The sequence below is a fragment of the Actinomadura sp. 9N407 genome (assembly GCF_044326315.1).
In the GTDB taxonomy this organism is placed as follows: domain Bacteria; phylum Actinomycetota; class Actinomycetes; order Streptosporangiales; family Streptosporangiaceae; genus Spirillospora.
Window position 1 is genome coordinate 110,859 of record NZ_JBIRAW010000023.1, and the last position, 49,362, is coordinate 160,220.

Annotated in this window: 49 protein-coding genes (1 of these 49 cut by a window edge); 27 read left to right on the forward strand and 22 right to left on the reverse strand. The window is 70.7% G+C overall.

From position 1 onward, the window contains the following. Positions 1-175 carry the start of an ATP-binding protein gene (locus ACH34Q_RS30835; RefSeq protein WP_395986611.1) on the reverse strand. Its footprint begins 218 nt before the window's first position, so the window shows 175 of its 393 coding nt (coding positions 1-175); it begins with the start codon at positions 173-175; its stop codon lies off the left edge, out of view. 120 nt (positions 176-295) lie between these two features. Here ACH34Q_RS30835 and ACH34Q_RS30840 point away from each other — a divergent pair, with 120 nt between their 5' ends. Both ACH34Q_RS30840 and ACH34Q_RS30845 read left to right on the forward strand, forming a co-directional pair. Further along, positions 296-1,078 carry a helix-turn-helix domain-containing protein gene (locus ACH34Q_RS30840; RefSeq protein ID WP_395986612.1) on the forward strand — a complete coding sequence of 261 codons (783 nt, stop codon included), beginning with the start codon at positions 296-298 and terminating at the stop codon, positions 1,076-1,078. Further along, positions 1,075-1,242, forward strand: coding sequence for a DUF397 domain-containing protein (locus ACH34Q_RS30845; RefSeq protein WP_395986662.1), 168 nt, complete (start codon positions 1,075-1,077; stop codon positions 1,240-1,242). Before ACH34Q_RS30840 ends, ACH34Q_RS30845 begins: the two co-directional genes overlap by 4 nt. 136 nt (positions 1,243-1,378) lie before the next feature. Here ACH34Q_RS30845 and ACH34Q_RS30850 read toward each other — a convergent pair whose 3' ends face one another. Next, the gene (locus ACH34Q_RS30850; protein WP_395986613.1) at positions 1,379-2,305 is read right to left on the reverse strand and encodes an NmrA/HSCARG family protein; all 927 of its coding nucleotides are present in this window, start codon (positions 2,303-2,305) and stop codon (positions 1,379-1,381) included. A 119-nt stretch (positions 2,306-2,424) separates the two neighbouring features. Here ACH34Q_RS30850 and ACH34Q_RS30855 point away from each other — a divergent pair, with 119 nt between their 5' ends. Further along, a complete protein-coding gene (locus ACH34Q_RS30855; RefSeq protein ID WP_395986614.1) occupies positions 2,425-3,003 on the forward strand; it encodes a TetR/AcrR family transcriptional regulator in 579 nt (192 codons plus the stop codon). A 53-nt stretch (positions 3,004-3,056) separates the two neighbouring features. Here ACH34Q_RS30855 and ACH34Q_RS30860 read toward each other — a convergent pair whose 3' ends face one another. After that, positions 3,057-3,476 carry an ester cyclase gene (locus ACH34Q_RS30860; protein WP_395986615.1) on the reverse strand — a complete coding sequence of 140 codons (420 nt, stop codon included), beginning with the start codon at positions 3,474-3,476 and terminating at the stop codon, positions 3,057-3,059. Between the two features lie 101 nt (positions 3,477-3,577). On the opposite strand from ACH34Q_RS30860, the gene ACH34Q_RS30865 reads away from it, so the two are divergent. Beyond that, positions 3,578-4,171, forward strand: coding sequence for a TetR/AcrR family transcriptional regulator (locus ACH34Q_RS30865; RefSeq protein ID WP_395986616.1), 594 nt, complete (start codon positions 3,578-3,580; stop codon positions 4,169-4,171). A 204-nt stretch (positions 4,172-4,375) separates the two neighbouring features. Further along, entirely contained in the window at positions 4,376-5,476 is a 1,101-nt protein-coding gene (locus tag ACH34Q_RS30870) for a hypothetical protein (RefSeq protein ID WP_395986617.1), read from the forward strand. Between the two features lie 103 nt (positions 5,477-5,579). Here the strand turns inward: ACH34Q_RS30870 and ACH34Q_RS30875 are convergent, their stop codons facing one another. Next, the gene (locus ACH34Q_RS30875; RefSeq protein WP_395986618.1) at positions 5,580-6,326 is read right to left on the reverse strand and encodes an AraC family transcriptional regulator; all 747 of its coding nucleotides are present in this window, start codon (positions 6,324-6,326) and stop codon (positions 5,580-5,582) included. Positions 6,327-6,380: 54 nt separating this feature from the next. Here ACH34Q_RS30875 and ACH34Q_RS30880 point away from each other — a divergent pair, with 54 nt between their 5' ends. Continuing rightward, on the forward strand, positions 6,381-7,583 hold the full coding sequence (locus ACH34Q_RS30880; protein WP_395986619.1) for an MFS transporter: 1,203 nt from the start codon (positions 6,381-6,383) through the stop codon (positions 7,581-7,583). Positions 7,584-8,198: 615 nt separating this feature from the next. Next, positions 8,199-8,570, forward strand: coding sequence for a MarR family winged helix-turn-helix transcriptional regulator (locus tag ACH34Q_RS30885; RefSeq protein WP_395986620.1), 372 nt, complete (start codon positions 8,199-8,201; stop codon positions 8,568-8,570). A 214-nt stretch (positions 8,571-8,784) separates the two neighbouring features. Here ACH34Q_RS30885 and ACH34Q_RS30890 read toward each other — a convergent pair whose 3' ends face one another. Further along, positions 8,785-9,681 (reverse strand): LysR family transcriptional regulator, encoded by an 897-nt coding sequence (locus ACH34Q_RS30890; protein WP_395986621.1) that lies wholly within the window; start codon positions 9,679-9,681, stop codon positions 8,785-8,787. A 163-nt stretch (positions 9,682-9,844) separates the two neighbouring features. Here ACH34Q_RS30890 and ACH34Q_RS30895 point away from each other — a divergent pair, with 163 nt between their 5' ends. After that, positions 9,845-11,455, forward strand: coding sequence for an MFS transporter (locus ACH34Q_RS30895; protein ID WP_395986622.1), 1,611 nt, complete (start codon positions 9,845-9,847; stop codon positions 11,453-11,455). 29 nt (positions 11,456-11,484) lie between these two features. Here ACH34Q_RS30895 and ACH34Q_RS30900 read toward each other — a convergent pair whose 3' ends face one another. Both ACH34Q_RS30900 and ACH34Q_RS30905 read right to left on the reverse strand, forming a co-directional pair. Next, positions 11,485-12,735: a sensor histidine kinase gene (locus ACH34Q_RS30900; protein WP_395986623.1), complete on the reverse strand. Its 1,251-nt coding sequence runs from the start codon at positions 12,733-12,735 to the stop codon at positions 11,485-11,487. A gap of 35 nt (positions 12,736-12,770) precedes the next feature. Next, positions 12,771-13,427 (reverse strand): response regulator transcription factor, encoded by a 657-nt coding sequence (locus tag ACH34Q_RS30905; RefSeq protein WP_395986624.1) that lies wholly within the window; start codon positions 13,425-13,427, stop codon positions 12,771-12,773. A 180-nt stretch (positions 13,428-13,607) separates the two neighbouring features. On the opposite strand from ACH34Q_RS30905, the gene ACH34Q_RS30910 reads away from it, so the two are divergent. Genes ACH34Q_RS30910 through ACH34Q_RS30925 form a run of 4 tightly spaced genes read left to right on the forward strand, consistent with a single transcriptional unit; the run spans position 13,608 to position 17,234 of the window. Further along, positions 13,608-14,144: a hypothetical protein gene (locus ACH34Q_RS30910; RefSeq protein WP_395986625.1), complete on the forward strand. Its 537-nt coding sequence runs from the start codon at positions 13,608-13,610 to the stop codon at positions 14,142-14,144. A 5-nt stretch (positions 14,145-14,149) separates the two neighbouring features. Next, positions 14,150-15,304 carry a peptidoglycan-binding protein gene (locus tag ACH34Q_RS30915; protein ID WP_395986626.1) on the forward strand — a complete coding sequence of 385 codons (1,155 nt, stop codon included), beginning with the start codon at positions 14,150-14,152 and terminating at the stop codon, positions 15,302-15,304. Next, positions 15,301-16,026, forward strand: a complete 726-nt coding sequence (locus ACH34Q_RS30920; protein WP_395986627.1) for an ABC transporter ATP-binding protein — start codon at positions 15,301-15,303, stop codon at positions 16,024-16,026. The genes ACH34Q_RS30915 and ACH34Q_RS30920 overlap by 4 nt, the downstream gene beginning before the upstream one ends. Beyond that, positions 16,026-17,234, forward strand: coding sequence for an ABC transporter permease (locus tag ACH34Q_RS30925; protein ID WP_395986628.1), 1,209 nt, complete (start codon positions 16,026-16,028; stop codon positions 17,232-17,234). Before ACH34Q_RS30920 ends, ACH34Q_RS30925 begins: the two co-directional genes overlap by 1 nt. 57 nt (positions 17,235-17,291) lie before the next feature. Here ACH34Q_RS30925 and ACH34Q_RS30930 read toward each other — a convergent pair whose 3' ends face one another. The 4 genes from ACH34Q_RS30930 to ACH34Q_RS30945 all read right to left on the reverse strand — a co-directional run bounded on the left by ACH34Q_RS30930 (position 17,292) and on the right by ACH34Q_RS30945 (position 21,546). After that, positions 17,292-17,924: a DedA family protein gene (locus ACH34Q_RS30930; RefSeq protein ID WP_395986629.1), complete on the reverse strand. Its 633-nt coding sequence runs from the start codon at positions 17,922-17,924 to the stop codon at positions 17,292-17,294. Between the two features lie 145 nt (positions 17,925-18,069). Beyond that, the gene (locus ACH34Q_RS30935; protein WP_395986630.1) at positions 18,070-19,440 is read right to left on the reverse strand and encodes an MFS transporter; all 1,371 of its coding nucleotides are present in this window, start codon (positions 19,438-19,440) and stop codon (positions 18,070-18,072) included. 153 nt (positions 19,441-19,593) lie between these two features. Next, positions 19,594-20,931, reverse strand: a complete 1,338-nt coding sequence (locus ACH34Q_RS30940; RefSeq protein WP_395986631.1) for an FAD-binding oxidoreductase — start codon at positions 20,929-20,931, stop codon at positions 19,594-19,596. Positions 20,932-20,994: 63 nt separating this feature from the next. Beyond that, positions 20,995-21,546, reverse strand: a complete 552-nt coding sequence (locus tag ACH34Q_RS30945; protein WP_395986632.1) for a carboxymuconolactone decarboxylase family protein — start codon at positions 21,544-21,546, stop codon at positions 20,995-20,997. A gap of 73 nt (positions 21,547-21,619) precedes the next feature. Between ACH34Q_RS30945 and ACH34Q_RS30950 the strand changes: the two genes are divergently transcribed. After that, positions 21,620-21,958: a winged helix-turn-helix transcriptional regulator gene (locus ACH34Q_RS30950; protein ID WP_395986633.1), complete on the forward strand. Its 339-nt coding sequence runs from the start codon at positions 21,620-21,622 to the stop codon at positions 21,956-21,958. After that, positions 21,955-22,980 carry an L-glyceraldehyde 3-phosphate reductase gene (mgrA, locus tag ACH34Q_RS30955; RefSeq protein ID WP_395986634.1) on the forward strand — a complete coding sequence of 342 codons (1,026 nt, stop codon included), beginning with the start codon at positions 21,955-21,957 and terminating at the stop codon, positions 22,978-22,980. The genes ACH34Q_RS30950 and mgrA overlap by 4 nt, the downstream gene beginning before the upstream one ends. Before the next feature lie 4 nt (positions 22,981-22,984). On the opposite strand, the gene ACH34Q_RS30960 is transcribed toward mgrA, so the two are convergent. Continuing rightward, positions 22,985-23,887 (reverse strand): oxygenase MpaB family protein, encoded by a 903-nt coding sequence (locus ACH34Q_RS30960; RefSeq protein ID WP_395986635.1) that lies wholly within the window; start codon positions 23,885-23,887, stop codon positions 22,985-22,987. A 103-nt stretch (positions 23,888-23,990) separates the two neighbouring features. On the opposite strand from ACH34Q_RS30960, the gene ACH34Q_RS30965 reads away from it, so the two are divergent. From ACH34Q_RS30965 to ACH34Q_RS30980, 4 genes are all read left to right on the forward strand, one after another. Then, on the forward strand, positions 23,991-24,611 hold the full coding sequence (locus tag ACH34Q_RS30965; RefSeq protein ID WP_395986636.1) for a TetR/AcrR family transcriptional regulator: 621 nt from the start codon (positions 23,991-23,993) through the stop codon (positions 24,609-24,611). A 163-nt stretch (positions 24,612-24,774) separates the two neighbouring features. Further along, a complete protein-coding gene (locus ACH34Q_RS30970; protein ID WP_395986637.1) occupies positions 24,775-25,203 on the forward strand; it encodes a hypothetical protein in 429 nt (142 codons plus the stop codon). 89 nt (positions 25,204-25,292) lie between these two features. After that, the gene (locus tag ACH34Q_RS30975; RefSeq protein WP_395986638.1) at positions 25,293-25,955 is read left to right on the forward strand and encodes a HemK2/MTQ2 family protein methyltransferase; all 663 of its coding nucleotides are present in this window, start codon (positions 25,293-25,295) and stop codon (positions 25,953-25,955) included. Positions 25,956-25,965: 10 nt separating this feature from the next. Then, positions 25,966-26,133, forward strand: a complete 168-nt coding sequence (locus ACH34Q_RS30980) for a CDGSH iron-sulfur domain-containing protein (RefSeq protein WP_395986639.1) — start codon at positions 25,966-25,968, stop codon at positions 26,131-26,133. A gap of 74 nt (positions 26,134-26,207) precedes the next feature. Here the strand turns inward: ACH34Q_RS30980 and ACH34Q_RS30985 are convergent, their stop codons facing one another. Both ACH34Q_RS30985 and ACH34Q_RS30990 read right to left on the reverse strand, forming a co-directional pair. Continuing rightward, complete coding sequence (locus ACH34Q_RS30985) at positions 26,208-27,191, reverse strand: iron-containing redox enzyme family protein (RefSeq protein ID WP_395986640.1); 984 nt, start codon at positions 27,189-27,191, stop codon at positions 26,208-26,210. Further along, a complete protein-coding gene (locus ACH34Q_RS30990; protein ID WP_395986641.1) occupies positions 27,188-28,357 on the reverse strand; it encodes a glutamate--cysteine ligase in 1,170 nt (389 codons plus the stop codon). Before ACH34Q_RS30990 ends, ACH34Q_RS30985 begins: the two co-directional genes overlap by 4 nt. 165 nt (positions 28,358-28,522) lie before the next feature. Between ACH34Q_RS30990 and ACH34Q_RS30995 the strand changes: the two genes are divergently transcribed. Continuing rightward, complete coding sequence (locus tag ACH34Q_RS30995; RefSeq protein WP_395986642.1) at positions 28,523-30,025, forward strand: FAD-dependent oxidoreductase; 1,503 nt, start codon at positions 28,523-28,525, stop codon at positions 30,023-30,025. Positions 30,026-30,082: 57 nt separating this feature from the next. Here ACH34Q_RS30995 and ACH34Q_RS31000 read toward each other — a convergent pair whose 3' ends face one another. Beyond that, positions 30,083-33,289 (reverse strand): DUF4132 domain-containing protein, encoded by a 3,207-nt coding sequence (locus ACH34Q_RS31000; protein WP_395986643.1) that lies wholly within the window; start codon positions 33,287-33,289, stop codon positions 30,083-30,085. A 61-nt stretch (positions 33,290-33,350) separates the two neighbouring features. Next, positions 33,351-33,743, reverse strand: a complete 393-nt coding sequence (locus ACH34Q_RS31005) for a nuclear transport factor 2 family protein (RefSeq protein ID WP_395986644.1) — start codon at positions 33,741-33,743, stop codon at positions 33,351-33,353. A 231-nt stretch (positions 33,744-33,974) separates the two neighbouring features. On the opposite strand from ACH34Q_RS31005, the gene ACH34Q_RS31010 reads away from it, so the two are divergent. Then, positions 33,975-35,531: an FAD-binding oxidoreductase gene (locus ACH34Q_RS31010; protein WP_395986645.1), complete on the forward strand. Its 1,557-nt coding sequence runs from the start codon at positions 33,975-33,977 to the stop codon at positions 35,529-35,531. Positions 35,532-35,558: 27 nt separating this feature from the next. On the opposite strand, the gene ACH34Q_RS31015 is transcribed toward ACH34Q_RS31010, so the two are convergent. Continuing rightward, a complete protein-coding gene (locus ACH34Q_RS31015; RefSeq protein ID WP_395986646.1) occupies positions 35,559-36,128 on the reverse strand; it encodes a helix-turn-helix domain-containing protein in 570 nt (189 codons plus the stop codon). Between the two features lie 79 nt (positions 36,129-36,207). Between ACH34Q_RS31015 and ACH34Q_RS31020 the strand changes: the two genes are divergently transcribed. From ACH34Q_RS31020 to ACH34Q_RS31030, 3 genes are all read left to right on the forward strand, one after another. Further along, positions 36,208-37,659: an alpha/beta hydrolase family protein gene (locus tag ACH34Q_RS31020; RefSeq protein ID WP_395986647.1), complete on the forward strand. Its 1,452-nt coding sequence runs from the start codon at positions 36,208-36,210 to the stop codon at positions 37,657-37,659. 211 nt (positions 37,660-37,870) lie between these two features. Continuing rightward, positions 37,871-38,104, forward strand: coding sequence for a hypothetical protein (locus tag ACH34Q_RS31025; RefSeq protein WP_395986648.1), 234 nt, complete (start codon positions 37,871-37,873; stop codon positions 38,102-38,104). A 254-nt stretch (positions 38,105-38,358) separates the two neighbouring features. Further along, positions 38,359-38,925 (forward strand): hemerythrin domain-containing protein, encoded by a 567-nt coding sequence (locus ACH34Q_RS31030; RefSeq protein ID WP_395986649.1) that lies wholly within the window; start codon positions 38,359-38,361, stop codon positions 38,923-38,925. Between the two features lie 69 nt (positions 38,926-38,994). Here the strand turns inward: ACH34Q_RS31030 and ACH34Q_RS31035 are convergent, their stop codons facing one another. Next, entirely contained in the window at positions 38,995-39,825 is an 831-nt protein-coding gene (locus ACH34Q_RS31035) for an MBL fold metallo-hydrolase (protein WP_395986650.1), read from the reverse strand. Positions 39,826-40,037: 212 nt separating this feature from the next. Between ACH34Q_RS31035 and ACH34Q_RS31040 the strand changes: the two genes are divergently transcribed. Beyond that, positions 40,038-41,306: an acyl-CoA dehydrogenase family protein gene (locus ACH34Q_RS31040; RefSeq protein ID WP_395986651.1), complete on the forward strand. Its 1,269-nt coding sequence runs from the start codon at positions 40,038-40,040 to the stop codon at positions 41,304-41,306. A gap of 55 nt (positions 41,307-41,361) precedes the next feature. Here ACH34Q_RS31040 and ACH34Q_RS31045 read toward each other — a convergent pair whose 3' ends face one another. The 4 genes from ACH34Q_RS31045 to ACH34Q_RS31060 form a co-directional block, all read right to left on the reverse strand. Next, on the reverse strand, positions 41,362-42,909 hold the full coding sequence (locus ACH34Q_RS31045) for an AMP-binding protein (RefSeq protein ID WP_395986652.1): 1,548 nt from the start codon (positions 42,907-42,909) through the stop codon (positions 41,362-41,364). 142 nt (positions 42,910-43,051) lie between these two features. Beyond that, positions 43,052-44,038, reverse strand: coding sequence for a class I SAM-dependent methyltransferase (locus ACH34Q_RS31050; RefSeq protein ID WP_395986653.1), 987 nt, complete (start codon positions 44,036-44,038; stop codon positions 43,052-43,054). A gap of 38 nt (positions 44,039-44,076) precedes the next feature. After that, entirely contained in the window at positions 44,077-45,117 is a 1,041-nt protein-coding gene (locus ACH34Q_RS31055; RefSeq protein ID WP_395986654.1) for a hypothetical protein, read from the reverse strand. Positions 45,118-45,257: 140 nt separating this feature from the next. Next, positions 45,258-45,776 carry an ATP-binding protein gene (locus ACH34Q_RS31060; protein WP_395986655.1) on the reverse strand — a complete coding sequence of 173 codons (519 nt, stop codon included), beginning with the start codon at positions 45,774-45,776 and terminating at the stop codon, positions 45,258-45,260. A 241-nt stretch (positions 45,777-46,017) separates the two neighbouring features. On the opposite strand from ACH34Q_RS31060, the gene ACH34Q_RS31065 reads away from it, so the two are divergent. The 3 genes from ACH34Q_RS31065 to ACH34Q_RS31075 all read left to right on the forward strand — a co-directional run bounded on the left by ACH34Q_RS31065 (position 46,018) and on the right by ACH34Q_RS31075 (position 49,340). Next, positions 46,018-47,238, forward strand: a complete 1,221-nt coding sequence (locus ACH34Q_RS31065; protein ID WP_395986656.1) for a CoA transferase — start codon at positions 46,018-46,020, stop codon at positions 47,236-47,238. Further along, positions 47,235-48,083: a MaoC family dehydratase N-terminal domain-containing protein gene (locus ACH34Q_RS31070; protein ID WP_395986657.1), complete on the forward strand. Its 849-nt coding sequence runs from the start codon at positions 47,235-47,237 to the stop codon at positions 48,081-48,083. The genes ACH34Q_RS31065 and ACH34Q_RS31070 overlap by 4 nt, the downstream gene beginning before the upstream one ends. Before the next feature lie 87 nt (positions 48,084-48,170). Beyond that, positions 48,171-49,340, forward strand: coding sequence for an acyl-CoA dehydrogenase family protein (locus ACH34Q_RS31075; RefSeq protein WP_395986658.1), 1,170 nt, complete (start codon positions 48,171-48,173; stop codon positions 49,338-49,340). Positions 49,341-49,362 lie beyond the last annotated feature (22 nt).

Consider the following 49,362-nt stretch of genomic DNA (forward strand, 5'->3'; position numbering starts at 1 on the left):
TGAGGTCTCCCGCGTCCGACCCGTGCTTGACCGCATTGGTCGCCAGCTCGCAGATGACCGTACGGGCGATGAAGCTCTGCAACCCCCACGACCCGAGGATCAGTCCCACCCAGTCCCGCGCCTCTTTGACCGCCTCAGGCACAGCCTTCAGCACGATCGTCGGCGGCTCCACCATCTCGCCCTCCCGAAATTCCGTGACTTACTGCACAGACTCCATGACCCCGCGTAATGTCTCGGGAGAAGTGGTCGCGCACCGGCACGGCCATGGCAGGTGGTTGCAGAGAGGTGATCAGTCATGGCAGTGCGGAAGCCGACCCCAAAGACCATCGCCTTCGGCGCGGAGCTGACCCGGTTGCGCCTTCAGGCCGGCCTGTCCCGCCTCGACCTGGCGAAACGCGCCAACGTCAGCCGCAGTTACATCGGCCAGGTGGAGACCGGCGCCACCCGCTGCCGGGAGGACATGGCCAAGCACTTCGACGCGACCCTCGGCACCGGAACGTCCCTGACCGACTCCTGGGACGACCTCCTCCGCACGGCCGCCTACCCGAAGTGGTTCGCCGACTACCCCGAAGCCGAGTCGACCGCCGCACTACTGCGCGCCTACGAATCAACGTTCGTCTACGGGCTGCTGCAGACCAAGGACTATGCCAGTGCCCTCTCGCCTTCCGAAGCGGCCCTCGAGGGGCGTCTCAAAAGGCAGCAAGTCCTCTCGCGTAAGCCGCCTCCCAAGGTCGTGGTCGTCCTGGAGGAATGCGTCCTGATGCGTGAGGTCGGCAGCCGCGAGGTGATGCGGGCCCAGTGCGAGTACTTGCTGGAGGCATCGACCTGGGAACACGTCACTCTCCAGATCGCTCCCACGGCGTACTACGCCGGTATCTCAGGAGCATTCGGCCTGGCCACACAACCAAACGGAGAAGAGCTCCTACATTTGGAGACTTCCACAGGAGGCGTCACGTCCAACGACACGGGCGATATATTGCACTGCGTCGGCGCGTTCGCAGGGATGCAGGCACGCTGCCTGAGCGTCAACGAGTCCCGCGACTTCATACGAAAGGCGATGACCCGGTGGGAACTGTGATCTGGCGAAAGGCCCGGCGGAGCAACGACCAGGGTGGCCACTGTGTGGAGTTGGCCGGGCTCCCTGGCATGGTCGCCCTGCGTGACTCCAAGGACCCCGATGGCCCCAACCTCGTCATGAGCCGCGCCGCGTTCGCGGCGTTCACGGCGGCCCTGAAGAGCTGACGAGCACATACGTTCCCCAGTTCCCGGACGCAGCTCTCCCCGTTGACTCGTGGCGTGTTCGCCTTCACGGACGACGCCAGAGGCGAACACGCCACGAGTCAACGAGGTGTGCGGGCGGGTGTGCGGGGGCGGGTGCTCATGCATTCTGTTCGGGGGTGTGGGCGGAGTCCAGGAACGTGGAGATCTGGGTCGCGCCGGTGCGGTTCAGCCAGGTGCGGAAGTCCATCGCGGCAGGGTGGATCCGCCGGGTGGCGGGGATGTCGGTGCGGTAGCCGCGCTCGTTGAGCCATTGGTTGGCGTAGGCGAAGTCCTCGCTGAGAGCGCGGATCGTGTCGATCGGGATCTGGACGTAGGGCAGCCGGATCCCCAATGCCGCCCCGATGGCCTCGGCGACCTGGACGGGTGTGAGCTCGTCGGCGGCCAGAGATACCGCGCGGCCGATCCATTCGTCCGGCCGGGAGAAGGCCAGCGTGGTGACGGCGCCGACGTCGTCGACGGCCATGAGCTGCTGGACGGTGTCCGGTGCGAGCCCGGTGGACAGGTTCCCGTTCTGCAGCGCGTACCCGCCGGTGAAGTTCTCCATGAAGGAGACCGGCCGCAGGATCGTCGCGGGCAGGCCGAGTTCGGCGATGTGGCGTTCGATCCGCCATTTGCTGACCAGGTTCACCGGGACCTTCTCGCTGAGGTGGCGGTCCGCGCCGGCGACCGAGGTGAACACCAGGTGCCCGACACCGGCGGCTTGTGCGGCCTCGGCGACGTTCACGCCCCAGCGCACCTCGTCCTCGGTGGTGAAGTCCGGCGCGGTGCCAGGCGAGCCGACCGTGGGCTGAACGCTGAACAGCCCCCAGGCGCCCTCGGCCGCGGCGGTCAGGGAATCGACGTCCTCCATCTGCGCCTGTACGAGCTGCACGCCGGTCCGCGCCAGTGCCTGGGCCTGTGCCCCGTTCGGGTCGCGGGTGAGCGCGCGCACCTGCCAGCCGTCGCCGAGCAGATGCCGCGTTACGGCACCGCCCTGCAGGCCGGTCGCTCCCACCACCACGATGGTCCTGTTCGTCGGTGTCACGGTCTCGCCCCTTGCGTCCATGAGGAAGGGGAGCCACCCAACTAAGTGGGGTGGCCCTCCGGTTAACATCCGCTACGATATGGAGGGTCACCCCACTTAGCAAGTCGCCAGGAGCCCTCGTGTCCAAGGACGCCACCGTGCCGCCCCGGCAGCGGATGCGCGCCGACGCCCGCCGCAACGTCGACCGGATCGTGGCCGCCGCCGGGGCGCTCATCGCCGAGCATGGCGCCGAGGCGTCCCTGGAGGAGGTCGCCCGCCGCGCCGGAGTCGGTTCGGCGACCCTGCACCGGCACTTCCCCACCCGGCAGGCACTCCTGGAGGCGGTCTTCAAGGACCGAGTGGACGCTCTGTGCGCCAAGGCCGAGCAGCTGCTGTCCGCTCCCGATCCGGGAGAAGCGCTGTTCACCTGGCTCCGCGCCGTCGGCGCCCATGCCGTGGCGAACCGGGGACTGGGCGCGTCGCTGATGCGCGGCGCCGACCCGGCCCTCGGCAGTACCTGCCACGACGTGATCACCAGCGCGGGCGAGAACCTCCTCACCCGCGCCCGAGCGGCGGACGCCGTACGCCCCGGGATCACCATCGTCCAGCTGCTGAAGCTCGTCAGCGCCATCTCCCTGGCCACCGAGCAGGAACCCGACGGCCCGGCCGAAGCCGACCGCCTGCTGGCGATCGCCATCGACGGCGTCCGCCCGCACTGAACCCGGCTCTCGCGAACGGGGGACCGCCTGCGGCTCTGTCGGCAGGTCGCCGTTCAGACGCTGTCGGCGATGCCCAGTTGGTGCCGCATCGCGACCGAGTCGAGCAGGGCCCAGTGTTCGACGAGTCTGCCGTTCTGTACACGGATCATGTCGAGGCCGGTGACCTCGTAGGGCCGCCCGGAGGCGGCGTCCGTTCCGCGGACGGTGTAGCGGTTGACCGAGAAGTCGCCTGACGCGACGTTGTGCTCGATCGTCACCGAGATGTCCTGGGCGCCGTCCAGGCTGTCCCACTTGTCCTTCCAGGCCGCCAGGCCCCTGTGATCTCCGGCCACGCCTCCACGGTGGTCGATGACATCCGGATCGATGAGTGCCAGCGCCGCTTCGTACCGGCCGGCACCGCTCAGTTCGACGATGTGCCGGTGGACCTCGGCCGCGCCGGTGGCCGACACGCCTTCTTTCGCTGGACCTGGCATGGGTTCTCCTCCGTCGTGCCGGGCGGAAAATAACCGGGGAACTCCCCGGTTATCCTTGCCGGTAACCTAATCGGGGAATTCCCCGGTTGGCAAGGAGGGGTATGTCATCGTCCGGTGATCGCCACGTGCCGGCCTCAGGACGGCCGCGCCCTCGCCGGGCGGACGCCCAGCGGAACTACGAGCGACTGCTGGCCGCCGCCAGGGAGGTCTTCGGTGAGCGTGGCGTCGACGCCCCTCTCGACGACATCGCCCGGCGTGCCGGGATCGGCAACGCCACGATGTACCGGCACTTCCCGACCCGCCGAGAGCTGATCATCGCCGTCTATGCCGATGAGGTGGGCACGCTCTGCGCCCAGGGCGAGGCCCTGCTCCGGGACGAGTCGTCCGGCGAAGCGCTCTTCTCGTGGCTGCGTGCCTTCATCGCGCACGTGGCCGCGAAACGAGAACTCGTGCTGGCCATCCCCGGCGATCAAGACGCCCATCGCTCGGCGCTGTTCGATGAGTGGCACGCGGCGATGCGCACGACCGCATCCGCGCTACTTGCGCGCGCCCAGGGGAGCGGTGCCGTCGATACCGAACTCGATGTGACCGACCTCCTCGTACTGGCCAACGGCATCGCAGTGGCCAGTGTCGACACCGAACAAGCCGAGCGGTGCCTCGGTCTTCTCCGCCGCGGCATCGCCGCCGACCCGTGAGCAGGGCGGGGTCCAGGAACGCGGAGATCCGGGCCGCGCCGGTGCGCTCCATCGAACCCGCCGGTGTCGCGGGTGGCCCGAACCGGCCAAATGAACGAGCGTGTCTTTTTATCCGATCGATCTTGGGATAGGCAGTTCCTAGCAACTTGCCAGCAAACGGCGGCAAGATCGCCGCAGGGATCGCCCAACCGCCCGGGAGCCTTCATGGTCAGACAGCGAGTTCTCCGCGTCATCGCTTGGGCCGCCGCCTTCTCAGGCCTGCTGCTCACGCCCTCCGCCGCCATCGCGGCACCCCCCGAATGGGAGAACGTGCCCACCCCGCCCCTCAACGGCCTCTCCGTGGTGACCGAGATAGCGGCTGCCGGGCCGCGGGCCGCGTGGGCGGCGGGGATCGAGGACGCGACGACGAGCGGGACACCCATCATGCTGGCCTGGAACGGTCGGCAGTGGCGGCGGCAGGCGCTGCCGCCGGGCACGGGCCAGGTCGTCGACCTCGCCGCCGCCGGACCGCGCAACGCCTGGGGCGTCTATCTGAACGCGGACGGCTCGTCCGCACTCCATTGGAACGGCACCAAGTGGCGCAAGGCCGGTTATCCGGCCGGGGTCGTCCCCACCCAGCCATCGCCCCTGCCCACCTACCTGCAGATCCTCTCGGCGGCGCCCGGCGGACCGGCCTGGTCGATCGGGTACGACTCGCTGGCGAAGAAGGCCGTCGCCCTGCGCTTCAAGAACGGCCGATGGACGCGCCAGAGCACTCCGGTGCCGATGGTCAGCGCCTCCACCGTCGCCGTCCGGTCGGCGAAGGACGTCTGGATCGCCTGCACCTGTGACATTCCGGGGGCCGGTCCGACCGAGGCCATGCTGCATTGGGACGGCACCGAGTGGAGCACGATCCGCTATCCGTTCAAGGAGCAGACGTACATCGCCAAGATCGTGCCGGTCTCGGCCACGAGCGTCTGGGCCTACCGTGCGGGCACCGGCTATGGCACACCGCCCGAGCTCATGCACTGGGACGGGACGAGCTGGACGTCGACGACGATCCCGGCAAGCCCGCAGGCCTACCACTACCCCACGCTCGCCGACGACGGTGGCCAAGGCGCGTGGGTCTCGGTGAGCACGGTCAACGACGACAAGAGCTACCTGCACTACAGCGGCGGCCGCTGGACCGCCGAGAGTGGCGAGGGACGCCCCGGCACCGCCGTCTGGATCCGCGACCTGGCCCGCGTACCGGGAACCGGCTCGATCTGGTCGAGCGGCTTGGCCAGTTCCCTCGCCGGTCCCCATTTCATCGAGCGCCGGCGCTGACCATGAGGCCGCGTTCGGAAAGTTCGCGGCGACTCGGTTGACTCGTGGCGTGTTCGCCTTCATCGGGCTGCCGGGAGGCGAACACGCCACGAGTCGACAGGGCTCAGGGGCGGCGGTTGTGGGTGCCGGGGGTGTAGCCGAAGGCGCGGCGGAAGACGTCGATGAAGGCGCTCGTGGAGGACCAGCCGCAGCGGTGGGCGACGGTGGTCACCGGTACGTCGTCGGCCAGCATCCGCAGGGCGTGGTAGAGCCGCAGTTGGGTGCGCCACTGCGGGAACGTCATGCCCAGTTCCAGACGGAAGAGGCGGCTGAGTGTGCGTTCACTGGCCCCGACCGTCGCACCCAAGGCGGCCAGGGTGCGCGGGTCCGCAGGGTCATCGTGCAGGACGTCGCAGACGGCGGCCAGGCGCGGGTCGGTGGGGGCAGGCAGTTGTACGGCCTGCTGGGGTGAGGCGTGCAGTTGGTCGAGGAGGACCGCGCGCAGGCGTTGCCGCTCAGGCGTGTCGACGTGCGGCTCGCGGGTGTACGCGAGGAGCAGTTCGCGCAGCAGAGGGCTGACGGCCAGGACGGTGGGAGCGTCGAGGTCGAGCGGGTTGATGTCGAGGGGCAGGCCCACGAAATGCACGGACAGGTGCCCGTACGCGCGGTGGGCATGGACGCATCCGGCCGGGACCCAGATCGCCCGGGTGCCCGGAGCGAACCAGGTACCCGCCTCGGTCGTGACGGCCAGGACACCGGAACCCGCGTAGGCGATCTGGTGGTCGTCATGGCGATGCGGGTCGATGCTCTCCCCGGGAGCCAGTGACCGGGTACGGGTCGGCGCCTCGGGGGTGTGGCGGATATCCGGCATACATTGGCACTTTATCGGAAGCGCGCCAGGCCTCCGCTTGCCGACGATGGACAAGTGTCAACGAACAACACCCCACGTACCGGGCCCATCGCGCTGCTGTCCATGGGGCATGCGTGCGTGGACATCTACCAGGGAACGGTCGCCGCCCTGGTGCCGTTCTTCGTCTCGGAACGTGCCTACACCTATGCGGCTGCCTCGGGAATCGTTCTGGCCGCGTCGCTCCTGTCGTCGGTGGTGCAGCCGTTGTTCGGAGCGCTCACCGACAAGTGGGCCATGCCGTGGCTGCTGCCGGTGAGCACGCTGGTGGGCGGCGCCGGAGTCGCGTTCGCCGGTGTCAGCGACTCCTATGCCTTCACCCTGGCGGTCGTCGCGGTGTCCGGGATCGGTGTCGCCGCGTACCACCCGGAAGCCGCCCGGGTGGCCCGTACCGCCAGCCGGGGCAGCCACACCGCGATGGGCTGGTTCTCCCTCGGGGGCAATCTGGGCTTCGCCACCTCGCCCCTGATGGTCTTCGCCGTCATCGCCACCGGCGGCCTGCGCGCCTCGCCGCTGCTGATCGTCCCGGCCATCGCCGGCGCTGCTCTGTGTGTTGCGGCGCTGCGGAGCGTCAAGGTCCCTGCCGCAGCGTCCGCTCGTACGAGCCAGGCCGCCGGACGGGACGACTGGGCGTCGTTCATGAAGCTGACGGGCGCCATCGTGTGCCGCTCGATCGTCTTCGTCGGGCTCAGCGCGTTCATCGCCCTGTACGTCCGCGAGCGCACCGGCGGAGGGAGCCTGTCCGGTACGGCCGCGCTGTTCGTGCTGTATGCCGGTGGCGCGGTCGGCACCGTGACCGGCGGGCACCTCGCCACCCGGTACGGCCGCGTACCGGTCGTCCAGTGGTCCTATGCCCTGAGCGTCTTCGCCGTGGCGGGCGTGATCTTCGTTCCCGGGCCCCTTCTCTACGTTTTCATCGCGCTCACGTCGGCCGGACTGTACGTGCCGTTCTCCCTGCACATCACCCTCGGCCAGGACTACCTGCCCCAGCGCGTGGGCACCGCCAGCGGCGTCACCCTGGGCTTGACCGTCAGCATCGGCGGCATCGCCAGCCCGTTCATCGGCGCCCTCGCCGACGCCACCTCCCTGCAGATCGCCCTCGCGCCACTGATCGCGCTTCCCGCCCTCGGCTGGCTTCTCCTGCGCACCCTGAACGAGCCCGCGATGTTCGACGCGGGCATGGTCCCCGTCAAGGCTGGGAACGCAGCGCCGGGACGTTGAAGGCGATGCCGGTGAATTCTTCCGAGCATTCCCACAGGCGGCGGCCGAGGGCTTCGTTGTGGGCGGGCGGGTCGGCGAGTACGGGCATGCCCTTCCTGATCCGCGCCGGCGCGAAGTAACTCCCGCACTCCGCATGCGGTCGAGTTCGAAGCCGAAGACCTCGGTGGCGGTCTTGGAACGGGCATAGAGCGACCAGCGGCCGGACCTCTCGCTCTGCAGGTCGTCGACCTTGAGGGCGGCCGGCTTCATCCTCGTGAGGAAGCTGCCGAGGGTGATGACGCGGCCGGTGAGGACAGGGAACAGGAGCGCGGTCAGGGCGAAGTGGCCCAGGTGATTGGTGCCGAAGAACCACTCGTTCCCGTTCGCCGTCGTACGCCGCCCGGGAAGGGTGCCGAAGACGGCCGCGTTCTCGATCAGCCCCCTCGATCGTGCCGAGCGCGGCGATGCGGTCGGCCGCGCGCCGTACCGATTCCAGCGAGGAGAGGTCCAGGCTCACGTGTTCGACCTCGGCGCCCGGGACGCGGGAACGGATCGACGCGAGGGCGGCGTTCGCCCGTGCCTCGTTCCGGTTGGCGATCACCACGCGGGCACCGGTCCTCGAAGCGGGCCGAACGGGTGCGGGAGTTGCTGATCGCCGTCCAGGAGGTCGTGGACGGGGCCAACCTGCGGTTGCGGGCCACCCTGGCGGAGCACGAGCTCACCCTGCCGCTCTCGGACGTGTTGTGGATGCTCGATCCCGCGCTGCCCGCTCCGGCGATGAAGGAACTGGCGGCCCGGCTGCACTGCGACCCGTCCAGCGTGACGTTCCTGATCAAGCGCCTCGAAGAGCGCGGCCTGGTGGAGCGCCGTCCCGACCCTGCCGACAGCGTTCCAGAACGGTCGCGCTCACCGAACGCGGCGAGCGGGTCCGCAGCGAACTCATCGCGGCGATGGTCGACCATTCCCCGCTCTCCGCGCTCGACCCCGAGGAGCAGGATTCCCTGCTGAATCTGCTCCGTACGGCACTCCGCAAGAGCGCCACCGCGTAGGGACTCCGCGCGCGTCAGGCGAGCAGGGCGATCCGGCGGCCTGGACGGGGATCGCGCCGGTCCCGGTGGACGGGCTGCCCCACCTGGAACGGATCCCGGCGGCGGAGTCACCGGACGCGCTGTTCGAGACGGTCCTGACCATGCTCGTCGCAGGCATCGAGTCGATGCGCTAGTCAGAGTCGCCTGTCGGTCGCGATGAGGGACGCGGTCTGGACGAAGGCGCGGATCCGGCTGGTCTGGCCGGCGGCTCGCCAGACCAGGCCCCATTCCAGGGGCGGGGCATCGTGAAAGGGAATGTAGGCCACGTCGGGGCGGGTATAGAACCGGACCGCCGAGGCGCCCTCAGGATAGACACCCTTGCCCGCCGCGACGAGGGAGAGCAACTCCAGGAAGGTCTCGGCGCTCGGCCCGCTTTCGATGGGCCGTCCGCTCGGGGTGTACTGGGGGGAGTGGACCTGGTCCCAGTGGTCGGGGATGCTGGCCGGGTTGCGCAGCACCTTGACGCGGCCGAGGTCCTCCAGCGACAGCGATGCGCGGCGTGCGAAGGGATGCCGGGAGGACACGGCGAGAACCTTCTGTTCGGTGAACAGGACGGGCCCGGCGGCAAGGTCGGGCTGCTCGGTCGGGAAACGGAGCAGCATCATCTCGACCTCGTCGGTGCGCAGCGGCGTGTAGCCGTCGATGAGCTGCATCTCCTTGATGAGCACCTCGCAGCCGGGGTAGCGGAGGCGGAAGGTGTCGCCCACGGTGTGCAGGAACTGGCCGGCGTCGGCTCCGAAGAATCCGATGCGCAGGACGCCGGTGACGCCGCGGCCGGCGGCGATCGCGTTCCGGATCCCCCGCTGGACCTGGTCGTAAGCGGGCTGCAACTCGTCGCGGAGCTGCGCTCCGATCGGGGTGAGCGCGACCCGCCGGCTGGTCCGCTCGAACAGCGGAACCCCGATGCGCCGCTCCACCTTTTTGATCGTTTTGCTGATGTGGCCGGCCGACACGTTGAGCCGGTCGGCGGTGCGGCCGAAATGCAGCTCGCCGGCGAGCGTGAGGAACGCCTCGATCTCGTACCGTTCCACGCCCCTCCCTCGTCATTGACCACAGGTTAACGGTCGTTGGGCGATGGCTCGTTGATCGGGAAACGCGGCTGATCGATCGTGGAGGCACAGGGCATCCGGTCGCCGTTCCGAGGGTGGAACGGGGTCGTCCGGGTGCCTGCGATCACGAGTAAGGGGAGCTCCCATGACCGCCATCGCCGCGCCCCGCGCGGGCCGGAAAGACTGGATCGGGCTGGCGGTGCTGACGCTGCCGACGCTGCTGATCGCGATGGACATGACCGTGCTGCACCTGGCGGTGCCGGCGCTGACCGCCGACCTGCGGCCGAGTACGTCGCAGATGCTGTGGATCATGGACATCTACGGATTCCTGGTCGCCGGCCTGCTCATCACCATGGGAACGCTCGGTGACCGCATCGGGCGCCGGAGACTCCTGCTGATCGGTGCCGCCGCCTTCGGTGCGGCCTCGGCGCTCGCCGCGTTCTCCACCAGCGCCGAAATGCTGATCGCGACACGGGCACTGCTCGGCATCGCCGGCGCGACGCTGATGCCCTCCACCCTGTCGCTGATCCGCGACATGTTCCACGACGCCGCGCAGCGCACCGTCGCCATCAGCGTCTGGATGACCGCCTTCGCGGTCGGCGGCGCCCTCGGCCCGCTGCTCGGCGGGTTCCTGCTGGAGTACTTCTGGTGGGGCTCGGCCTTCCTGATCGGTGTCCCGGTCATGGCGGTCCTCCTGGTGCTCGGTCCGGTGCTGCTGCCCGAGCACCGTGACGCCGGCGCCGGCCGGCTGGATCTGACCAGCGCCCTGCTGTCCCTGACCGCCATACTGTCGGTCGTCTACAGCCTCAAACTGGTGGCCGAGCACGGCATCGGCGCGCGGCCCGCCGCGTTCCTGACGGCCGGCCTGATCGTCGGGGCCGTCTTCATCCGCCGCCAAGGCACACTCGACGAGCCGTTGCTCGACCTCGAGCTGTTCCGGGACCGGACCTTCAGCGCCTCGGCCGCCCTGCTCACTTTCGGCATCCTGGTGATGGCCGGATCCGCGCTGTTCACCGTGCAGTACCTGCAGCTGGTGCACGGGTTCTCCCCGCTGCGGGCCGGCCTGTGGTCGCTGCCCAACGCGGCCGGTCTGATGGCCGGCGCCATGACGGCCCCCGCGCTGGCGGCGAGAATCCGCCCGGGCCTGGTCATCGCGGGAGGCCTGGTCATCGCGGCCATCGGCCTGGCGTCGCTCACCCTGGTCAGCGCGGACGCCGGACTGTGGATCCTGGTGACGGCATCGGCCGTGATGGGCGCGGGGCTGGGGCCGATGGCGGTCCTGGGCACCGACCTGATCGTCGGAGCGGCCCCGCCCGAAGGTGCCGGCGCGGCGTCGGCGATCTCCGAGACCAGCACCGAACTGGGCGCCGGGCTGGGCATCGCGGTCCTGGGCAGCATCGGCTTCGGTGTCTACCGCAGCCAGATCTCTGACACCATGCCGGCCGGCGTGCCCGGCGAAGCGGCGCGCGAGTCGCTCGGCGGCGCCGTGGCGGTGGCCGCAGAACTGCCGGGACCCGCCGGCGCGGAACTGCTCACCGCCGCCCGCGAGGCCTTCGTCGTCGGGTTGCACGCGACGGCCATGGTCGGTGCCGGTGTCGCCGTCCTGCTGGCGGTCCTGGCGGCGACCCTGCTGCGCGGCGCCGAGCCTGCGGTCGCCGAGCACGAGGAGGCCGGTGACCTGTCGCCCCTGCCCGGGCCGCAGGACCTGGAACAGGCCGGCTCATCGAGGACGGACCCGACGTCCGTACCGGGCTGAGCGTCAACCCGGAGCCGCGGTCAGCGAGGTCAGGTGGGTTCCAGGGTGTAGTGGTCGGGGCAGGCGGGGAGGGTGACGGTCACGGTCAGGCCGCCGTCCGTGCGGGGGTGGGCGGTGACCTCGCCGCCGTGGGCCCGGGCCACGGAACGGACGATGGACAGGCCGAGGCCGGCGCCCTTGGCGGTGATGACGCGGTCGGGGCCGAGGCGGCGGAACGGCTCGAAGAGGGTGGGGACCTCGTACGGGGCGACGGGCGGGCCGGAGTTGCTGACCTGGAGTTCGATGAGGCCGCCGTGCTCGTGGGTACGGCTGCTGACGCTGACCCAGCCGCCCTGGCCGGTGTTGTGCCGGATGCCGTTCTCGACGAGGTTCTGTACGAGGCGTTCCAGCAGGAGGGCGTCGCCTGAGGTGGGGGCCTCGCCGGGGTCGGCGGTCACGGTGACTCCGGCGGCGCTCGCCTCGGTCGTGGCCTGGACGGCGACGTGCCCGACGATGTCGGCGAGGTCGACCGGGGCGGGTTCGGTGATCTCGGTGTCCGAGCCCGCGAGCAGGAGCAGGCCGGTGATCAGGCGCTCGTGCCGGAGGTTGATCTCCAGCAGGTTCTCGCCGAGTCGCTTGACGTCCGGAGACGCCGTGGAACGGTGCATCGCCATCTCGACCAGGGCGCGGCCCACGGTGAGCGGCGTGCGCAGCTCGTGGGACGCGTTCGCGACGAAGCGGCGCTGGCCGTCGAACGAGCGGTCCAGCCGTTCCAGCATCGTGTCGAAGGTGTCGGCGAGCTCCTTGACCTCGTCGTGCGGGCCGTTCAGGGCGATCCGCTCGTGCAGGCCGCGGTCGGCTGCGGGGGCGGCGGCGATCCGGCGGGCGGTGTCGGTGACCCGGTGCAGCGGGGCCAGCATCTGGCCCGCGATCAGCCAGCCGAAGCCGGCCGCGGCGCCGCCGACGACGACGAGCGCGATCGCGCCCTGGGTGATCAGTGAGGTGGCGGCGGCCTCGCGGAGCTGCTGGTGCTGGCCGCGCATCCATCGCTCGGCCTCCTGGCCGGTGATCATTTGGCCCTTGTCGTTCACGGTGAACATCTCGTCGGGCGGGGTCTGCGTGCCGGTGCCGAGGGCGGGGGCGTCACCGGTGGTTCCCGGCGCCGTCGTACGGGACAGGATCTTGAAGCTGCCGCGGTTGATCTGCTGGCTGAACAGCGCGTACGTGACGCCCAGCAGCACGATTCCGGCGAGCATGAACAGCACGGCGTAGGTGAGGGTGAGCCGCGCTCGCAGCGGCATGCGGGTGGGAAGGAGCTTGCTCAGGTGCGGCCTTTTCACGGGATGCGGTACCCCACTCCGGTCACGGTCTCGACGATGGGCGGCTCGCCGAGCTTGCGGCGCAGCTTCAGGATGGTCAGCCGGACGGCGCCGGTGAACGGGTCGGCGTGCTCGTCCCATGCCTTCTCCAGGAGTTGCTCGGCGGAGACGACCGCCCCGTCCGCCCGCAGCAGCTCGTCCAGTACGGCGAACTGCTGTTTCGGGAGGGGGACGTAGCGGCCGTCCCGGAACACCTCGCGCCGGGCCGGGTCCAGCGTGATGCCCGAACGGCGCAGGACGGGCGGCGCGGCCGGGCGGCTGCGCCGGCCGAGCGCCAGGACGCGGGCGGCCAGTTCGGGGAACGCGAACGGCTTGGTGAGGTAGTCGTCGGCGCCGAGCCCGAGGCCGTCGACCCTGTCAGTGATCTCGGCGGCGGCGGTGAGCATCAGCACGCGGGTGGCGGGTCCGCCTTCGGTGATCTGGCGGCAGACCTCGTCGCCGTGCACGACGGGCAGGTCCCGGTCCAGGACCACGACGTCGTAGTCGTTGACGGCGAGGCGCTCCAGCGCGGACCCGCCCTCGTACACGACGTCCACCGCGTGCGCCGCTTCGCGCAGCCATTCGGCGATCGCGTCGGCGAGCAGCGGCTCGTCCTCCACCACCAGAACCCGCATGCGTTTCTCCACTCATAGACGGCGCCAGGGGAAGCATGTCCGATCACGTGTTTCCTCGCCGTTAGCCGGGGGCCGGGGCGAAGGGACGGGGCGCCGGGAAACAGGGGGGAAACAGGGGACCGGGTTGCATCGTCCCCGTCAGGCCGGAATGGGTCCGGCCCGTACGAGGAGACGAGCACGATGCGACTGCGTACCCGAGGTGCGCTGGCGGCGTTCCCGCTGGTGATGGCCCTGGCCCTGACCGGATGCGGTGGGGAGGGGAAGGAGAAGGGCGTCGCGTCGGCGAACGGCGGCAAGGCGGCCGGTGGTGCCAGCGCCGCGCCGAGCCTGAGCCGGGACGAGATGGGCGTGAAGTTCGCCGAGTGCATGCGCAAGAACGGCATCCAGATGGAGGACCCGGAGCCCGGCAAGGGCGTCCTGCTCAAGGCCGACAAGGGGAACGCGGAGACGATGAAGAAGGCCCAGGAGGCCTGCCGCCAGTACAACCCGCAGCAGAACGCCGCACCGGGCGGGGACGCGAAGGCCGAGGAGCGCGGCCGCAAGTTCGCCGCCTGCATGCGCGAGAACGGTGTCGAGAAGTTCCCGGACCCCAAGCCCGGCCAGCGCGGCATCATCATCGACAGGGAGGCCGGCGAGGACCCCGACATGCAGGCGGCGCAGCAGAAGTGCCAGGAGGTGCTCGGCGGCGGGGGCATCCCGGGCGGCGGGCCGAAGTGACGACCGTGGAGGAGCGCCCGGAGGAGACGCGCGCGGAGGAAGAACGCGCGGAGGAAACAGCGCCTCCAGAGGAACGGGTGTCCCGCCGGCGACGGCGCTCGCGGCGCAGGTTCGCCATCGGGATCGCCGCGCTGGTGGCGGCGGGCGGTGTCGCGGCCGTCGCGACGCTGGGGCTCGGCGGCGGCTCGGACGGCGGTACGGCGGCGAGCGCGCTGCCGCCCGGCACCGCCAAGGTGAGCGAGCAGACGCTCAAGGACTCCCAGGACGCGGACGGGGAGCTCGGGTACGGCCCGGCGTCCTCGGCGATCAGCCGGCAGCAGGGAACGATCACCACGCTGCCCGACAGCGGCGGCACCGTCAGCCGGGGCCGCGCGCTGTACGAGGTCGACAACCGGCCGGTGACGCTCATGTACGGGTCCAAGCCCGCCTACCGCACCATGCGGATCGGGACCGAGGGCAAGGACGTGGAACAGCTGGAGAAGAACCTCAGCGCCCTTGGATACGACGGGTTCACGGTGGACGACGAGTACACCTACGACACGTCCGAGGCCGTCCTGGAATGGCAGGACGACCGCGGGCTGAAGGAGACGGGGAACGTCGAGCTCGGCAGCGTGGTGTTCGCGTCCGGCGCGATCCGCGTGGACAGCCTGGAGGCGGGGGAGGGCGATCCGATCTCGCCCGGCAAGAAGGTGCTCTCGTACACCGGTACGGACAAGGCCGTCACCGTCGAGCTGGATACCTCGGACCAGCGGCTGGCCAAGAAGGGGGCGACGGTCGACATCACGCTGCCGGGGGACGAGACCGTCCAGGGGAAGATCGACGAGGTCTCGACGGTGATCACGCCGGCGAGCCAGGGCGAGGAGGCGAGCACCAAGGTCGAGGTCGTCATCTGGCTGACCGGCGACAAGGCCCGCAAGGCCGTCGAGAAGCTGTCGCTGGCCGCGGTGGACGTCTCGTTCACGGCCGAGACCCGCGAGGACGTGCTGACCGTGCCGGTCACCGCGCTGCTGGCGCTCCAGGAGGGCGGCTTCGGCGTGGAGGTGGTCAGCGGGAACACGACGTCGTACGTCCCGGTCACCACCGGCCTGTTCGCGGGCGGCCGGGTGGAGGTCTCCGGGCAGGGGATCGCCGCGGGCACGGTCGTGGGGGTACCGAAGTGATCTCCCTGCGGGACGTGACGAAGGTGTACGCCGGGGGCGTCGCCGCGCTGGCCGGGGTGTCGCTGGACATCGCGGCCGGCGAGCTGGTCGCGATCGTGGGACCGTCCGGATCCGGCAAGTCGACCATGCTCAACGTGCTCGGCACGCTGGACCGGCCCACCTCCGGCACCGTGCACGTCGACGGGTACGACGTCGGGACGCTGTCGGACGCCGAGCTGTCGGCGCTGCGCGCGACCCGGATCGGCTTCGTGTTCCAGCACTTCCATCTCGCCGCCGGGACCACGGCGCTCGACAACGTGGCCGACGGGCTCCTGTACTCCGGGCTGCGGCCCGCCGAGCGCCGCCGCCGGGCCTCGGCGGCGCTGGAACGGGTCGGGCTCGGGCCGCGGATCGACCACGAGCCGCACGAGCTGTCCGGCGGCGAGAAGCAGCGGGTGGCGATCGCCCGCGCGGTGGCGGGGGCGCCCTCGCTGCTGCTGGCCGACGAGCCGACCGGTGCCCTGGACTCGGTCTCCGGAGCCGGGGTGATGGACCTGCTGCGCGAGCTGAACGCGGCCGGGACCACCGTCGTGATCATCACCCATGACCGGGAGATCGCCGCCGCGCTGCCCCGGCAGGTCCGGATGCGCGACGGGCTGACGGTCGAGGACACCGCGCACCCGGGCCCGCCGCGTCCCGGCACCGCGAGCCGGGTCGCCGGCGCCGTGGTGGAGGTGGGGTGATGGCGACCCTGGAGGCGCTGCGGCCTGCCCGGATGGGGCCGCGGGACGTGCTCAAGGTCGGTGCCGTGGGGCTGCGGACCCGCCCGATGCGGGCCTTCCTGTCGGCGCTGGGCATCGCGATCGGGATCGCCGCGATGGTCGCCGTCGTCGGCATCTCCTCGTCCTCGCGCGCCGAGCTGGACCGTACTCTCGCCTCGCTGGGCACCAACCTGCTCACCGTCTCGCCGGGGTCGACGATGACCGGCGAGGAGGCCGAGCTGCCGATGGGCGCCGAGTCGATGGTGGGACGGATCGCGCCCGTCCGGTCGGTGTCGGCCATCGGGCTCGTGGCGGACGCGAAGGTCTACCGCAACGGCAGGATCCCGGAGACCGAGACCAGCGGGATCGCCACGTACGCGGCCCGGACGAGCCTGCGCGAGGCGGTCGGGGCCAAGCTCGCCGACGGCGGCTGGCTGAACGAGGCGACCGGCCGGTTCCCCGCCACGGTGCTCGGCGCCAAGGCGGCGGAACGGCTCGGGATCGGGCATGCCGGTCCCGGTACGCAGGTGCTCATCGGCGGCGAGCGGTTCACCGTGATCGGCATCCTGGCCCCGGCGCCGCTGGCACCGGAGCTGGACACCGGGGCACTCGTCGGCTGGCCGGCCGCCCAGTCCGAGCTGTCCTTCGACGGCCATCCGACGACGATCTTCACTCGTTCGGACGACGCGAGCGTGGCCGACGTCCAGACCGTCCTCGGGCCCACCGCCAACCCGGAGGCGCCCAACGAGGTCGAGGTGTCCCGGCCGTCCGACGCGCTCGCCGCCCAGCAGGCCGCCGGCGAGGCGTTCACCGGGCTGCTGCTCGGGCTGGGCGCGGTGGCGCTGCTGGTCGGCGGCGTGGGGGTGGCCAACACGATGGTCATCTCGGTGCTGGAACGGCGTGCGGAGATCGGCCTGCGCCGGTCGCTGGGCGCGACCCGGGGGCAGATCCGTACCCAGTTCCTCGCCGAGTCCCTGCTGCTGTCCGCCCTCGGGGGCGCGGGCGGCGCGTTCATCGGGACGGTGGTGACGTTCGGGTACGCCTTCTTCCAGAGCTGGCCGACGGTCGTACCGGCCTGGGCCGTCCTCGGGGGCATCGGCGCGACCCTGGCCATCGGGGCCCTGGCCGGTCTCTACCCGGCCATCCGCGCCTCCCGCCTCTCGCCCACGGAGGCACTGGCGACCCCATGAGGGCCGGCAAGACCGTTGATCAGGGCCGCTCGCGCGTCCCCCTGCGAGCGGCCCTGATCAACACCTGACCCTCTCCGGCTCGGGCCGAACGTGTCGCGGCGGGGGCACGTCCCGCTCGCGCCGCCGTCGCCTCCGCCGTACCGTACGAATCGTCTCCAGGGCCGCGCCCAGGACGAGGGCCAGGCCGACGCCGACGGCGATGCTGACCAGGGGCGAATCCTCGAACAGCGTGCCGCCCAGGTAGCCGAGGCCGGTGATGTATCCGGCCCACGCGACCGAGGCGATGGCGGCGTGCGACCAGAACGCGGCCGGCGGGTAGCCCGTCGCGCCGGCGGCGAGGGTGACCGCAGTGCGCCCGCCGGGGATGAAACGGGCGGCGATGATCGCGGTCGCGCCGCGCCGGGCCAGCGCGCGGCCCGCCCTGGCGTGGGCCTCCCGGAGCCGGCGCCGGCGCGGTGGTCGTACGCGGCGTCCCAGGAAGTACGAGAAGCCGTCGCCCGCCAGCGCGCCGATCACGGTGACGGCCACCAGCGCGGCGATGTGCGGCCTGCCGGTCGGAGCGAGCGCGGCCGCCGCGATCAGCAGGGTCTCGCTCGGGACGAGCGGCAGGAAGGCGTCCACGGCCACGGCCACGCACACGATCAGGTAGATCCAGGAGGAGTCGGCGAGCGACAGGACCTGGTCGAGCATCGAGGCGCCTCCCCGGCAGGCGGAACGTGATGGTTCCAACCTGCCGGTACGCGGCGCCGATCACAGGGATGCTCACACCAGTTCCCTGGTGGTGCTAGCCCCACCAGCCGGCACCACCAGGGAACCGCGCGCAGGTGGGCCCGGGTCAGACGGGTACCCGTTCCTCCGGTTTGCGGGAGTGGCCGCACTTGCCGATCGGTACGCGGGCCGTCTCGGGCAGCATCAGGATCGGCACGATCGCGATGGCACCGGCGATCATCAGGTAGTAGGCCGGGATGTAGTTGCTGCCGGTCGTCTTGATCATCTTCTCGATCACCAGCGCTGCGGTACCGCCGAACAGCGAGGTCGAGATGTTGTAGCCGATCGCGAACGCCCCGTACCGGACCCGGGTCGGGAACATCGCGGGGAACGTCGAGCCGATGACCGCCAGCATCAGCACCAGCAGCGCGCCCATCAGCCCGAACCCGAGCAGGATCGGGAGCGTCTTCTGGGTCTGCATCAGGCTGATCGCCGGATAGCTCACCAGGATGAACCCGATCGCCGCGGTCAGCAGCAGCGGTTTGCGGCCGATCCGGTCCGACAGCGAGCCCAGCGGGACGATCACGGCGAGCATCGCCAGCTCCACGCCGATGGTGATCAGGGACGCGGTCGTACTGGAGATGTCGAGGTTCGTCGCCAGGTAGGACGGCATGAACGTCAGCAGCGTGTAGTTGGCGACGTTCAGCAGGATGACGATGCCGATGAGGTTGAGGATCATCGGCCAGTTGTGCACCAGCGTCTCCCTGAGCGGGGAGCGGGACACCTCCCCGGCCTTCTCCATCTTCTGGAACTCGGGGGTGTCCTCCAGCTTGGTGCGGATGTAGAGCCCGACCAGTCCCAGCGGCAGCGCGATCAGGAACGGGATCCGCCAGCCCCACGAGTGCAGCGCCTCGTCGCTCAGCACGAGGTCGACGCCCAGCACCAGGCCGGCGCCCAGGATGTAGCCCGACAGCGTCCCGAACTCCAGGAAGCTCCCGAAGAACCCGCGCTTCCTGGTGGGCGCGTACTCGGCGATCACGGTGGCCGCGCCGCCGTACTCGCCGCCGGTGGAGAAGCCCTGGACGAGCCGTACGGCCAGCAGCGCCAGCGGTGCCGCGATCCCGATCGTGTCGTACCCGGGCAGGATGCCGATCAGGAACGTCGAGCCCGACATCAGGATGATCGTGATCGCCAGCACGCTCTTGCGGCCGATCCGGTCGCCCAGCGGGCCGAAGAACATGCCGCCGAAGGGACGCGCCACGAACGCGGCCGCGATCAGCGCGAACGAGCGGAGCACCGCGGAGCCGCCGTCGTCGGGCGGGAAGAACACGGTCCCGACGATCGTGGTCATCACGCCGGCGCTGAAGACGCCGAAGTCGAACCACTCGATGCAGTTGCCGATGGACGAGGCGGCGACGGCCTTGCGGACCGTCGCCTTGTCCGGCGCCTCGCCCTCGGGCAGGTCCTCGGTCGCCGCCGCGGTCTGTTCAGAAGCCATGCGTCGTCGTTGCCTCCATCTAGCCGGATCCAACAGATCGGGGACCTTACCGAAGAAGGATCGTCAAAGGAAATAAAACGTCCCTAATCCGGTAAACCTCCGGCGGCCTTCGAGCGTCCTACTTCTTTCGGATCCGCCCGCCACGCAGGGCGATCAGGAGATCACCGGGTAGTTGGCGCAGATCACACCGGCGGGATCGCGCCGGCGCTTGATCCCCTGGAGCCGCGCCAGGTCCGCGGGAGCGAACGCGGCGGCCGCCGACTCGCCTGGCGACAGGTAGGTGTAGGGCTTCCGGCCACTGATCAGCGGCGCGAGCGCCCGGGTGATCTCCCCTTGCCGGGCACGGATCGCCGCAGCGGCCGTGGGCGTCGACGGCACCCCGAACAGGTAAAGGGAGTACGGCTCGGTCAGCGCGGGCGCGGCGCCCTCGGAGGGCGCGGCCAGCGCGCCGCCCAGATGCCGGATCTGGACGCTCAGCAGCGGATCGATCGGCTCGTCCAGCAGCGTCCTGGCCAGCAGGTCCTTGCCGGCAGGCTCGTCCAGGCCGGTCAGCAGCTCGCCTCGGGACAGGCCGGGGCTCGGATCGGTCGGCTCGGCGGTGATGGCGCCGAGGTCGCTCACCGGCAGCACGCCGCGGCCGTCGGAGATCGTCCCGCCGATCCGCTCCAGCGGCCGCAGCAGCGTCCGGCCCTGCCGCTCGTCTCCGAGGTACGTGGCGTCCACGGCCACCATGGGAGCCGAGCCGGGGAAGTTCAGCAGGTCGAACCAGGCGGTCAGCTCGCCGGGGGCCGTCGCGGTGATCTCCTGGTACGCCGCCAGGACCTCCGGCGCCCGCTCGGCCGGCCACAGCATGCGCCCGCCGTACAGAACGGGCGCCGGGTGCAGGTCGAACTCGATCGCGGTGACGAGGGCGAAGTCGCCGCCGCCTCCGCGCAGTGCCCAGAACAGCTCGGGATCCTCATCCGCCGACACCCGCGCCCGCTTGCCGTCAGGGTCGACGATCTCGAACGCGCGGACGCTCTCGGAGGCCCATCCGTGCTTGCGGCCGAACCAGCTCAGCCCGCCGCCGAGGGTGTATCCGACCACGCTCACCACCGGCGAACTGCCCGGCAGGCCGGTCAATCCGTGCGGGCTCGCCGCCGCCTGGACCCGTCCCCAGGAGACGCCGGCTCCGACGCGGGCGATCCGCGACCCGGGCCGTACCTCCATCTCGTCCAGCCGTCCCGTCCGGACGAGGATCAGCCCTTCCACGTCGCCGGTCGCGCCATGCCCGTTCGGCTGGGCGGTCAGCGCCAGCCCGCTGTTCCGCGCGTATCGCACCAGGTTCGCGGCGTCGTCCGCGTCCGCGATCTCGACCACCGCCGCGACGGGCTGCTCGATCGCGCTGTTCCACGGCCGGCGCGCCGGGTCGAAGCCTTCGTCCCCGGGCAGCAGGACCCGGCCGCGGACCTCGGAGCGCAGTTCGCCGATACCGTTCGTCGTCTTGTTCATGACCATGAATCTAGGCCCCGGATCGACAGCAAATAAGGTGCATTCTGATGCCGAATTCATGGGTCAATCTGGCCGAGCGGATCGGGCCCAGGGCTCGTTCTCCAGCAAGAGGCCATTGGCCACGTAGCTGATGGTGCGATACCAGCCGGTCAGGACGAGGAACTCCAGTAGCTGCTCGTCGTCGTAGTGAGGGCGTAGGGCGTCCCAAGCGGATTCGCTCAGCCGCGCCGTGTCGTGCAGCTCGTCCACCGCATCGATGAGCGCCTGCTGCCGAGGCTCCCACGGGCCTGCCGCGCCTGACGTGGTCGCCTTGAGCTGTGCGGGAGTCAGCCCCACATGCGAAGCGAAGATGGCGGCGTGCACGCCCCATTCGTAGTGGCAGCCGGCTCTCGCGGTGACGCGGGCGATGACGATCTCACGATCCGGCGCCGCCAGCCTGCCGTGCGCGAGCAGCCCGGAGCCCAGCGCGAACATGCGCGACGCCAGTTCCTCGTTCCGATGCAGGACGCGGAACAGCAGTAGCGGCTCGTGTTCGGCGCCGGGGGCCATCCAGCGTCCGAGCGATCGTTCGATCTCCGGCGTGTACGGCGGTTCGAGGGGTGCGATGCGCGACATGGGCCCTCCTTGGGACTGCTTCGGATTTAGAATCACTATGATGCTTCGAAAATCAAAGCGCAAGGGAGATCGCATGGCGAGCGAGACACCGCGTCCCGGACGGCCGGTACGCGGATCGGAGTCGGGCCGTCCGATCATGGCGGCCCTCGACCTGCTCGGCCGCCGCTGGGCGCTGCGCGTGCTGTGGGAGCTGAACGGCCCGCCGGCGGGCTTCCGCGAGCTGCAGCGGCGCTGCGGGCAGATGTCGTCCAGCGTGCTCACCACCCGGCTGAACGAGCTGGTGGAGGCCGGTCTGGTGACCGACGACGCCGGTTACCGCCTGACCCCCCTAGGCCACGACCTGGTCGAGGCCCTGGGCCCCCTGAACGAGTGGAGCGAGCGCTGGTCACAGGCTGAAAGACTCGGATCATGAGCTATCGAGCCGACGAAGAGCGTTATGGCCGGTTGCCGTACCGGCGCTGTGGGCGGAGCGGGCTGAAACTGCCCGCCGTGTCGCTGGGGCTGTGGCACAACTTCGGGGACGACAAGCCGCTGGAGACCCAGCGGGCCGTGCTGAGGCGCGCGTTCGACCTGGGGGTGACCCACTTCGACCTGGCCAACAACTACGGCCCGCCGTACGGCGGCGCCGAGATCAACTTCGGCCGGCTGTTCGCCGAGGACTTCCGGCCGTACCGGGACGAGCTGCTGATCTCCACGAAGGCCGGCTATGACATGTGGCCCGGCCCGTACGGGGAATGGGGCTCGCGCAAGTACCTGCTCGCCAGCCTGGACCAGTCGCTCAAGCGGATGGGGCTGGAGTACGTCGACATCTTCTACAGCCACCGGTTCGACCCGGAGACGCCGCTGGAAGAGACGATGGGGGCGCTGGACCACGCGGTCCGTTCAGGAAAGGCCCTCTACGCCGGGATCTCGTCGTACTCGCCCGAGCGGACGGTGGAGGCGGCGGCGATCCTGCGCGAGATGGGGACGCCGCTGCTGATCCACCAGCCCTCGTACTCGATGCTCAATCGCTGGGTCGAGGGCGGGCTGCTGGACGTGCTGGAGGAGCAGGGCGTGGGCTGCATCGCGTTCTCGCCCCTTGCCCAGGGGATGCTCACCGACCGCTATCTCGCGGGGATCCCCGAGGGCTCGCGGGCCAGCCAGGGCAAGTCGCTGTCGCCCGACCTGCTGACCACCGAGACCTTCCGGCACGTGCGGGCGCTGAACGAGATCGCGGCCGCGCGCGGGCAGTCCCTCGCCCAGCTCGCGCTGGCGTGGGCGCTGCGCGACCGGCGGGTGACCTCGGTGCTGATCGGGGCCAGTGGCGTCGCCCAGCTCGAGGACAGCCTGGCCAGCGTGCGGAACCTGGACTTCACCCCGGAAGAGCTGGCCGCCATCGACCGGGACGCGGTGGAGGCGGGCATCAACATCTGGGCCGCCTCCAGCGCCACGTGACGGGTCACATCGGGCGTTCGGCCAGCGTCTTCTGCAGCCGAGCCTGCGCCCGCGCCGCCTGCCGGGCCCGGTAGGCGATCGGCATGTAGCGGACGCGCTCGGGCAGCAGCGGGTTGGTCCGGGCCATGACGGACCCGATGGCCTTCAGCTTGCGGTCGTCGGCGGCCGACCAGGACAGGCCGAGCTTGTCGCGGGCGCCCTCCGGCAGCGTCCCGGTGGCGATGAAGCGCGCCAGCCGCCCGCCCGCCAGGCTGAACGGGGCGAGCGCGGGCCGCATCGCCGCCGGGACGTTCGGCGGGACCTGGTCCATCGAGTCCAGGACGTCGTGCGCGACCTTGTGATCCACCAGGGTGTTGTCCACCATGTCGTTGAAGTAGACCCAGTAGTCGTCGATGGTGGCGGGCAGCATCCGCTCCGGTACGCGCAGGATCCGGCCGAGGTCCATGAACTCGTCGAAGATCTGCTGCTCCCGTTCCGGGGCCAGGGGCTCGGTGGAGAAGTAGCGCGCCGCCGACATGGCCGCGTGGAAACCGGTCAGATGCACCCAGGCCCAGGGCTCGGCGGACAGCGCGTGGTGGCGGGTGCCCGCCTCGTCCACAGCGCTGATCGTCTTGTGCATCTCCCGGAGCCGCCTGCCCTCCGCGATGGCGGTACGGCCCCCGTACACCCAGGTCTGCACCGACGCGAAGCTGCGCATGGCGCGCCCTACCGGATCGGTCCGGAAGCTGGACAGCTGGTCGACCACCGTGCCGATCGCCGGATGCATCACCTGCAGGATGAACGCGCTCTGCCCGGCGATCGCCGAGGTGTAGAGGCCCATGTCCTCCCACATCAGTGAGCCGGGCCCGAACGGCACCGGCTCGGCGGTCACGCCGCTCGCGGTCGTCTGCTCTTCGGTCACCGTCATCGCACGCCTCCTTCGCGGCAGGACTCCCCTGGTGAAGTGCCGCTCCTGCACGCTAATCTGAATAAGTAGTCGCTTACAAGTCGCGTTTCCCGAGGGGGTCTCGATGCCCCATCCACCTGGGGCTTCGCCGCGCCGCGTCCCCCGCCAGGACCGTTCGCGCCGTACCGTCGAGCGGATCCTGGACGCCGCCACTCGCGTTCTGTCCGAGCGCGGGTACGAGGGCGCCTCCACCAACCGCATCGCCGAGGCCGCGGGCATCAGCAACGGCTCGCTCTACCAGTACTTCCCCAACAAGGACGCGATCGTCGTCGCCGTCCTGGACCGGTTCGCCGACCACCTGGCCGACCGCCTCGGCGCCGAGATCGAGGCCGCCATGGCCGTCGGCCCCTGGGAGGCCGGCGGCCGCGCGCTGCTGGACGCGCAGATCCGGCTGTTCGAGGAGAACTCCGACCTGCTCCGCCTGATCGTCGAGCAGATCCCGCGGCTGAGCCCGTTCGACAAGCTCGCCGCCCTGCAGCACCGGCTGACCGACATCGTCCGCGTCTACCTGCTGCTCAACCGGGACGGCTTCCGCGAGGACCTCGACGTCGACACCACCATCTGGATCCTCGCCGAGACCGTCGGCCAGCTCTCCATCAAGTACGTCCTGGACCGGCCGCCCATCTCCCACGACCAGATGGTCGGCGAGCTGGCCGAACTCGTCATCCGCTACATCCGCAAGTAGCGGACTCGCCCGTTGAAACCCCAAGCAAAACAACCGATACCGGCCCCTGTCGGTCCATGGGTGTAGGGATACCGGACCAAAACTAGGCTTTCAATTAGTGCGAAAGAAGGTGAAAATCATGAAAAGAGTGGCGACAAATCTGTTATTGGGATGCGCTGCCGGGGTGGCGATGACAGGCCTGGCGGGCTGCGGGTCCGAGGAGGGGTCGGAGCGGACCAGGGAGGCCGGGCGGGCCGCGGCCACGAAGGTGGTCACCGACACCGTGACGCGCGATCCGTCCCCGAAGACGACCGTGACCAGGACCGAGCGCCGTACCGTGGAGCCGCGCGAGGAGGAACGTCCAGAGCCGGAGCGGAACGCGTACGAACTCCCGCCTGACGCGTCGTTCGTCGACGCGTACGAGGCCGCGGGGATCGAGGCGCCGGCCGGCTGGGCGCACACGACCGCCGATCAGGTCTGCGCGGCGTGGGCCCAGGGGCGCGACACCGGGTACACCGACCGGATTCTCAGCGACGGCGGAATCTACGACAGCCATCTTCGCGATTTCAGCGACATCATCGAGATGTATTTCTGCCCCGGTCTCCAGCCGTGAGGCCGGTGGAGGCGGCGCGGTGGCGGTGCCGGTAGGGCCGCTGGAGGTTTTATCCCTATTTCTGGCGGTAGGGGGTCTTCATGTTGCTGATGAGGCCTCCAGGGGTCTACACGCCTCAGGGTGATACGTCGTTGCTGAACGAGACGGTGGGGCGGGCGGCCGTGGTGAACGGCGCTCGCGTGCTGGACGTGTGCACCGGCACCGGGGCGGTGGCCATGGCGGCCGCGCGGGGCGGGGCCGCCCACGTGACCGCGATCGACATCTCCTCCCGGGCGGTGCTGGCGGCGCGGGTGAACGCCCGGGTGAGAGGGGTACGGATGCGCGTGCTCCAGGGGGATCTGTTCATGCCCGTCGCGAACGAGGTCTTCGATGTGATCGTCGCCAATCCGCCGTACGTCATCGGGGGTACGGACCCTCGGGGCCGGGCGCGGGCCTGGGACGCGGGGCCTCAGGGACGCATGATCCTGGATCGGATCTGCGCGGAGGCGCCGCGGTACCTGGCGCCGGGCGGGACGCTCCTGATCGTGCATTCGGCGTTCAGCGGGGCGGGGGCCAGCCTGAAGGCGCTGCGGCGGGCCGGGCTGCGGGCCGTCGTGGCGGCGCGCAGGGCCGAGCCGTTCGGGCCCGTGATGCGGTCCAGGGCCGCGCTGCTGGAGCAACGCAAGATCATCCGACCGGGCCAACGCTTCGAGGAACTGGTGGTCATCCGTGCCGACCGAATCGCAACGCGGGACGGCGCCCTCGCCGGATGAGGCGCGGCGCGTGAGAGTGGTCTCCGGCGGGCCCATCCTGGTGGAGGGTCCCGTGGAGGTCACGCTGGAGGACGGGACGGTCGTACGTTCCGATCGGTTCATGGTGGCTCTGTGCGCTTGCCGGCGCAGTGGGCGGTATCCGTTCTGCGACACCAGCCACCGGCGGCGCGTCCGCTAGTGCGCGCCGCCACCTACGTTGACTCGTGGCGTGTTCGCCGTTGGCCATGTCGTTCCAGGCGAACACGCCACGAGTCAACACCCCAGGGGGCGGCGGAGGCTGGTCTCGGAGTGCCGCCAGGAGGCCAGGAGATGGTCTTCCAGGTGCTGTTCGAGCAGGCCGGTGGCCTGGACGCCCAGGACGACGTCGGGGGCCAGGGCCGGCTCGTCGTCCAGGAGGCCGCCGATCACGTCGCGGCGCAGGACCTGCTCGTGTACGGCGTCGGCCTCGACATGCTCGGTGAAGAAGCGGACGCCCCGTTCACCGATGCCGAGGCGGCGGAGGGCGCGGCTGAAGCGTTCGGCACTGGGGGCGGTGGTGATCTCGGCGGCGGCGAAGTGGCCGACCATCGCGCCGCGCAGCGCCCGGTGCAGGCCGAACAGCGACATCATGTTGGTGATGGCCAGCATCTGGGCCGGGACGTGGTCGACGTAGCCGCCGTAGGACGGGTCGAGGTCCAGTTCTTCCATCAGATCGGCGAAGAGCCGTGAATGCATGCGCTCGGGCCGACCGCCGCCGAACTCGTCGAACTCCACCGCCACCAGGGCCGCCTTCGCGCGGCCGCGAAGGCGGGGGATGAGGAGGGCATGCGGGTCGGCCTCCTTCAGGTGGTACATCGAACGGTGCGCCACGTACTCGCGCAGCTGCCAGAGCTCGCCCTCCTTGCGCAGAAAGTGCGAGACGCCGTCGCCGTTGATGGGTTCGACCAGGAGCTCTTCGAGGACGTCCGGTACGTCGCCGCCTGCCGTCTTGTCACGCAGGGCGGAGAGGAAGGTACGTTCCAGCCCTGCCCTGAGCCGGAGGAGATCAGGGTCCCATTCCCAGGCGGGGTCGACGTTCTCGAAGCCCTGGTAGTGCAGCTCGTAGCAGGTGTGGAGGGCGAGGTGGAGATCCTCGCCGAACGGGTCCGTGGTGAACGTGTCGGGGGACGAGCCGGTCGCAGGCGGAGCGCCTCCCTCCAGCATGGTCACGACGGACTCCGACACGGGTCCGCGCGGCTCCGGTAGGAACGCGGTCATCGACCTCCCCTTTCCGGCGTTGCCGCCGTCTGTCGGGCGAGCATCCGGACGAGGGCCCGGAGGCCGCCGTCCGAAGCCGCCTGCCGCTGCCGGCTCGCCCCTGATCCCGTACGCATGACCCAGGTCAGCAGCGCCCGGACTTCGGCCAGGTCCCCGGTTTCCTCCAGGGCCGGTGTGATGTGGAACATGAGGTCGCCCAGCAGCCGCCGTACGGGCACCTGGCGTTCCTCGAACGGGTGGATCGCGGGGCCTTCCAGCCCGTACCGGGCGGCGGTCCAGACGGCGGCGGCGCACACGTCGGGGCCGCTGTCCGGAGCCTCGCGGCCTGCCGAGAGATCGTCGAGCGCGGTACGGACGAGGGCCCGGGTGATCGCGGCCTGGAGTACGGCGTCATCGGCGGTCGCGGCGGCGTCGGCCGCCCGTACCTCGACGGTGGGCAGGTGCGGCGAGGGCCTGGCCAGCCAGAACGACATCGCGGGATCGGCCACCACGCCGCAGTCGACCAGGAGGTCCACGGCCCGGTCGTGGTCGGCGGCGGAGGCGAAGGCGGGCGGGACGCCCGAGCCCGGGAACCGGGACTGCTCGATCATGCGCCAGCTGGCATGGCCCGAGTCCCGTCCATGATCGAACGGGGAGTTGGCCGACAGGGCCAGCAGTGCGGGCAGCCAGGGGCGCAGGTGGTTGCAGACGGCCACCGCCGTCTCGCGCCCGCCCACCCCGACGTGTACGTGGCAGCCGCATGCCTGGTAGTCGGCCACGATGCCCGCGTACATGCGGGAGATGGCCGCGTACCGCTCTTCATGATCGGACACGGGCACCGGTCCCGGTAGGACGGGTGTGCCCGTGGACAGGAGCAGGAAGCCCTCGCGGGCGGTCGCGGCGGCGAGGCGGGCGCGGGCGTCCCGGATCTGGCCGCGCGCGCCGTCCAGGCTGTCGCACACCCCGGTGGCCGCCTCGACCTGGCTCTTGAGGAGTTCGCGGTGGTACCGGCCGCCGTCGAAAGGATGCTCACCGGCCGCTGCGAGCACCCGTCCGGCGTACGGGACGGGCGTCCCGGAAACGGGGTCGACCAGCAGGAACTCCTCCTCCACGCCCAGCGTGAGGCCCGCCCCCGCGCGGGCGGGGGAGATGCCCGTGCCCGCCCGCGGCACTCTCGCCTTCAACACAGCGCAGCCTTCGACACAGCAGCCTCCAACACAGTGGAGCCCTACCCGCCTCCCGTGGCTCATGCGTCAAGCGAGCGTCAAAGCGCTGTAATCGGGGACAAGTGCCCCGTAACCGATCAAGCTGGGAGGGAATGCGTGCACGAGGGAACCGCGGGAGGGAGAGCAGTGCTCGAAGGGACGGCGCAGTCGTACTGGATGGCCTCGTCGGAAGCCACGTCCTACCAGGCCATAGAGGGTGACATCGAGGTGGACGTCGCCGTCGTCGGCGGCGGCATCGCGGGGCTCGCGACCGCCTGGGAGGCGACCCGGGCGGGCCGTACGGCGGTGGTGATCGAGGCCGACCGGATCGCGGCGGGTGTGACCGGCTACACGACCGGACGGCTGTCGTCCGCCCACCCGTGGATCTACAAGCCGCTGCGCGACTCGCTCGGCCTGGACGCGGCCCGCCTGTACGCGCGGTCGCAGCAGGAGGCGGTCGAGCATGTCGAACGGATCGCCGCCGAACTGGGCATCGACTGCGACCTCGAGCGGCGCCCGTCCCACGTCTACGTCGAGTCGCGCGACCGGGTGGAAGCGCTCAAGGCCGAGACCGACGCCGTACGGGAGGTGGGCCTGCCCGCGTCGTTCGTCACCGAGACCGACCTCCCCTACGACGTGGCCGGGGCACTGCGGGTCGAGGACCAGGTCCAGTTCCACCCGCGCCGTTACCTGACGGCCCTGGCGGAGGACCTTGTACGGCGCGGCGGCCAGGTCTACGAGCGGACCCGCGTCGTCGATGTGGCCGAGGGGTCACCGCACCGGCTCACCACGCGGAACGGCGCGACGATCACCGCCCGCGACGTGGTGATCGCCACCCTCTTCCCGATCGTCGAGCACGCGCTGCTGTCGTTCCGGCTGACCCCGCTGCGCGAGCTGGTGATCGCCGCGCCCATCGCCGAAGAGGACGATCCGGGCGCCATGTACATCACCCGGCAGGAGAACACCCGTTCGGTGCGCACGGCCCCGTACCGGGACGGGCAGCGCCTGCTCCTCATCACCGGCGAGTCGTTCTCGCCCGGGAACCACGACGTGGCCGAGCACCACAGGCTGCTCGTCGAGTGGACCCGCGAGCACTTCAAGGTGGACGCCATCGACTACTGGTGGTCCGCCCAGGACCTCGACACCGCCGACAAGGTGCCCTACGTCGGCCGGGTCGCCGACCACCTGTACGTGGCCACCGGCTATGCCCGTTCCGGGATGAGCCACGGGATCATGTCGGGACGGCTGCTGGCCGGCCTCCTCACCGGGGACGAGCCCGAGTGGACCCACCTGTACGACCCGCGCCGCGCGCATCTCGAGCGGGAGGCCCGCCCCGTCATCAGCGCCGGCATGTCCACCATGCGGCACTTCATCGAGGACCGCCTCCGCACGCCCGCCGGGACCCTGGACGACGTGCGGCCCGGAACGGGCGCCGTCATCCGCCACGACGGCCACCACTGCGCCGCGTACCGCGAGGACGACGGCACACCGCACCTGCTGTCGGCCCGGTGTACCCATCTCGGCTGCCTGGTGTCGTTCAACGGCATGGAGAAGGTGTGGGAATGCCCCTGCCACGGCTCCCGCTTCGCCCCGGACGGGGCCGTCCTGCAAGGCCCCGCCACCACCGGCCTCCGCTCCCTGAAAGACTGAGCCCGCTCACCGGCCGAGCTTCCTCACCGGCTGAGCTTCCTCACCCACTGAGCCCCCTCACCGGCGGCCGGCGGTCAGCAGGGTCAGGTCGGCGATGATCTCGGAGACGACGGCCGGGTCGAGGTCGCCCCACCGCCCGGCGGTGAGGTGGACCCGCAGGATCTCCTGCTCGTCACCGGACTGCACGCCGCCGTAGACCGGATTGAAGCCGGGGAAGACCCGGATGACGGCGTGGACGCCCTCGGCCACCTCGCGGCTGAGCTCGTTGTGGTCGTCGCCGTCGTGCCAGGCCCGCTGCCGCAGCCCCAGAACGGGACCCGCAGGGCACGTGACGCCCTCGAAGCGCTCCAGGCGATCGCTCGCCCGCTCCTTCTCGTCCGGCTCGTACACGGTACGGCCGAGCTGCGTGAACGGCTGCAGGATCTCGTAGTCGGCGAAGAGTTCCGACCAGGCCGCCAGCTCCTTGCCGTCGATCGAGGCCGGATGCGCGACGCCCACTAGGGCCGTCCCGGGAAGGGTGAACGGGTCGTCCCCGGAGTCGGCGAACGTGCGGTCCTCGGCGATCCGGAACGTCGCCCCGGAGTCGTCGGTCCACACCAGGCGGCGCGCGATGTGCCACAGCAGCGGATGCTCGACGATGAAGCGGCGGAACTCGTCCTCGGGCCAGCGCTGCCGGGTGGCCATCGCCCGCTCGAACCTGCGGACCTGGTCGTCCGCCACCTTCGCCACGTCCTTGCGCAGCTCGGCGAACCGCTTGTGCGCGGCGGGCGCGAGCTCGGCGTCGTCGTCGGCGCCCGGCCTGGGCAGCGCGCCGCGCGGCAGCCCGGCCTCGTCCCGGACGAACGGCTTGAGCCGCTCGTCGAACCCGACGACGAAGCGGCGCGGGCCGTAGTCGAGCGTCATGCTCCCGTCGGGTTCGAGGCCGAGGCCGGGGACGAGCCGGTCGGCGAGCTGCTCGCGGGTCAGCCCGAGCCCCTCGGCGACCTCCTCGACCATCGCGAGGGCGCGCTTCTTGAGCCCCGTCGACCTGGCCTTCTGTGAGATGCCGTACAGGTGCGCCAGCGCCGTGTCCGTGCCGATGGCCGCCAGCACGTCGAGCCCGGCGGTGGCGCGCTTCAGCCGCCCCTCGCCGGGCCAGGACCGGATCATCGGGGTGAGCCGCCGGACGGTGCCGTCGTCACCGAGCAGACCCAGCTGGGCCAGGGCCCAGTCGCCGGAGGAGTGCGAGCCGTGGGTGTCCCAGCTCCGGAACAGCTCCCAGCCGAACGCGGCCAGCGACTCCCGGTCGCACCGCTCCCGGACGATCTCCACGCCCGGATACACCTGGTCCGGCTTGCTGATCGCCAGCATGGTCAGCAGATGCGCGGTGGACTCGGCCGGGAGCGCCCCGCCGCCGCGCAGCAGGACCTGCGGCAGCATGCCGGGGTCCGCCCACGCGGGGAGCTTCGGGATCGTGGCGGGCAGGACCTCCAGCGGGTCGGTGGCCAGCATCCCGGCGATCGCGTCCGCGGCCTCCTGCCCGTACGGCCGGACCGCCTCCACGACCTGCTCGGCACCGTGCTCGGACGCCAGCGTCCGCAGCGCGTACTCGGCGTTGGCGCGCACCGCGCCCGGCGCTCCGAGGGCGGCGGGCAGCAGGTACGGGGCGGTGGCCGTGCCGTGCCGCTGGAACCAGGCGAGCGCGGTCCTGCGCATCCGCTTCACCCGCACCAGCCAGCGTGCCTGCAGCGACGCGATCTCGGCGTTGACGAAGGGCGCCACGAAACCGGCGGTGATCTCCGCGTCCCATTTGGCGATCAGCAGCGGGAGATGGAGCACGTCGAGCTCGAACCGGGCCAGCAGGCGCCGCCCGCAGCTGTACACCGGATAGAGCTCCTCGAGCTTCCACGTGCTCAGCAGCGACCGGGCGAGCTCCTCGGAGACCGAGCAGATCACCTCGCCCTGCCGGCCAGGGTTGAGCTCGTCGAAGCGGCGGGCGAGGTCCTCCGGCTTCTCGACCGGGTGGCGCGGCCGGTACCTGTGGTCCTCCGCGAAGCGCTCGCGCTCGCCCGGCTCCCAGGACACCATGGCCGGAGGCGGGGTGAGGCCGGTGATGCGGACGGGCTTGGACCTCTTGCGCCTGACGGTCCACGGCGGCGCGGTGAGCAGCGCCGGGATGTCCTCAGGGGGTGCTTCCGGAACGCGGGTGTCGATCTCCGCCAGCATCGGCTCGATGAGCTTGCGGGCGTCCGCAGGAAGGCCGGCCAGCACGGAGCCGGCCAGCTCGCGATGGGACCGCAGGTGACCGCGCAGGAGATCGGTGGCGATCCCGGCCGCCCGCGAGCCGCCCGCCGCGGCCGGGGGCAGCAGCCGCATCGCCCGCCGGGGGAAGGCGTTCATCGCCTTGCCCAGCGCGGCAGGGACGTCCTTGTCGTTGATCCGCTCCAGCAGGCTCCCGAACGCCTCGTCCGACGGCAGCAGCACCAGCGCCTGGAGCAGCAGCCGGCGCGTCTCGGGATAGCAGTTCTCCAGGGCGGTCAGGATCAGGGGGACGGCGGCGGTACCGAGGCCCTCGACCATCGGGCCGACGACGTCCTCCTTGAGGAGGTAATAGCGGCGGAGCCGCATCCCCTTGATCAGCTCGGCCTGGTGGGGCGTGCTCAGCGAGCACAGCAGCAGCGTCTGCTGGTGGGTCAGCCAGCCGTCGTCCCATGGCAAGCCGGTGCAGCAATCGTCCACCCAGTCCGTCCGCGTCGGCGCGAGGTACGCCGCCGCGAGGCGCTGCGCGAGCGTGCGGCGGTGGCCGGCAAGGCGCTCCACCGCCGCCGCGTACGTGCCGTCGTCCGCTGCGGCCAGCAGCTCGCGCATCCGGTGCACGCAGTCGATGCCGCGGACATGGAAGTCGTCGGCGGGCTTCGGCTGGACCGCCGCCTCCCAGGCTCGGGCCCCATCGGGCCCGGCCGGGCCGGTCCGCGCCCACTCGACGTCGCGGCCGCTCAGCTCCACGACCGCGCACGCCGCGAACGCGAGCCCGTGCTCGGCCGCCCACGCGTCCGCGAACCAGGCGGGCAGCGGCTCCCGCGACGACCGCGAGCCCCGCGAGCCGTAGTAGGCGAACGTCGCGGCCTCGGCCGCCTGTGCCGGGTCGGTCGCGGCCAGCGCGGGCTCGGGCATGCGCTCGGCCGCCGAGCGGTCGATCGCGGTCTCGCGGACGTATCGGCCGCCGTGCCGCGGGTGCGCCAGGGGCAGCCAGGAATCGGGGAGCTCGGGGAGGAGGTCTTCCATGGGACCTCACGGTAGAGGTCTCCTGTGACAGAGGCCCCCGTGACAGGGGCTTCCGCGACGGCTAGACCCGGCCCATTTCGCGCTGGATGCTCTCGAACTGGATCGCCATCGCCTCGGACAGCGCCTTGGCGGCGGACAGCGGGCGGACCATGACGCAGAACTCGTCGATCAGGCCCTCCTCGTTGCGGTGGATGAAGTCGCAGCCGTGGATCTGGCGGTCGCCGACCCGGGCGGTGAACACCAGGGCGTGGTCGCTGTCGTCGTCCCCGCCGATCTCCTTGACGTACCGGAGGTCCTCGAAGACGGCGAACGCGCCGCGCAGGATGGCGGTGACCAGTTCCCGTCCGCTGTACGGGGTGAACGCGACGGGGCTGATGAACGTGACGTCATCGGCCAGCATCGCCGGAACGATGTCCAGCGCCTCGTTCTCGACGGCGTGGCGGAACGGGTGCATCTGGATCTCCTATTCAAATCGTTGATTAGTATAAGTTCAACATAGCGGGCCCGCGGGATGTTCACCATTGACCGGGACCGGCCGTGTGCCCCCGGATACATCCCGCTCACCCGACGGATGTGCTTCCAGGTGACCTTCCCTGGAAGCCAACCCTTCGCGTCTGATCGCTTACGGTCCGTGGCGGACGGGCAGGACCTCCGCGACATCCCCTCCGGAGCGAAGGCGGTCCGCATGACCGAGGTCCCGAACGAACCGACGACGATCATCCGGCCCGACGACAAGCGCTATCCCGCCCTCAGCCGCGGCTTCAACCAGCGCTGGATCGCCGAACCCGACTACGTCCGGCTCGTACGGAACAGCGAAGAGGTCCGCGAAGCGCTCGCCGACGCTGTGGGTGAGGGCCTGGACGACGGTGTGCTGCAGGACCAGGGGCGCATCACCGTGCGTTCCGGCGGGCACTGCTACGAGAACTTCGTGTGCGGCCACGACGTGCGCGTGATCCTGGACATCAGCCCGATGTGCGGCGTCTCGTACGACGAGGCCATGGACGCGTACTGCGTGGAGGCAGGGGCCACCAACTGGCACGCCTACAGCCATCTCTATCCGCTCAGCGGCAGGGCCCTGCCGGGCGGCTCGTGCTACTCGGTGGGGCTGGGCGGCCACATCACCGGCGGGGGCTTCGGGCTGCTGTCGCGGCAGCACGGCCTCACCGTCGACTACCTCTACGCGGTGGAGGTCGCGGTCGTACGGGAGGACCGCACGGTCGAGCTGGTCATCGCCAAGCGCGACGACCTCGACCCCGATCGCGCCGAGTTGCTGTGGGCCCACACCGGCGGCGGCGGGGGCAACTTCGGTGTCGTCACCCGGTTCTGGTTCCGCGATCTGCCCGAGCCGCCCCGGCAGGTGCTGCTCACCGGGCTGGCATGGGACTGGCCCGACTTCACCAAGGAGGACTTCGCCGCCCTGGTGACCGGCTTCGGCGAGTACTTCCGCGACCACCAGGACCCCGGCACGGCGGCCGGGAAGCTGTTCGCGATGCTCAAGCTCAACCACGTCAGCAACGGGCAGATCGGCCTGCTGGCGCAGGTGGACGCCGACGACGAGGACGGGCCCGAGGCGATGCGGGACTTCCTGGTCGCCGTCGACGACCGGATCGGCCCGCGGTCCCGTGCCATGACCACTGCCATGGGCGAGCATCCGACCGTGGTGCACATGGACATCCCGCGCGTGATGCCCTGGCTGACCGCGACCCAGGCGTTGAACGGCAGCGGCGAGAACCGCTGCGGCAAGTACAAGTCCGCCTACCTCCGCAAGCCGTTCACGAGCGAGCAGATCGACGCGATGTGGGCGTGCCTGGGCAAGGAGCGGTTCACCGACTACAAGAACAAGCAGGCCCTCATCCAGATCGACTCCTACGGCGCCGCCATCAACCGGCCGCCCCGCGACACCGCCGTACGGCAGCGCGACTCCATCCTCAAGATGCAGTACCAGGTCTACTGGACGCGGAACGACTCCTACGAGCCCGACCATCTGGAGTGGATCCGCGAGACCTACCGCGCGACGTTCGATCAGACCCACGGCGTCCCGGTCATCGGCGACGGTACGGACGGCTGCTACATCAGCTACCCCGACGTGGACCTGAACGACCCCAGGTGGAACGAGTCCGACCAGGCCTGGTCCACCCTCTACTACAAGGACGCCTATCCCCGGCTGCGCCGGATCAAGCGGCGCTGGGACCCGCTCGACGTCTTCCGGCACCGCCAGTCCATCAGGCTCCCCGAATCCTGATCGCGGGTCCCTGCGGCGGTCGCGTCATCAGTCGTCGTGGTCGGCGGGCAGGGTGAACAGCCGGATGTAGACGGGCCGGGCGTCGGCCGGAGCCTCCTCGGCGTCCAGCCCGTGCTCCTGCAGGAGGCGGATGTAGGCCTCGAAGAACTCGGCCAGGCCCTGCTCGGTCATCCGGGTGAAGCCGCGGGAGAGCAGCGCCCACGCGCGGTCCCGCTCGTACGCCTCGGGAAGCCGGCCGAGCAGGGCCATGTCCTCGGCGTGGCCGAGCCGCAGCACCTCGTTCAGGACGGGGCGGACGTCGTCGGCCAGGGTCTCCGGCGCGGGCATCCGGGTGTCGCGCGGGCCCTGGACGGTGCGCCACCAGCGCTCGCGCCCGCGGGACCGCTCGGGGATCTCCTCGATGAACCCGTACTTCTCCAGCTGCCGCAGGTGGTAGCTGGTCGTTCCGGTGCTCTCGCCGAGGAACTCGCCGATGGTGGTGGACGTCGCGGGCCCGTCGACCCGCAGCCGGCGCAGGATCCGGCGCCGCAGCGGATGGCTCAGCGCCTTCAGGCGGTCCGGGTCGTCCAGGACGGTGAACTCGGCGTCGTTCTCCATGAGGAGCACTCTAGTACTCCAGAGGCATCTTTGCAGAGATAACTTTGCAGAGCTTTCTCTGTAGACTACGGTGACGGCCATGAGAACCGTCCTGAGCGCCCTGCTGGCGTCCTTCCTGGCCCTGCTCGTGCCGGCGCTGCTCGTGCCGGCGCCGGCCGCGGCGGCGCGGCCCGCCGCCGCTGCTCCGGCGCCCTCCGTTCCGGCGCCGGCCGGCCTGACCTCCACCGATGTGAGCTTCAAGGGCCATGGCGGGGTGACGCTGCACGGCACCGTCCTGGCCAAGCCCAAGGAAGCCGTGGCCCGCCCAGGGGTGGTCCTGGTCACCGGGTCGGGATCCGGAGTACCCCGGGAGCATCTGCTGACCGAGGCCGTGGCGTTCGCGCGGCAGGGTCTCGCGGTGCTGATCTATGACAAGAGGACCGAGGGCTACAGCGGCTTCCGGCGCTCGTACGACGAGCTGGCCGTGGACGCGGCCGCCGCCGTCGAGGCCCTGCGCGCCCGGCCGGGCGTCGACCGGTCCAAGGTCGGGATCTGGGGGCTCAGCGAGGGCGGCTGGGTCGCGCCGCTGGCCGCGTCCCGCTCGGACGCCACGGCGTTCGTGATCGTCGTGGGCGGGAACGCGATGAGCCCGCTCCGGCAGCAGACCTGGAACGAGATGTCAGGGCTGCGCAGGGCGGGTGCGTCGGGCTCTCTGGTGGACCGCGGCAAGCGCAACTTCAACCGGTTCGGCGCGGACACGGGGCTGTTCGCCGAGGCGTACTTCGACGCCCAGGGCGTGCTGGAACGGGTCGACCAGCCGCTGCTGGGCATCTGGGGTGTCCACGACCTCCAGACACCGCCAGGGGACAACCCGCCGCTGTTCGCCGAGGCGCTCCGGCGCGGCGGCAACACCCACTACACGTTCCGCTACTTCGCCGATGCCAACCACGGCGCGCACCAGACGCCCGACAAGGGCATCACGCACGGGGAAGCGCTGGCGCCCGGCTATGCCGAACTGGTGGGTTCGTGGGTACGGGACGTGACGGGCGGCCGCCTGCCGAACGCCGACGCCCCGGCGCCGCCGAAGCAGGACCACCCGAGCCCGGACGTGCCGCGCTCGGCGTGGTGGGAGTCGGCCTGGACGCAGACCGTGGTGTTCGCGTTCTTCCTGCTGGCGTTCGCCACGTACCCCGTGTGGGCCCTGGTACGGCGCGTGCGCGGGCGCAGGGCACCGCCGGTGAGCCGCTGGGCCCGCCTGGTCGCCGGGGCGGGGGCCGGTGCGGTCCTCGGGGTCTTCGTCTACCTCTTCTACCTGATGTCCGCCGGCCGGTGGCCGGACCCCGGGCCGCTGCTGGGCGGCGAGCCGCTGGTGTGGCTGGCGCTGCGGGTGCTGGCCGTGGCCGCCATCGCCGCCACCGTCGCGACCGCGCTGGCATGGCGGCGGGCGGGAAGGTCCGTGCCGCGCGGTGAACGGGTCCGCGTGGGCCTGCTCCTCACCGCCGGAACCGTGTTCCTGCCGTGGGCCCTCTACTGGGGACTGCTCGTTCCCTGAGTCCGGCACCTGCTCGCGTCCGGTTCCCGCTCGCGTCCGGTTCCGCCGAGTTCGGCTCCCGTTTATGCAGTGCGGCGCCAACCTTGGCGTTCCCGTTGCCATAGGACGCAAAGAGCGGGGGATTGTGATCAATGCCAACGACTTAGGGATATGTCCGACGGCGTGCAATGAGGCGGGCCGATCGGCATATGTGGCAGAAAGGTTAGTGATCATGGCGAAGCCGAAGAACGGCAAGAAGGCGCCGCGCAACGACGCTCCCCGCACGGCGGACAAGCTCCGCTGGCAGGGCCACGGCAACGACGCCGCGGCCGGTGCGGAGCGAGCCGACGCCGAGCGGGTCGAGGCCGGGGCCGCCGCGGCCCGGGACCCGCAGTTCCCGCTGAACAACGAGAAGGCCGCCAAGAAGGCCGCCCAGAAGGCGCCCGCCGCGAAGAAGAGGGTGTGAGGGCGGAACTGAAGACCCGGCTCCTGTAGCGGGCTGACGATCGCACGAACCCGGGCCCCGTCCGCGCACCGCGGCCGGGGCCCGGGCACGTCCATAGGCTCCATATAAAGCAGACATTTCCCCCGAAAAAGGCAACGCCCCTCCGGAGAAGGGGAGTCGGCTTATCCGTGAAATGTGCGGGTAGAGCAAGCCCTGTTCAGTAGGGGAGCCGTGCTCGGCACGGATTCGGAGAGCATGGATTCAAAGGGGGACCCATGAGCGCCGTGACCACCAACGCGCCCGTCCAGGACGTGATCGAGCTGCTGCGTTTCCAGCACGAGCAGATCCGGGACCTGTTCGACCTTGTCGGGAAGTCGTCCGGCCGGGCCCGCGAGGAGGCGTTCCACCGCCTCGTGAGGCTGCTGGCCGTCCACGAGACCGCCGAGGAGGAGATCGTCCACCCGGTGGCGCGGCGCGCGCTGCCCGGCGGTGAGGAGATCGTGGCCGACCGGCTCGCCGAGGAGCGCGCGGCCAAGGAGGCGCTGACCGAGCTCTACGGGATGGACACCGGCGAGCCCGAGTTCCTGGCCCGGCTCGACCGGCTGCGCGACGACGTCCTCGCCCACGCCCGCGCCGAGGAACGGGAGGAGTTCTCCCGGCTGCGCGACGCGTTCAGCGACGCCCAGCGCCGGGCCCTGGCCGGTGCCGTCAAGGCGGCCGAGGCGAGCGCGCCCACCCGCCCGCACCCGGGAGCGCAGGGCGCCGGCGCGAACCTGCTGGCGGGCCCGCCCCTGGCCGTGATGGACAGGGCCCGCGACCTCATCCGCGACGCCTTGAAGTGACCACGCCATGCTGAAGTGAGCGCTGAAGCGAGTCTCAGCCCGCTGCGTGGGGCCATTTTGAAACGAGCCTCAGCCCGCCGCGTGGGCCAGCGGGAGGCTCTCGCCGCGGGCGATGTGGCGGAGGTGGCGTCCCAGGCCCCGCTTCTCGATCTCGGACTCGAAGTCCGACAGCGGGGACTTCATGACGGTGTAGTCGTCGTAGTGCACGGGCAGGGCGGTGGCGCATCGCGTCGCCTCCACCCATTCGGCGCCCTGCGCGCCGTCCATGGTGACGACCACCATGCCGAGCAGGGTGGTCCCGCCCAGATGGACGATCCCGGCGTCGATGTCCGGGTGGCGGCGGCCGATCTCGGCGATCTCGTCGTACATCACCGTGTCACCGCTGATGCACAGGCGCAGCTCCGGTTCGCCGCCGGTGGGGCCGAACTCCAGCAGCGAGCCCATGACCGGTGGCAGTAGCCGGTGGAACGGAACGGGCCCGTGCCGGCCGGGCATCGCGGTGATGCGGACCATGCGGTCGCCCTTGGTCAGGATCCGGTGGGACCAGGTGTCGATCCCGTGGGCGTGCCCGAAGCCGCGCTTGCGCAGCGTGCGCGCGGCGGCCTTGGTGGTGACGATCGGCAGCTCCCGGTCGAGGCCGCGCTCGGCCACCCGGTCCCAGTGGTCGCCGTGCAGGTGCGAGAGCACGATGCCGTCGAGATCGGGCAGCTCGTCGATCGTCAGGGCCGGGTCCTTCAGCCGCTTGCTGACGAGCCCGTACCCGAGGTACGCGCGCTGGCCGCGGCGCAGGAAGTTGGGATCGGTCAGCAGCGTGAAGCCGCCGAACCGGATGATCGTGGTGGCGTTCCCGACGAACGTCACGGTGTCGTCCTGCGGGTGCATGCCGTCGTACAGAGTCATAGCGTCCCCCTCGCCTCCATGCCTCGCCGCATACCCGGAGCGGACCGGAGCATGCGATGCCCGCACCGTGATCGATCCCAGGGATTGAACGAGCGTTAAATCCGAACCGAGTGAGGCATGAGCAGGGGAGCCATGGCCTACCCCGCCTCGTCAAACGTACGTTCAAAGCCCTAGGCTGGCCTGGCCAGAGCGACGCCGGCGGAGGGCAGGGCATGGATTTCACGCTTCCCGAGGAGCTCGTCGAACTCCTCGCCAGGATCGACGCGTTCATCGAACGCGAGATCAAGCCGCTGGAGCAGCGGGACGACAACATCCGGTTCTTCGACCACCGGCGCGAGGACGCCCGTACCGACTGGGAGCGCGGCGGGCTGCCGACCCGGGAGTGGGAGGCGCTGCTGGGGGAGGCGCGCCGGCTGGCGGACGCGGCGGGGTTCTACCGCTACCCGTTCCCCAAGGAGTACGGGGGGATGGAGGGCACCAACCTCGGCATGGCGGTGATCCGCGAGCATCTGGCCGCCAAGGGGCTCGGGCTGCACAACGACCTGCAGAACGAGCACTCGATCGTGGGCAACAACGTCGGCCTGATGCTGATGCTCGCGTACGGCAGCGAGGCGCAGAAGGCCGAGTGGGTGAACGATCTGGCCGAGGGGCGGCGGGGCTTCGCGTTCGGCATCACCGAGCCCGAGCACGGCTCGGACGCCACGTACATGGAGACCGCGGCCGTCCGGGACGGCGACGGCTGGGTGATCAACGGCGAGAAGACCTGGAACACCGGGGTCCATGTCGCCGACCATGACCTGATCTTCGCCCGCACGTCCGGCGAGCCCGGGGACGGCGTGGGGATCACCGCGTTCCTGGTGCCGACCGACGCCCCCGGCTTCAAGGTCGAGGAGTACCTGTGGACGTTCAACATGCCCACCGACCACGCGCACATCTCGCTCACCGAGGTGCGGGTACCGGATGAGGCGATCTTCGGTGCGGAGGGCCGCGGGCTCCAGGTCGTCCAGCACTTCTTCAACGAGAACCGGATCCGGCAGGCCGCCTCCAGCCTGGGCGCCGCGCAGTTCTGCGTGAACGAGGCCGTCGCGTACGCGGGCGAGCGCAAGCCGTTCGGCAAGCCGCTGTCGGCCAACCAGGCGATCCAGTTCCCGCTGGTCGAGCTGCAGACGCAGTGCGAGATGCTGCGCGCGCTGATCCACAAGACCGCCTGGCAGATGGACGCCGGAGGCCCGTTCTCGGTGTCCAAGGAGGTCTCGATGTGCAACTACTGGGCCAACCGGCTGTGCTGCGAGGCCGCCGACCGGGCCATGCAGGTGCACGGCGGGCTGGGCTACTCGCGGCACAAGCCGTTCGAGCACATCTACCGGCACCACCGGCGCTACCGGATCACCGAGGGGGCCGAGGAGATCCAGATGCGCCGGGTGGCCGGGTACATGTTCGGCTTCATGAAGCAGCGCGCGCCCAAGGGCGTCGCCGAGTAGCCGCGCGCAGGCCCCTCAGCCGACCTGTTGCTTCTGGGGGGCGACCCCCAGACCATCAGCCGACCTTGGAGTCGCGTCCCTCCCAGTACGGGTCGCGCAGCCGGCGCTTGAGCATCTTGCCGGACGGGTTGCGCGGGATCTCCTCGATGCGGTCGAAGCCGCGCGGCACCTTGTACGAGGCGAGGTGCTCGCGGCAGTGTTCCTGGAGCCCGGCGTCGGCGGGATCGGTGCCGGGCCGGACGACGATCGCGGCGTGCACGGACTCGCCCCACTCCTCGGACGGGATGCCGAACACGGCCGCGTCGGCGATGTCGGGATGGGCGGCCAGCACCGCCTCGATCTCGGCCGGGTAGATGTTCATCCCACCCGAGATGATCATGTCGGAGCGGCGGTCGCAGATGTAGAGGAAGCCCTCCTCGTCGCGGTAGGCGATGTCGCCCACGGTGAGCCAGTCGCCGAGCTTGGAATCCGCGTACTTCTGGTCGGCCTTGTAGTAGGCGTCGAACGTGACGCCGCTGCGCACGTACAGGTCGCCCGGTACGTGCGGCTCCTCGATCTGCTTGCCGGCCTCGTCGAACAGCCCGATCTCGATGCCCGGCGCGGGCCGCCCGCAGCTGCCCGGTTTCCGCATCTGGTCGGCGGGCAGCAGGATCGTGTCGACGCCCAGCTCGGTGGAGCCGTACACCTCGAACAGCGAGCCGTCACCGATCCGCTCGACGTAGCGGCGCTTGAGGTCGAACGGCCAGGGCGCCGCGTTGGCGATCATGCGTTGCAGCGAGGACACGTCGTACCTGGCCCGGACCTCCGCCGGCAGGTCCACGACCCGGCGGATCGGGGTCGGGGCGGAGAACGTCGTGGTGACCTTGTGCCGGTCGACCAGCTCGAGCCAGCGCTCCGGGGAGAACTCGCGCATCACGACGACGCGGCCGCCGAACTGCTGCACGATCTGCATGAAGCTCATCGGGCCGGAGTGGTAGAGCGGCCCGGTGGTGAGGTAGACGTCGTCCGGCTGGAAGCCGATCGTCGTCACCAGCCCGAGGATGATCTCCATGTCGACCGCGCCGCGGACCACGCCCTTCGGCTTGCCGGTGGTCCCGGAGGTATAGAACATCGAGGTCCCGGCCGAGAAGTCCTCGCCGCGCGCGGCCGGTTCGCCGTCCGGGCTCCCCGCGGCCTCGGTGTCCAGATGCGCGGCCCAGCCGGGGACCTCGCCCGGTTCGCAGCGGAACGCCAGCCAGGACGTGACGGCCTCGACCTGCCCGGCGGCGGCCTCCAGTTGCGGGGCCTGCTCGACGTCGAACAGCGCGACGGTCGCGTCGGCGTTCTCGACGACGTAGGCCGCCTCCTCGGGGCTGAGCCGGTAGTTGAGCGGGACCGCGACCGCGCCGGTCTTGGCGATGGCGGCGATCACCGTCAGCACCTCGACGCTGTTGCGCCCGCACCAGACGACCTTGGTGCCGGCCGTGACGCCGAGCCCGATCAGCAGGTGGGCGTACCGGTTGGCCATCGCGTTGAAGGTGGCGAAGTCCAGCCGCCGCTCTCCCTCGATGATGGCGATCTTGTTGGGGGTGGCGGCGGCATGAGCCGCGAGAACGTCCTCCACGACAACTCCTCGTGACCGGGTCCACTCAACGTACGGTCGTTCAACCTCCGGGATCAAGAGCCTGGCCGCCGGGATGGAGTTCTCGTCCACGCTCCTGAACGATCGCTCAATCCCGGGCGGCCGGGCCGGGTCACGGGCCGGGTCAGCGGCGCTCGGCGATCAGCAGCATGAACAGGGCGATCGGGAAGCCCTCGCGCCACCAGGGATCGTCGCGGAGCTGCTCGGCGGACGGATGCGGCTCGCGCAGATCGGCGATCACGAACCCGGCGTCTCGGAGCGTTCCAGAGTAGAACTCCAGCGGCCGCAGCCAGGAGGTGATCTCCGCCGGCGACTCCAGCCCGTCCACCATGAAGCGCTGGTCGATGCCGCGCGGGGCGAAGTAGCGCGCCGCCGGTACGGCGTCGGTCGCGCCGCGCTCGGCGTCGAAGGTGTAGAAGCACGGGTGCAGGGTGAGGATGACCAGCCGCCCGCCGCTCTTGAGCACCCGGCCGAACTCGCGGATCGCGTCCGACGGGTCCCGGAGGTGGCTGAAGAGGTGGTTGCAGACGACCAGGTCGAAGCCGTCGTCCTCGACGGGCATCGCGTCCACGCTCGCGCGGGCGAACGAGACCGTTCCACCAGAGACCGGGTCGCCGGCGGCCGGGTCACCAGAGCCGGCGGCGCCCCCCGCGCCGTCCGGGGTGGCGGGCGCGCTCCGGGCCGCGTCGATCAGGCCCTGGGCCGCGTCGATCCCGACGACGTCGGCGCCCATCGCGGCCAGCCGGCGGGCGAGATAGCCCTCGCCGCATCCCGCGTCCAGGATCCGCAGCCCTTCGCAGGGGCCGATCGCGTCCAGGACGGCCTTGTCGGTCAGTTCGGTGCGGTACCGGTCGCGGCGCTCGCGGATGATCTTCACCCAGTAATCCGCGTTCGCCTCCCACCGCTCCCTGGTGAGCTTCGCGGCCGTGACATTCGCCGCGCCGGCCTTATCTGCGCCGGTGCTGTCCGCACTGGCGTTCTCCGGGCCGACCTTCCCCGTGCCGGCATTGTCTGTGGTGACGCTGTCTGCGCTGGCGTCGTCCGCGCCGGCATTCTCCGCGGTGACCTTCTCCGTGGTGAGATTCCCGACCGCGCGTGTGGCCTCGTCCACCGGCCCCCCTCTTCTTCTGTCGTGACAGGCCCGTCGTGTCAGGGCATGCCCTTGAGCTTCTTCACCAGCTGGTCGCAGGTGTCGCGGATCTTGGCGTCCGTGCAGAGGGTGCCGCGCCGTTCCAGCGCCGCGACCAGATCGCCGCGCCGATGCCCGAACGTGGGGTCGCGGCGCAGCGCCAGCGGGATGTAGGTCGACACCAGGTAGTAGAAATAGGCGTCGTTGTAGCTGGCGATCTCCCGCAGCACCTCGCGCGCGGTGTTCCGCAGCAGCAGCGAGCTGGGCAGCGTGAAGTCGGAGCTGATCCGGCCGTCCCGGGTGTAGGTGGGGAACGACCATTCCTCCAGCGCCGCGTACACCGGCGTCCGGTCGAGCTCCCGCCGGTACTTCTCGGCGAGGTCGAGGTCGCCGGAGCTGATCAGCGCGCCCATCACCACGCCGCGCATCATGAACGCGGTCTGCCGGCCGGGGGACTGCGGCTCCAGATCGGCGCTCAGCGTCCCGGTCACCTTGCTGACCTGGTGGGTGAGGATGTTGAGGGCCAGGATCGAGTGGAACGAGTACGTCTTGCGGTTGAGCCGGGGAGCGAGATCGATCGAGGAGTCCAGCAGCTTGCGCGGGTCCTTGAGGATGCCGTTCTCCCTGGCATAGAGGACCTCGAGGGCGCGGTCGGGCTCCCGGCCCCAGAAGCGGGCGAGATAGGACGAGACCCGCTGGCTGGCGTTGCCGCGCACGATGTGCAGCGCGGCCTCAAGGGCGTTGAGCAGATGCTGCTGGGTGACGGTGGAATTCTGCAGCGCGCGCAGATCGACGGCCAGCCCTTCGCGGTCCAGATCGGCCACGAGCGCGTCGCGGCGCTTCTGCAGGGAATGCGCCATGAAGTATTCGGCGATTCCCGGGACCGACGACATCAGGCTCTGCAGCGACCGGCCGCTGATGCGGTCGAGCCATGCGGTGTTGTCCCAGAGGCGGGACACCGTGCTCTCGTCCAGGCCGGAGAACATCGCGACATCGGACATGTTCAGCCCGAGGTCCTTGGTGATCTCCGCGAGGGACTTCGGCTCGCTCTCCGCTGTCATGAGTCGCCCTAGGGATGGCCCGTGCCGGAGCCCCGATCGTATCCGGGTGATCGGGGCATGCAGGGCGCAACGGTGCAATCGCCCGTTCCGATGCCCGCGGCGATGGGGCGACCGCACGTCGCACCCCACGGCGGCGGTTCCTACCAGCCCTGGTCGACGGTCACCCTGAACCAGAACGTGGTGGTCCCGTCGGTGTGCTGATGGGTCCCGTAGTCGCGGGCGAGCGCCTGGATCAGGTACAGGCCGCGGCCGTTGTCCGCGAGCGGATCGTCCGGGACCGTCCGCCCACCGGGCAGCGATCCGCCGTCGGTGACCTCGACGCGGATGAACGGGCCGACCTGGAGCGCCCGCAACCGGACGGTGCCGTCGGGGCGCGGCAGGGCGTGCACCACGCAGTTGGTCACGGCCTCGCTGGTGAGCAGCTCCAGATCGTCCAGTACGGTCGCGCCGGCATCGCAGCACTCGCCGACCAGCGCCCGGATGTACGAGCGGGCCGGCCGTACGGCCGCGGGCGTGGACGCGAGATCGATCTCGCCCAGCACACCTCCGTGCGCCCCGCCCCCGCGGCGGGCGCCTGCCGTGCCGAGCTCCAGTGGCGGCTCCGCCGGCCGCCGCGAGCGCGGGCCGGGCGATCCCGGCCAGGCGTCGAGCGTGTCCATCGCAACGGCCGTGTCACGTATCCGAGTGGGGCTGTATCCGAACATTCGCCTCGCGCCCTGGTGGGAGTCGGACAGATGGCGGGCCTCGTGCGAGCGCACCGAGGCTTCGCCCGCACGACAGCCACTCTGACGCAGGGGCGAAGGAGGAGTCACCGTCCCTTGCACGCACGCAAACCCCCTACGGCACGCTGCGGAAAGGCGTGCCGGGGACGCGAAACCCCAGATCATATAAAATGTAGCCATGACTGACTTGCCGCTGGCCGGGATGCGCGTGGTCGAGCTGTCCAGCTTCGTCGCCTCGCCGCTGGGCGGGATGACGCTGGCCCAGCTCGGCGCGGACGTGATCCGGGTCGATCCGATCGGCGGTGGCCCCGACATCGACCGCTGGCCGCTCGCCCCGTCCGGTACGAGCCTGTACTGGGCGGGACTGAACAAGGGCAAGCGTTCGGTGACCGCCGACCTCCGTTCGCCGGAGGGCCGAGCGATCGTCGCCGACCTCATCACCAAGAGCGGTGAGCAGGGCGGGATCGTGCTCACCAACGCCCACCCGCGCGCCGGTCTCTCGTACGACGACTTGCGCGCCGCCCGCCCCGACCTGATCCACATGCGGCTGCTCGGGCACCGGGACGGGCGCAACGCCGTCGACTACACGGTGAACGCGGAGCTGGGCTTCCCCTACCTGACCGGGCCTGAGGACCACGCCGGCCCGGTCAACCACGTCGTGCCCATTTGGGACGTCGCGTGCGGGCTGTACCTGGCGGTCGGGCTGCTGGCCGCCGAACGGCACCGTTCCCGTACCGGAGAAGGGCGCCGGATCGAGGTGGCCCTGCACGACGTCGCCCTCGCCACCGCCGGCAACCTCGGGCTCCTGGCCGAAGCGCAGCTGCGCGAGACCCCGCGCCCGCGGCTCGGCAACAACCTCTTCGGCGACTTCGGCCGCGACTTCGGCACCGCCGACGGGGAGCGCGTCATGGTGGTCGTGCTGTCCGCGCGGCACTGGCGCGACCTGATGGCGGCGACCGGGCTGGGGGAGGTCACCGCCGCGATGGAGGCGGCCTACGGGGCCGACTTCCGGCGCGCCGGCGACCGGTACGAGCATCGCGAGGCGCTCGCCGGAATCCTGACCCCGTGGTTCGGGAGCCGTACGTACGCGGAGATCGAGCGCGACCTCAAGGAGACCTCCGTCCTGCGGAGCCGCTACGCCGACATCGGCGAGCTGGCGCGGGACGACGCGGCGGCGCTGCGCTCCAACCCGCTGATGAGCGTCCTCGACCAGCCGGGCGCGGGCCCGCATCTCGCGCCCGGCCTGCCGCTGGTCCTCGACGAGCGGCAGATCCCGCCCGGCCTCGCTCCCGTACTGGGGGAGCACACGGATGAGGTGCTGGGCGAGCTGCTGTCGCTCTCCGCCTCGGAAGTGGACGATCTCCGTTCGCGCCGCGTGGTCGGGGAGGGCGAAGCGTGAACCTCTCCGAATGCGTGCGCGACTGGCGGCCGGGCGAGCTGACCGCGTCCGAGGTCATCGCGGAGGCTCCGGCGGCCAGGCTGGCCGGGGTCCTCGGCCGGGCCGGGGACGCGCCGGCGGCCGGCGAGCCGCTGCCGCCGCTGTGGCACTGGCTGTACTTCCTCGACTGGCCCGCCCAGCCCGAGCTGGGCGCCGACGGCCATCCCGCCGATGGCCACTTCCTGCCGCCCATCCCGTCCCGTACGCGGATGTTCGCCGGGGGACGGCTACGGGTGGACGCGCCGCTCGACGTCGGCGCGAGCGCGGTGCGTACCTCCGGGCTCGCCGACGTCAAGGTGAAGCAGGGCCGTTCCGGCGAGCTGCTGTTCGTGACCGTACGGAACGAGTACCGGCAGCACGGCGAGCTACGCGTGACCGAGGAACAGGACCTCGTCTACCGCTCAGGCGGAGGCGGACCCGCCCGCCACGAGCTCGTGTCGGACGCGGCGACGTCCGATGCGCCCTGGCAGTCGCCGCTGCGAGCTGATCCGGTGCTGCTGTTCCGATTCAGTGCGCTCACCGCCAACGCACATCGCATTCACTACGACCGGCCGTACGCGACGGAAGTGGAGCACTACCCGGAGCTGGTGGTGCACGGGCCGCTGCTGGCGGTCCTGATGGCCGAGCTGCCCCGCACGCACGCCCCCGAACGGCGCCTGACCTCGCTCACGTACCGGTTCCGCCGTCCCGTCTTCGCGGGCGAGCCGGTGCTCGTGACGGGCGAGCCCGAGGCCGGAACCGCCCGCTTGGCCGTCGCCGACGCCGCCGGGACGGTACGGGCCGAGGCCCAGGCCGAATTCGCCTGATGCGGAATGACGCGCGTGACCCCGTGACCGTGACCGCGCGTGACCCCGTGACCGTGACCCCGTGATGGTGACTTGGACGGAGACGACATGGACGAGCTGAGCGCCGAAGAGAACGCGATCGTCGAGACGGTGCGGGAGTTCGTCGACCGGGAGGTACGGCCGGTCGTCCGGGAGTTGGAGCACGCCAACGCCTATCCCGAGCAGCTCATCGAGCAGATGAAGCGGATGGGCGTCTTCGGGCTGACCATTCCGGAGCCGTACGGGGAGGCGTCGGTCTCGACGCCCTGCTACGCCCTGGTCGCGGAGGAGCTGTCGCGTGGCTGGATGAGCCTGGCCGGGGCGATGGGCGGCCATTCGGTGGTGGCGAAGCTGATCCTGGCGTTCGGGACCGAGGAGCAGAAGGCGCACTACCTGCCGAGGATGGCGACCGGCGAGGTCCGGGCCACGATGGCGCTGACCGAGCCCGGTGGTGGCTCGGACCTGCAGGCGCTCCGTACCGTGGCCCGCCGGGACGGCGACGAGTACGTCATCGACGGCGCCAAGACCTGGATCAGCAACGCCCGCCGTTCCGGCCTCGTCGCGCTGCTGTGCAAGACCGATCTGGACGCGACGCCCGCGCACGCCGGGATCAGCGTCCTGCTGGTGGACAAGACCTCCGGCCACACCGTCCCGGGCTTCACGGTCTCCCGGGACCTGCCCAAGCTCGGCTACAAGGGCGTGGAGAGCTGCGAGCTGTCCTTCGAGAACTGCCGGGTGCCCCGTACGGCGCTGCTCGGCGAGGTCGAGGGCCAGGGCTGGCGGCAGATGATGAAGGGCCTGGAGATCGGCCGCATCCAGGTCGCCGCGCGCGCCACCGGCGTCGGGCGCGCCGCGTTCGACGACGCGTTCCGGTACGCGCAGCAGCGCGAGAGCTTCGGCAAGCCGATCTGGAAGCACCAGAGCATCGGCCACTACCTCGCCGACATGGCCACCAAGCTCACCGCCGCGCGCCGGCTGCTGCTGCACGCGGCGGAACGCTACGACAGCGGCGAGCGGTGCGACATGGAGGCCGGGATGGCCAAGCTGTTCGCCTCCGAGACGGCGATGGAGATCGCGCTGGACGCCGTCCGGATCCACGGCGGCTACGGCTACTCGACCGAGTTCGACGTGGAGCGCTACTTCCGGGACGCCCCGCTGATGATCGTCGGCGAGGGCACCAACGAGATCCAGCGCAACGTGATCGTCAACCAGCTGATCTCCCGAGGCGGCCTCCCCTAACCCCGCCCACCCACCCCCTTGA

Coding starts and splice junctions, on each gene's coding strand:
- ACH34Q_RS30840 (WP_395986612.1), top strand. CDS start 296: ATGGCAGTGCGGAAGCCGACCCCAAAGACCATCGCCTTCGGCGCGGAG.
- ACH34Q_RS30860 (WP_395986615.1), bottom strand. CDS start 3,476: ATGCCAGGTCCAGCGAAAGAAGGCGTGTCGGCCACCGGCGCGGCCGAG.
- ACH34Q_RS30865 (WP_395986616.1), top strand. CDS start 3,578: ATGTCATCGTCCGGTGATCGCCACGTGCCGGCCTCAGGACGGCCGCGC.
- ACH34Q_RS30870 (WP_395986617.1), top strand. CDS start 4,376: ATGGTCAGACAGCGAGTTCTCCGCGTCATCGCTTGGGCCGCCGCCTTC.
- ACH34Q_RS30875 (WP_395986618.1), bottom strand. CDS start 6,326: ATGCCGGATATCCGCCACACCCCCGAGGCGCCGACCCGTACCCGGTCA.
- ACH34Q_RS30895 (WP_395986622.1), top strand. CDS start 9,845: ATGACCGCCATCGCCGCGCCCCGCGCGGGCCGGAAAGACTGGATCGGG.
- ACH34Q_RS30900 (WP_395986623.1), bottom strand. CDS start 12,735: ATGCCGCTGCGAGCGCGGCTCACCCTCACCTACGCCGTGCTGTTCATG.
- ACH34Q_RS30905 (WP_395986624.1), bottom strand. CDS start 13,427: ATGCGGGTTCTGGTGGTGGAGGACGAGCCGCTGCTCGCCGACGCGATC.
- ACH34Q_RS30910 (WP_395986625.1), top strand. CDS start 13,608: ATGCGACTGCGTACCCGAGGTGCGCTGGCGGCGTTCCCGCTGGTGATG.
- ACH34Q_RS30925 (WP_395986628.1), top strand. CDS start 16,026: ATGGCGACCCTGGAGGCGCTGCGGCCTGCCCGGATGGGGCCGCGGGAC.
- ACH34Q_RS30930 (WP_395986629.1), bottom strand. CDS start 17,924: ATGCTCGACCAGGTCCTGTCGCTCGCCGACTCCTCCTGGATCTACCTG.
- ACH34Q_RS30935 (WP_395986630.1), bottom strand. CDS start 19,440: ATGGCTTCTGAACAGACCGCGGCGGCGACCGAGGACCTGCCCGAGGGC.
- ACH34Q_RS30940 (WP_395986631.1), bottom strand. CDS start 20,931: ATGAACAAGACGACGAACGGTATCGGCGAACTGCGCTCCGAGGTCCGC.
- ACH34Q_RS30945 (WP_395986632.1), bottom strand. CDS start 21,546: ATGTCGCGCATCGCACCCCTCGAACCGCCGTACACGCCGGAGATCGAA.
- ACH34Q_RS30950 (WP_395986633.1), top strand. CDS start 21,620: ATGGCGAGCGAGACACCGCGTCCCGGACGGCCGGTACGCGGATCGGAG.
- mgrA (WP_395986634.1), top strand. CDS start 21,955: ATGAGCTATCGAGCCGACGAAGAGCGTTATGGCCGGTTGCCGTACCGG.
- ACH34Q_RS30960 (WP_395986635.1), bottom strand. CDS start 23,887: ATGACGGTGACCGAAGAGCAGACGACCGCGAGCGGCGTGACCGCCGAG.
- ACH34Q_RS30965 (WP_395986636.1), top strand. CDS start 23,991: ATGCCCCATCCACCTGGGGCTTCGCCGCGCCGCGTCCCCCGCCAGGAC.
- ACH34Q_RS30975 (WP_395986638.1), top strand. CDS start 25,293: ATGAGGCCTCCAGGGGTCTACACGCCTCAGGGTGATACGTCGTTGCTG.
- ACH34Q_RS30985 (WP_395986640.1), bottom strand. CDS start 27,191: ATGACCGCGTTCCTACCGGAGCCGCGCGGACCCGTGTCGGAGTCCGTC.
- ACH34Q_RS31000 (WP_395986643.1), bottom strand. CDS start 33,289: ATGGAAGACCTCCTCCCCGAGCTCCCCGATTCCTGGCTGCCCCTGGCG.
- ACH34Q_RS31005 (WP_395986644.1), bottom strand. CDS start 33,743: ATGCACCCGTTCCGCCACGCCGTCGAGAACGAGGCGCTGGACATCGTT.
- ACH34Q_RS31010 (WP_395986645.1), top strand. CDS start 33,975: ATGACCGAGGTCCCGAACGAACCGACGACGATCATCCGGCCCGACGAC.
- ACH34Q_RS31015 (WP_395986646.1), bottom strand. CDS start 36,128: ATGGAGAACGACGCCGAGTTCACCGTCCTGGACGACCCGGACCGCCTG.
- ACH34Q_RS31020 (WP_395986647.1), top strand. CDS start 36,208: ATGAGAACCGTCCTGAGCGCCCTGCTGGCGTCCTTCCTGGCCCTGCTC.
- ACH34Q_RS31025 (WP_395986648.1), top strand. CDS start 37,871: ATGGCGAAGCCGAAGAACGGCAAGAAGGCGCCGCGCAACGACGCTCCC.
- ACH34Q_RS31030 (WP_395986649.1), top strand. CDS start 38,359: ATGAGCGCCGTGACCACCAACGCGCCCGTCCAGGACGTGATCGAGCTG.
- ACH34Q_RS31035 (WP_395986650.1), bottom strand. CDS start 39,825: ATGACTCTGTACGACGGCATGCACCCGCAGGACGACACCGTGACGTTC.
- ACH34Q_RS31040 (WP_395986651.1), top strand. CDS start 40,038: ATGGATTTCACGCTTCCCGAGGAGCTCGTCGAACTCCTCGCCAGGATC.
- ACH34Q_RS31055 (WP_395986654.1), bottom strand. CDS start 45,117: ATGACAGCGGAGAGCGAGCCGAAGTCCCTCGCGGAGATCACCAAGGAC.
- ACH34Q_RS31060 (WP_395986655.1), bottom strand. CDS start 45,776: ATGGACACGCTCGACGCCTGGCCGGGATCGCCCGGCCCGCGCTCGCGG.
- ACH34Q_RS31065 (WP_395986656.1), top strand. CDS start 46,018: ATGACTGACTTGCCGCTGGCCGGGATGCGCGTGGTCGAGCTGTCCAGC.
- ACH34Q_RS31075 (WP_395986658.1), top strand. CDS start 48,171: ATGGACGAGCTGAGCGCCGAAGAGAACGCGATCGTCGAGACGGTGCGG.